Raw genomic sequence first — 57,384 nt, forward strand, 5'->3', positions numbered from 1 at the left:
CATTTATCCTTCTAAAGGGAAAAACGTCTTTATTCTTGAAAATTCGAGTGTCTATTCAGAAGTGCTTGATCATTGTGGGGGTGAGGTATATCCCGCTCTAGTTTGTACCCATGGTCAATTTAAGCTCTCAGCCTTCGTGTTGATGGATAAATTGGTCGAGCAAGGGAACACGTTGTATTATTCAGGTGACTTTGATCCTGAAGGCTTACAAATGGCACAGCGTCTTAAAGAAAGATACCCTAAACATGTAAAGCTATGGTTATATGATGAGCAATATTATGAGCTGGCCATGTCAGAGGTCACATTATCAGACGAACGTTTAAGGAAGCTAGAATCCGTATCACTTCCGGAACTGCAAATGGTAAAAGAAGCAATGAAAGCGAGTAGAAAAGCAGGATACCAAGAGGAGTTAGTGGAGGTGATTGGAAATAGATGTACGGTAGAAGGGGATTAGGTGGAGAACAACTGTAACTTTGTATAAGGTCTAGTACAGTAATTCCAACAAAACTCAACTCCGAAATTGTTATGTTCCTGATAGCTCAATTTGGAGCAAATAATGATGGATATGAAAGCATTTGATAAAAATAATAATAAAGGGTGCACCAATTGTTCGGGCACCCTTTACCTATGTAATACTTATTTTTCTTCCTTGTTTAAAGCGTTTAATGTCGGTGCTTCTTCTTGCATAACAGTTGGCGGATTAGCCTCTCGGTGTGGTTCAACATATAATTCACGAACTTCGTGAAGCATCCAGCCCATTAACGCCACGACGATGAGGAAAGAAGTTGCTGCTAAATTCACCCAACGCTTCGCATCCGTTCTCATGACTAAATATAAGAAAAATGTGAGCAGCATCGTGACTGCAATTGAAGCGATGAGCAACCCTGTTAAGAAGGAATCTCCTCCCATATACAGAAGCATTTTATCTGTTTCAAGGCTGACAAGCACGAGGCTTCCGAATATAAATTGTAAAATTGTTGTCCAGAAGGTCATGCTGATACCGAACCTTTTACCTGCATTGTAAATAGGTGCTTCTTTGTTTTCTTTTTCAGTCGTAGCAGCTGTTTCCGACTGCGCACTTGAATCGTTTTCGTTCAGTGATGCATGTAATTTACTGAGTTGTCGGCGGTTCCATAAGTACATGAAAATGCCCATTACTGCAAAACTAGTTAATATAAAGTGGGCGTAACGCTGCCAAATTTGCGGGTAGTAGAACAGGCTATGGAAAAAGCCATTCGCCCCAGACCACATTTCAGGGTAGAGCATAGATACGATATTTACGATAAAGATGAGTGGAATGAATAAAAGAATAAGTGTACCTGACAAACCGAACATTAAGTGTATGCCTTTATTCCGCTTCAATCGCACCCACGTAAATTTATACGCGTATAACAGTAAGAAAGCAATTGTTAACAGCAAGATAATACTTAGCCATGCCTTCCCGATTAAAATGGTAGACGGGTAAAAAAACTGTGTGTAAATAACGCTGATAAGCAGCAATGGTGCTACGCCGAGCACAACAGCAATACTTTTAAAAATTGACGTTTGGGTGGCCAGCTGAAAGGCAAGTCTGTCATATACTTTTTGCTTTGTAATGATCCCTTTTATTTCATGATATACAGCAAAGACAGCACCCGATAATGTCATGTTCACAAAGATGATATGAAGCAAAAAGCTGAAAACGATTAAAAACTTGAAAAAAGGCACGTTTCCGGGAATCGGAAGCTCAAAATCATTTGGAATGAACGTTGCTTGGAGGTAGATGAATGATTTCATTCTACTGTTCTCCTTTCGCCATTTAGCTTTCAGATTTAGCTACAGATTTTGTGATAAAATGAGCAAGTGCGTCACGCTCTTCTTCTGTTCCAACAAACGGCGGCATGAAAGGCCTTGCTTCATGCATCGTTGCGATATAATTAGAAAGCGCTTCTTCCGGCCAGCCGGCTACTCGTTCACTGTATGCTCTTTTCTTTCGCCATGATAAAATGAAGCCGATAATGACAAGGACAATTCCAATGTAAAAAGGTTCTGGACTTAAGGAATAAGTTGATGCAACATAGCCTGATACTGCTGCCATTACCGCAACGCCTGTATACCCAGCAAATTCATTGAACCCAACAGCCAGTCCTCTTTGTGTTGATTTAGCAAGGTCGACCTTCATATTAACGGTCATCGACCAAGTTAAAGCTTGGTTAATACCGAGAAGAATGTTCGCGACAACAATGACCCACCAAACATGAGCGAAAATGACCAAAATAGGAACAAACAACCCGACAGCCCAGCCAATAAGAAGCACTTGCTTTCTACCCATTCGATCAGCAAGACTACCTGTAAAGAAATTCATGATTGCTTTTGAAAAACCAAAGCTGACAATAAAGGACAGAGCAGCACTTATAGATGCTAATCCAAAACGTTCTTCTCCTATAATCGGTAATATCGTTCTTTCCAAACCGACCATCGAGCCTACAAATAAATTAATGACTACTAATAAGACAAATTGTGCAATATTTTCTTTCACACCTACTTGAGTTTGAGTCGATTGGTTATTCATCTTCATCACCTCTTAAAAAGAACCAAAAGAACCTGATTCAGTAATCAGGCTCTTTCTAAATGGTTATATTTCTTAATTCTCCTTACGTCTAATGAGTGATATTTTCTTTATACTGGTTCCATTCATGAATACCGGCTTCCAAGCGAGCGGCTTCGAAGCCTTCTGATTTCAAACGCTTTACAGCTTCGGTGGCATATACACAGTATGGACCACGGCAATAAGCGATAATCTTTTGATTCTTCGGAAGGCTGCTTATATACTCATTCAATTCATCCATCGGGATAGAAATAGCTCCATCTAGGTATCCATTTAGGTATTCTGCTTTCGGTCGAACATCGATGAGGACATGGCTCTCATCTTTCCTGCGTTCTATCCATTCCTCTAGTCCAATCGTTTCTAACTCATTTCCTCTTACAATAAACTCTTCGCGTAGAAGGTTGATATCTGCTATTTGTTCTTCTGCAACAGATTTTATGGAGAATAAAAGTTCCGTAACTTTTGGGTTCGCTAATTGATAAATGGCATAATTTTTTTCTTTTTTATACGTTACTAAACGTGCTTCGAGCAATGTTTGTAAGTGTTTAGAAGTGTTTGCTGTTGACATCTTCGTTTCCTTCGATAATGTTTCAACGGTTTTGGGTGACTGAGAAAGCAAATCCAGCAGTTCTAATCGCTTAGGGCTGGATAAAACCTTACCAATACGAGTGAATTCGTAATAAATTCGATCTTTAAAAGTTCTTGCATCCATGTAAACGCACATCCCTAAATTAAACTAGTCAACTTATTAGTTGAATAGTATCATTCACTATCAAGTTTTGTAAAGGATCAAAAGAACATCATGGCCACATAATCTTGCTAAATCCGAAAACTGCATATGTAACAAATGGAGGTAAAGGAATTGACAAAGCGCATGTTTATACTTAAAATTCAATCATTCAATTAATTAGTTGATTAGATTTCAGGTGATATAAGATTGTCTGGATTGAGACAATACAAATGGGGGATAAGAAGGTGTTTAGAAGTGGAAAGTAGGGTGCAGGAATCAGTGCAAAGTTACATAGATACTCCTGCTAATCTAAATAAGTTGTATAAGCAAGTACTAGTTGTGGTAAGTATCTCGCAAATATTTGGAGGGGCTGGCTTAGCAGCTGGTATCACTGTAGGTGCGCTCTTAGCTCAACAAATGCTTGGTACAGATGCCTTTGCAGGAGTTCCGGCAGCTTTATTTACGTTAGGTTCAGCAGGCGCAGCTTTAATTGTAGGACGGATATCTCAACGTCACGGCCGACGAACAGGCCTAGCATTGGGTTTTATTGTAGGCGGACTTGGTTCAATTGGAGTGATCATTGCCGCCTTGTTGAATAGTGTCATTCTTTTATTTGCTTCTTTGCTGATTTATGGTGCAGGGACTGCGACAAATTTGCAGGCTCGTTATGCAGGAACTGACTTAGCCAATCAGAAACAAAGAGCGACTGCTATTAGCGTTACAATGGTTATGACAACATTTGGCGCTGTTGCAGGTCCGAATTTAGTGGGTGTGATGGGGGAAGTAGCGATTTTGATTGGTGTTCCAGCACTTGCAGGGCCCTTCATTTTATCTGCGTCTGCATATATCCTAGCTGGTCTTGTACTCTTTATAATGTTGCGTCCAGACCCTCTGTTAATTGCGAACGAAATAGCAGTATATAAAAGAGAAAATAAGTATGATATTGAATTAGATGCGATTGATAAAACAATAAACAAAAGAGGACTTGCGGTTGGAGCGACGGTCATGGTTCTAACCCAAATTGTGATGGTTGCCATCATGACTATGACCCCTGTTCATATGGAACATCATGGCCATGGCTTATCTGAAGTCGGAATTGTGATAGGTTTTCATATCGGCGCGATGTATCTTCCTTCACTTATTACTGGCGTCCTCGTTGATAAAGTAGGACGAACAGCGATGAGTATAGCAGCAGGTGTTACCTTGTTATTTGCTGGTTTATTAGCTGCATTTGCACCAGGGGATTCTGTTGTTCTAATCGTAATCGCTCTTTCCTTGCTTGGTTTAGGCTGGAACTTTGGCTTAATTAGTGGGACGGCTCAAGTTGTTGATTCGACAGAGCCTGCCACACGTGCAAAAACGCAAGGGACACTTGATGTTCTTATTGCTTTAGCAGGTGCTTCTGGCGGAGCTCTTTCTGGAATGGTAGTAGCTAACACAAGCTTCGCTGTCTTATCTTTAGCGGGAGGGCTTTTATCACTAGCTCTTATTCCTGTAGTAATTTGGTCTAGGAGAGGTTAATAAATAGAGAGAAAAGGGTCTGAATTTGGAATATCCCAAACTCAAACCCTTTTTTATGTTGTAAAATATCTTCTACCAGCGATATGCACCTTCACACGTATTAGCCTCTGGTTCATAATAACAATGTTCTTTAAATTGTCCTGTGAACGGCTGACCGTACCATTGAGAAGGGCATGCTCCATACGGATTAAAATACCAAAGAGCATATTTTGAAGGGTGTTGTCTCCAATAGTTTAAGTTTTGTCTGGCTAATCTTTTTTCAACACTTCTTGCTCTGTTATAAAAAACGTTACCTTTTTGCACTGCTTCAAAAGAATAATTTCCTCCCTGCACTTGAAAAATCACTTGCCGTATTGTCCTTAAATCTTTAAAGTCTAAACAATTCGCTTTTAGTCGATTTACAATCACATTACCGACCATTAGCATTCCTAGTCGCCCTTCACCTTCAGCTTCTGCTCTCATCATCCTCGCCATTAAAGCAACATCACTGTCTGTATATTTTACTCTTGGCATCTTTCATCACCTCTAAGAGAAGTGTATGAATTGAGCTTGCAAAAATGTAGGTTTTGGATAATTTTCGAGGATTTGATTGTCGAGTAAGTGGTTTTTTGTAATAATTGGAATGAAGTGAACTGGTCGACTTACAAAAATTATGGGAGCGGGAACTATGAGACAATCATTTATTTTCGATATGGATGGGACACTATTTCAAACAGATAAAATATTAGAGTTATCTCTTGAGAACACGTTTGAATATTTAAGGTCCTTAAATTTATGGGAGGCAGAAACGCCAATTCAAAAATATCGTGAAATTATGGGTGTACCCTTACCAACTGTATGGGCAACTTTATTACCGAGTCATTCAAGTAAGGTTCGGGAGCAAGCAAATGATTTCTTTCAAGGGAAATTAATTGAAAACATAAAAAATGGGAGAGGCGCCTTGTATCCAAATGTTGTTGAACTGTTTCGTTATTTAAAAGAGAATGATTGTTTCATATACATAGCGAGTAATGGATTAATGGAATATTTGAAGACCATTGTAAGCTACTATAAGTTAGATCAATGGGTTACAGAAACATTTAGTATTCAGCAAATCAAGTCGCTTGATAAAACAGAATTAGTTCAGATGATTATAAAAAAATATAATATAGAAAAAGCAGTAGTAATTGGAGACCGCTTATCTGATATAAAGGCAGCAGAGCATAATGGGTTATTAGCAGTAGGTTGTAACTTTGACTTTGCCCGAGAAGATGAACTTGCTCAAGCAGATATTGTAATTGATGATTTAATGGAGTTAAAATCAATAAAAATTAATGCAAGTTAGTTCAAACTGAAATAAAATTATCAACTTTGGTTAGGAGAGAACGTATATGGAAACATATCAAGCTACAATTGAGGATCTAGAAGGGGTAACAAATTTGTTTAATATGTATCGGGTGTTTTATGAACAGCCTTCAGATTTAGAAGGTGCAAAGAGTTACATAAAAGAACGCTTGGAAAGAAAGGATTCAGTCATATTTGTAGTTAAACATCAACAAGAGTACTTAGGCTTTACCCAGCTCTATCCTACTTTCTCATCAATATCTATGAAAAGAGCATGGACCTTAAACGATTTGTATGTAGATGTGAAGTCTAGAAAACAAGGAATTGGAGAGATTCTGCTGCAAAAAGCAAAAGATTATGCCGTTGAAACCCGAGCGTGTAGTATAAACCTTAGTACAGCTCCTGACAACTACAATGCTCAGAGGCTATACGAGAAAAATGGATACAAACGTGATGAACAGTTTTATCATTATGAATTGAATGTTAATTAAACCTAAATAAATTGGTAGTTAATTTAACACCTACTTGGGGCGTATCAATCAATGAGCGGATACGCCTTTTTATATAGCTTAAAGTCAGGTGGTGATAGTATGTTTAAGAAAAGCATCAGGCTCCCTTTAATTTATTTTATAGGATCAATCATTTGCCAAATAGTCCTAAAAGGTAAAGTTAAGTGGCTAGATAGTATCGGAGTCTGTTTTATGATGTTCTTGTTTATTCTGTTATACGAATGGTCGAAAATCCCATATAGGTGGAAGGGTAAATAATTAGTAAGTAAATTTTATACTGAAGCTAATTGCAACAGAATGTTTGAGGGAGGTAATGGTTTTAAAATTTATACGCGGAGGAGAAATAGTTGCAAAAAAAATATAAAATCATAAACTATACTCTTGTTTTGTTTTTAATAATCTCGCTTTGTTTTAATTTTTATCTATATAAAGAAAAACAACACTTTATGGCTCAGGTCGGAGCAGAAAATCAATTAACAGTAAGAAAGACTATGAATAAGCTTAATGAGACTAGTGTTGACTTTTGGGTTTCCAGATTACAAAAAGAAAAGGGCGATGTTTATTTAGAAAGACACTTAGGGGAACTCAGACAATTAAGTAAAGAGTTTCACAGGATGAGTGGAGAAATGTCGGCGATTGGGATGTTAATAGATGACATAATAAACAGTTATTCTGGGTTAATGAATAAAAAACATGGTGAAGAGGTTGAGGGATATAAAAAAGAGATAGAAGAAAAAAGCAAGCTTATAAACAGGATATTAACTCAAATCGATTCTCACCTCGGTGAAAATGAAAAATTATGGTACAAAGAACTGTCAGGTTTTCAAACAGAAACTCAAAAGGATGTTTGGGAAGAATTTAAAGAATAAAAAATCAAAATAAATAATAACTGCACAATTGTAAACGACAAGAATTGCTACAAGCTGAATTAGGATTAAACCCTTAATAATCCTTGAGCTCAATTAGCTAAGAAGCTAATTGAGCGAGTTCACTCGGTTATAAGGGTTTCTATGTTTGCTGAATGAACCGCATCTGACTCGGGAATATAAAGGTACCTGTAGTTTGTAAACTCAGCTTTAATGTTTAAAGCATTTGAGTCATCAATCATTTTACTCTTATCAGCCAACGAATCTATGAGCTTGTTAGGGTTATTAATCATAAAAACAATAGCTCCTTTTTCCAAATCCTTAATTGTTTTCGGTATTTTTGCAAGATATCCTGGTTGAACTCTAAATAAATAATTACCACTGGCTTTTGAAACAAAGACGTCCCCCTTCATAATGAATTTTCCTTTAAATGTAATATCAATTTTGCTTTCTGAATCGCTATCGTTAATATTTTCAACTGTTAAATCACTTATTTTTTCACCTTTTGTGATTTGTTTTGGGTTAAAAATACCAAAGTTGTTATTGCTAACGTTATTTTCTAACAACTCTTTAATCACCTTTTGATAGTAAGAGATTTCATTATCTAAATGCTGGACTCTAGCATGTAAAGCTTCTCTGTTAGAACGGTTTTTTTCATTCGTATTTACTCTTAAGTCATTTAATTCTCGTTTTAATTCTTTGTTTTCTCGAGTTAACTCAGCAATGGATTTTACCGTTTTATCCTGATTGCAGCCTGTAAAAGTTAAGGTTAATAATAGGGATAGATATAACAGTAACATCCTATTAATCACATAAATCACCTCCGATATATTTCCAATATAATAAGCGTACATTAATTATAATATTATGTAAATATTGGAATTTCTATTGTTCAAGGAACTTCATTAAATGTTAATATAAAATGTAAGGATACATAAAAATGGTTTTTATGTAATTTTTTTATTTTGTAGGAGGGCTTAGATGAAAAAAATTCTATTATCAATGCTATTTGTTTTTAGTCTGTTTTGTAGTAATTCAACAGTGTCAGCTAAGACAATTAATGATACTGCCTACGTTGAAATCAATGTAAACGGTAAATTTATTCAAACAGATGCTAAGCCTTATTTTAAAGAACAACGTTTGTTGATTCCTATTCGAAGTCTTTCATCTATGAATCTTTCTTACCTTTGGGATAATTCTTCTAAAACTGCCATTATACAAAATAAGATGGGAGATCTATTAGTAATCAAGAACAACAGTCAACAAGCGTATAAAAATAATCATAAAATTGAAATGGATGTTGCCACTAAATTACAAAATGGTCGAGTGTTTGTTCCTATTCGGTTTGTTACTGAAAAATTGGGTTATCATGTGCGATATGAAAGTATTCGTAATATGGTGTTTATTACGTCAGAAGACTATAAATTTAATAAAGATGCTTTAAATCAAGATGATAGCGTGTTAGCGCGTAGAGCTGCAATTTCTTTACCTTTAAATTTGGATTTTAAGCCGCTTGAAAGTGATAGTTTATACCATGAATATATCTTTCGAGTCGGCGAGACGAAAAAATATGTATACTATAATGGAAATATAGGTACTATAGTTGAAATTGAAGATGGAAGAGCTGTTGTGCAAGGCCAATTTGATTTTGGTGAAAGAATGAATGAAGAATTTGATCAAATCGCTGGCAAAATGACAAAGAAGAGTGTCCAGGACCCTTTTTTGGAAACTTATTTTCGGATTAAAAATGGAATCGAAGGTTATAAAGAAAATCGCGGTGAGGGAATGATGACAGCATACTATGAATACGAGCGTGGTACCATGTATGACACAATACCTCTTGAGGGGGTACATACTAACATTATCCAAGGTTATAAGGACCTTGAATTAGAAGGTCCTAAAAAATATAGAAACTATACTAATAATTGAGGTATAAGGCAAAAAAGTTCGTCTGCAAAAAAATCAAAGGATGTATTAAGACTCCCAGTTTAAAAGAGAGTAAAAAACATCATGGCATGTTTCATTAATGATGAATCGAACTCTTCAATTAAAGTGGTGTTATTTGATTAGATACGGAGGATTATCCATTCTCCTGTCGTATTAACTGCTCTAATAACATTGAAATTTCTTCATGCTTTGATTGGATATAATAGACGTTCCAAATAACTACACTAATCAACCCGAGGACATACAACAATGTATATGCTTTATATGTAATAAATTTAGTTAATATCGAATTGAAAAAACGTTTCCATAATAGCAACCCACCCATAATAAATATCGGAATGATCAAACGGTACTGGGTGTTCCAATATTCCTTTAGATGGTGGTTTTTCATCGAAAATGTTAAAGCTTGATTCATCTGCTTATCATTCATTTTAATCGGTTTCATTTCTGGAGATGTCTTATCTAGATTTACGTATAGTATCCGTTCGTTTTTATCATAACTAGTCTTATACGCACCTGGATAAAAAGCTTGTTCAGAGATAGTAAATATAGAAAACAATGAAAAAACCAATAATAAAAGGAGTCCAAACAAAACTTTCTTATTCATTTCTTCTTCGCTCCTTTTTATGGAATAATATACCTTTATGGTGAATTATCTCCTTGATTTTGTCAATGAAGATACACTTGAGTAGGGGTTAGAGAATCGAAAGGAGTTTTTCATATATGCCAAAAACTTTATCAGGAAGATTGTCTGCAATCATATTAGCAGCTTTTGTTATTCAGTTTATTCTTTTTATCATTTCCCTCTTTCGCAATGATGGTTTGGGAGCTATACTGAATTTTATTAAAATAGCCCCATATACAGCTTTATTAGGACTTATCTTTGGAGTGATTGGTACTAAAAAAGAAATTGGAAAAAATAAGGTCATCCCCATTTTTGCTTTACTCATAAGTATTGCCTTTGCAGGTATGACGTTGTTCTTTTTGTTTGGTTGGTCCTTTGGAGGTTAAGTATAATCATTAGATACTTTGTTGAAAGAAATAGATTGCTTTTTATCTACTTGTGAATGGTGTCATTTGTAATAAAGCTATAATGTGTATTCAACGCTTTAAGGGTTCAGGAGAAGTGTGAAAAGGTCAACAACTTAAAGGATAATCTAACGAAGGAGAACGTATTTATCCAAGGTTCAATTTCAACTAAAGGGGTTAAATTAGCGCTTTTTATCATTCTAATTACCGGATTCATCGCAAAATGATATTAATTTGAGAAAAAAATTGATTATTTTTTTCTTGACTCAATGAACTGTTTGATATTGAAGAAAAAGTATCTATTACTTTATTCAGTTTCCATTTTTAGAAGTATATTTACAAAACAATATTTTTTATTCTTACTATAGTAAAATATGCATAATAATAAATTTTTATACACGTAAAGCTTATGTTATGATAGGTTAAAACAGCTTTACTGTATCTCTTTATTCGAAAAATATTTTAATAATATAGAAAAAGATATTTTTCAAATTATATGATTTTTTCGTGGTAAAGAAGACTAATATTAGTAAATGCAGAACTTTATCCTTGTTAGAATCTGGGTTGAGACTTTGGGTTTTGCCTATTATTAGCTATTATAAATAGACTTTTCGCACTTTTCACTGGATTTTAAAAACGTTTATAATTATCATATAATAGTAGATAAATTAATCTATTAATACTATGATAGGGTTATAATTAAGACGGAAAAGGTGTATAACTGGGTTGCACCTTACTTGGTGTAACGTCATCTTTTCTGCAAATTTCAGGGGAAAAGGTTGGGAAAAATGAGCAACAGAGAAACTAAAACAGACGTCATTTTAATCGGCGCAGGAATCATGAGTGCGACTTTAGGGACGTTCTTGAAAGAGTTAGCACCCGATTGGAAGATTACAGTGTTTGAGAAGCTCACAAAGCCAGGGGAAGAAAGTTCTAACGAATGGAACAATGCTGGAACAGGACATGCTGCACTATGCGAGCTTAACTACACAAAGGAAAAGTCTGATGGAACTGTTGATATTAGTAAAGCGATTAAAATTAATGAACAGTTTCAGCTTTCAATGCAGTTTTGGTCTTATCTTGTAAAGAGCAAGCTAATCCAAAACCCACAGGACTTTATCATGTCATTGCCTCATATGAGTTTCGTACAAGGGGAAAACAATGTAACATTTTTAAAGAAACGTTTTGAAGCGATGACAAACAATCCGCTATTCAAAGGAATGGATTATTCCGATGATCCGGAAAAGCTGAAGGAATGGCTGCCGCTTATTATGCAAGACCGCGCATCGGATGAACCGATTGCTGCAACAAAAATTGACTCTGGAACAGACGTAAATTTCGGTGCTTTAACGCGCAAGTTATTTAGTCACTTAGAGAGTAATAATGTCAATATAAATTACAACCATACTGTGCATGATATTAAGCGTACTAGTGATGGTTTGTGGGAAGTGAAAGTGCAGGATCACGATGGAAATACGATTGAACACCATACTGCAAAGTTCGTCTTTATTGGAGGCGGTGGCGGAAGCCTGCATTTATTGCAGAAATCCGGTATCCCAGAAGGGAAACATATTGGTGGTTTCCCAGTAAGCGGACTATTTATGGTATGTAAAAATCCAGAGGTTATCGAACAGCACCATGCAAAAGTATATGGAAAAGCAAAGGTTGGGGCTCCACCAATGTCGGTTCCACACCTTGATACAAGATTTATCGACAATAAAAAATCGCTGTTATTTGGACCATTTGCAGGCTTCTCACCAAAGTTCTTAAAAACTGGTTCAATGCTGGATTTAGTAACTTCCGTAAAGCCGAATAATGTTTTAACGATGTTAGCAGCAGGTACAAAAGAAATGTCATTGACAAAATACTTGATTCAACAAGTTATGCTATCGAAAGAGCAACGTATGGAAGAGTTGCGTGATTTTATCCCGAACGCTAAAAGCGAGGATTGGGATTTAGTAGTAGCAGGCCAACGTGTACAAGTTATCAAAGATACTGAAGATGGCGGTAAAGGTACACTTCAATTTGGTACAGAAGTAATTACTGCCGATGATGGCTCAATTGCAGCATTATTAGGTGCTTCTCCAGGTGCTTCTACTGCTGTGCACGTTATGCTTGAAGTAATCAACAAATGCTTCCCAGAACAAATGAAAGAGTGGGAAACAAAAATAAAAGAAATGATTCCTTCTTATGGCATGTCGCTAATGGACAACCCAGAGCTTCTGCAGGAAGTGCATCAATTTACAGATGAAACGCTTAAGTTACGTGAAAAAGAGCTGGCTTTTAGTTAATTATTTGGGAAGAAACAACTTGTTAAAAATAAGGGGTTAAAGAAAAAGGACTAAACTCGGTGAGTTTGGTCCTTTTTCTAATTAAGCAATATGATCGCGCCCGATAAAGTTAAGTTAAAAAATTATTTTATTTGCTTTTATTTTTCAGAAATGTTTGAATTTAATCATGAAGGTAGATTGATATTTTCCTTACATAAAAAGGAGCGAAGTAAATGTATATTGAAGAATTAGAAGTTGGACAAGTATTTAAATTAGAACCAGTCACGGTTTCAGAGGAAGAGGTTTTTAGTTTTGCAGAAAAATATGATCCTCAGCCTATACATATTGATCGTGAATTTGCCAATAATAGTGTCTTTAAGGGAGTAATAGCCTCAGGCTTTCAGACAGTTGCGCTCGTTTGGGAAAAGTGGATAAGGGCTGGCATACATGGTGAAGAAATTATTGGTGGAACAGGGATCGATCATTTACGTTGGCATAAACCTGTCTATCCAAATGACACTCTATATACAGAAGTTAAGGTTTCACAAACAAAAGTATCTTCAAGAGGCAGCAAAGGAACTGTAACTTTTGAGTTTATCATCTACAAACAAAATAATGACATTACAACAACATTTGAGGTTAATGTTATCTTAAAAGCAAAGAATGGTAGTGAAAAATAGTAACAAATTATTGTAGTTAAAACGTTGAATATTAAGTGCCTTTTGCATTCAAATGTGTGAAAGGACTAATTATTGGGTACAGTATTACCAATCAATTGATGAAGGAGTGTTTTATTTTAATGGCACAAACAATTTATGAGAAAATTGGTGGAGAAGAAGCGGTTGCAAAAGTAGTGGACTATTTCTATAATGAGTTGGTTTTGAAGGACCCGTCAGTAAATCACTTTTTTGAAAATACAGACATGGAAAAGCAGCGTCAGCACCAAACAAAGTTTATTAGCTTTGCGTTAGGTGGACCAAATCAATACTCAGGCAAGTCGATGGAAAAGGCCCATGAAGGAATGGATATACAGCCAGCTCAATTTGATGCGATTGCCAAACATCTTCATGATGCACTAGCACACTATGATGTACCTGAAAATGATATTGATGAGGCATTAACGAAAGTCGCTTCATTACGAGAAGATATTATCTATAAATAACTCCTTAAAATGGCTGACTCGAACTGGGTCAGTCATTTTGGTGCGCCTTGATTTTTACTTCTCTCATATCAAGAAGCATTACATAGTTTTCAAGTTACTTATGTTATAATCTTAAACACTATAGGTTTTCAAAATTTGATTAGCTTAATTTCTCTATCAAATTCCAGAAAAGGTGATTAAGGTGCATATTAATAAGTTTGTAACGCCTGAAATTATTTTTGGCAGTAATGCAATTGAACAAACAGGGGATGCATGCAGGCGACTTGGGGCAAAAAAAGTCTTAATCGTTAGTGACCGCGGTGTTATTGAAGCAGGTTGGTTGGAAAGGATTATAGAAAATTGTAAGAATTCTGGCTTAGAGTGGTCGTCATTTTATGAAGTGACGACGAACCCAAAGGATTATGAGGTAGAAAAGGGGAGTCGGATATATATTGAGCAGGAATGTGATGCGATTATAGGGGTAGGCGGAGGAAGTGCTCTTGATGTAGCAAAAGGGATTGCTATTCTTGCGACAAATCAGGTGGAAATTCATCAATACGAAGGCGTCGATAAAATTGAAAAGCCTCTTCCACCTATGGTGATGGTAGCGACAACAGCGGGTTCAGGCTCGGAAGTTTCGCAATTTTCAGTTATTGTAGACAGCAAAAGGAAAAAGAAAATGACGATTGTCTCAAAGACGCTCATCCCTGATATCGCGATTGTTGATCCATATACATTAGTAACGAAAGACCCTTCTCTTACAGCTTCAACAGGAATGGATGTGCTTACTCATGCAATTGAGTCATATGTCAGTATAGCCTCCACATCTTTAACAGATATTCAGGCAGAAAGTGCTCTCACACTTGTAGCTAAAAATTTGAGGCCTTCGGTGGCATCTAAAACAAATAGAAGTGCAAAGGAAGCAATGGCAATGGCAAGCCTACAGGCTGGACTCGCCTTCTCAAATGCCATATTAGGTGCTGCACATGCAATCTCACATGCGATTGGGGGAAGGTTTCCGATGGCTCATGGTGAAATTAACGCGATCTTGCTGCCTCACGTGATGGAATTTAATTTTATCGCAGCCCCTGATAAGTTTAAAAAGATAGCACAACTTATGGGCGTGGATACGCGTTGCATGACAGAAAAGGAAGCAGTAATGCAGGCAATCAATCTCGTTAATGAAATTTCTCGTGATATCGGAGCACCACAATCCTTAAAGGAAATAGGCCTAACAGAAGAACACGTTTCATCAATGAGTGAAATCGCTATTGCCGATGCCTGTATGATTACAAACCCAAGAGATACGACGATTAAGAATGTAAAACAGTTAATCTTAAAGGCGATGTGAAATTTCAAGTTTGGAGTGAGGATGCATTTTGATTCACGATAAAAAGGAAGAAATGATTTCCCGTTTAACTGGAGTTAAGTCGTCGAAGAAAAATTATTACACAGAATTAAAAACAAGCATTGAACAATTAAAAAAGAAAAATTTACAGCTCGAAATTATGAATGAAGTTATGAAAAGCATTAAGGTGGATATGTCGATCGATGCTATTTTAGAAAATGTAGCATTGAAGCTGAAGGCTATTATCAATTTTGACCGATTAAGTCTTTCTCTATTAAACAATGACCATCTTTCTTTAACGTATGTGTACCCTGATACTTCTAAGATTTTAGAGAAGGGTACTAACATCCCGTGTGAAAATTCGATCTATTGGAGTGTTGTTAAAGAAAAAAAACGAAAAGCTCAGTCATTAACTGATTCTTCCTATGCTTCTTTTGAAAAAGAACTCCTTCTCCAATTAAACATCAAAAATGTGCTTGTGTTACCTGTTTATATTAAAAGTAAAGTAATAGGCGTGATAAGCTTTGGGAGAAAAAAAGATGAAGTTTGGGAATCTTCAGACCAGTTGTTTTTAGAGCAGCTTGCAGATCATTTAGCCGTCAGTATTGATAATTCCCGTTTATATAATCAAGTGCTTCAGGGGAAAAAAGAATGGGAAGATACATTTAAAGCAGTAGATGATTTAATTATGATTTTTGATACCGATATGAATGTACTTCAGTATAACCATGCTTTGAACAACTTTTTTGAGTGGCACCAATCTAATTCAGTAATCGATTTTCATTCATCGTTAGGAGTAGAATGTTTAAATTTAGTAAAGAAAACCATTGGTTCAAGGAAGCAAACATACGAAGAGGTCCAGTTTGATAAGAATCGCACATGTGAAATGTATGCTTACCCTGTCCATAATGATGAGATGGAAATGTATGCAGTAATTGTAAATATGAAAGATGTAACGGAAAAACGAAAGATGGAAGTTCAACTGCTGCATTCAGGAAAGTTAGCTGCAATTGGTGAAATGGCGGCAGGGGTTGCCCATGAATTAAATAGTCCGCTTACTGCAATTCTAGGAAACTCCCAGCTGTTGATGCGTTCAACTCCGAAAGAAGAGCATTCTTATATAATGTTGCAGGACATTAAGAACTGTGGAGATCGGTGTAAAAATATAATTAAAAGCTTGCTTACTTTTTCTCGGCAAGATGATTATTCCTTTGATCATTGTTCATTGAATCACGCGGTGGACCAGGTATTAAACTTAGTAAAGTTTCAAATTGAACGAAATCAGATCAAGGTTATGGCTTCTTTAGATGAAAGTTTACCAACTTTCTATGGAAATCAACCTCAAATTGAGCAAGTCATTATAAATCTTCTTATTAATGCGAGAGATGCATTTGAAAGTTTTGAAACAACAGATAAAATGATCGAAATCAGTACTTATCAGGATGAAAAGGCAATCTTTCTTTCAATACGAGATAACGGAATGGGCATTGAGAAGGAACGGTTGAATGAAATTTTCCATCCTTTTCATACAACGAAAGGTTCTAATAAAGGGACGGGGCTCGGCTTGTCAGTTAGTCTAGGAATTGCTAGAGCTCACGGAGGGACGATTGAGGTAAGTAGTGAAGTAGGAAAAGGGAGTCTTTTTGTATTGCGAATTCCACTCAAATAGCAGGGGGGATAAAATGATTCGTCTTCTAATTATTGACGATGAAAGAGAAGTCGGGAATTTTTTGTCCCATTTATTTAGAACAAAAGGCTATGAGTCAACAGTTCTCTACAGTGGGAACGAGTTTGAACACCTAGATTTAACAAAAGACCTCTTCCATCTAGCATTAGTGGATTTAATGCTGCCGGATATAAGTGGACTTGAGATCTTAACAAAGTTAAAAAGGGCACAACCGCAGTGTAAAGTCATTATCATGACAGGACACAGTACGATTCAAACAGCAGTTGAAGCAATCAAGAGGGGAGCCAATGATTATATTGCGAAACCATTTGATGAACTTGATGTCCTAGAGCAGCAAATTGATGACTTTTTAATATCAGATATTTCTGAAACAGAACAAAAGGTTTATCAAATTGCTCAGGATGCTGGGCTGGTCGTTGGAGAAAATCAAGAAATGAAGGATTTATTGAAAACAGCATATAAGGTTTCCAGAAAGAATGTAAATGTACTGATTGAAGGAGAGACAGGTACCGGAAAAGAAGTTTTGTCTCGATTTATTCATGAGGCTAGCCCAAAAAATCAAGAGGCTTTTATCGGAGTAAATTGTGGTGCGATTTCGGAATCACTACTAGAAAGCGAGCTTTTTGGTCATGAAAAAGGCTCATTTACAGGTGCAACACGTGAAAGAAAAGGATTATTTGAAGTGACGAATAATGGAACCTTGTTTTTAGATGAAATCGTTGAAGCGTCACATGCGATTCAAGTAAAGCTTCTTAGAGTTTTAGAGACAGGGGAGTTTATGAGAATTGGCAGTGAGAAGCATATTCGAACCAATGTAAGAGTACTTGCTGCGACAAATGAAAATCTTATGGAAGCAGTTAAAAAGAAGAAGTTCCGAGAAGACTTATTTTATAGATTAAACGTTGTTACCTTGACGATTCCACCCCTGCGTAATCGAAAAGAAGACATACCAGTGTTAGTTGAAATGTTTTTGCAAAAGCATACTGAAAATGAATTAACGTTTTCAGTAGATGCCATGAAAAGGTTACAAAGCTATGACTGGCCAGGAAATGTGCGAGAGCTGATGAATGTATTGACTAGAGCAGTAATGCTAACTGACCCGGAACAGAAAATAATCGTTGCTGAAGACTTACCATTACCAAAAGATTCCTTACCTTCAAGTTTTAAAGTGACAAACAATGAACGGGCTGGTGAGGTTGAGCCTTTATGTGAAATTGAAGAAATGTTGAATACATGTATAGAAGAGATTATAAGTGTCGTGAATAAGGAAGACGAAATTCAACTAGAAAGCGTTCTGAATAGGGTAAAAGGTTTCGAAAAAGAATTAGGAAAAGCATTAATACAAGAGACGTTGCGTGACACACTTGGTAACCGAAAAGAAGCGGCTAAACGATTGAACATTTCTATTCGTAAGCTTCGTTATTTGTTAAATGAAAAAACATACTCTCCAAAAGAATCATCATGATTTTTAAGGAGGGTATGTCGACTTCGTTACGAATCATATGATTGAAGGGCATTTACCCCATGGGCAAGTGCAGAACCTGCTTTTAGAGCAGTGGATACAAAAACAGCCTCGCCTATTTCTTCTTTTGTTGCCCCGAACTTTTTGGCCCTCTTTGTATGCAAATCAATACAATAGGGACAACCGGTTGTGTGGGCTGAAGCGACGGCAATTAATTCTTTTTCTTTTGTAGAAAGACTACCTGGTTTAATGGATAATTGATCGAATTGAACAAAAGAAGAAAAGGGTGGTTTATTAAGGTCAGCAAATTCTTTCAATCTATCGAAATAAGATTGTTTGTATAAGATTTCTCTTTCTGTGTCATCATACGAGTTTAGGGCATTCACTCCGTGCGCAAGTGCGGAACCTGCTTTTAAAGAAGTAGCGACCATGATAGCCTCCGACATTTCTTCCTTTGTGCCGCCTTTCTTTTTGAACTGGTTAACATGGAGCTCAATACAATAGGGACATCCAGTAATGTGAGCAATAGCAATGGCGATACATTCTTTAAACTTAGCTGACAAAACTCCTTCTGTTAAGCTAAGCTCATTAAAGGATACAAATGCTTGAAATATCTCAGGAGCTAACTCCATAAATTCATCAAGTGGCTCTAAATTACTTTTCTTATATAATACTTCATTGGTCATAATCTCCACCTCCAAAAATGAAAAAGGGAGAACAAATATATACGGTTCTCCCTTTCCTTCGTTTTACTTTTGAAAGTAAGGCTTAGTCATCTAACGTTAAAACGACGCGACCGTTTATTTTTCCTTGTTCCATTCTGTCAAAAATACTATTAATATTATCAAGGGAATCGGTAGAGATATTTGTTTTCACTTTCCCCTCTGCTGCGAATGCAATAGCCTCTTGTAAGTCTTTTCTCGTTCCGACGATGGAGCCTTTTACTGTAACTCCGTTTAGAACCGTATCAAAAATTGGAATTGGTAGTTCATCGTTAGGGAGTCCGACAACAACGAGGGTACCTCCGCGTTTCACTGAACCATAAGCTTGTTCAAACGCTTTCTTATTCACAGCAACACTTACCGCAGCTTGGACACCCCCAACCTTTTCTTTTATGTCATTAATCGGATCTGTCTTCATAGCATTCACGGTAAGGTCTGCGCCTAATGTTGTAGCAAGTTCTAGCTTATCGTCTTGAATGTCTACGGCGACCACATTGAATCCCATGGCTTTCGCATATTGTAGTGCAACATGTCCAAGTCCGCCTATGCCATAAATAGCGACCCAGTCACCAGCTTTTGCATCACTTACTTTTAAGGCTTTATAAGTTGTAACCCCAGCACAAAAGATGGGAGAAATTTCAGCGAGGTCCACTCCATCAGGTATTTTTACGACATATTTAGCAGGTGCTTTACAGTATTCTGCATAACCGCCGTCAACAGAATACCCTGCATTTAATTGGTCTGGGCAAAGTGTTTCACGTCCTGTTAAACAATATTCACATTCACCGCAAGCGGAGTATAACCATGGGATCCCAACCTTATCTCCAACTTTAATTGAACTAGTTACTCCTTCTGCAACTTCTTCAACAATTCCAACACCTTCATGACCAGGTATTAATGGAAGCTTTGGCTTGACTGGCCAATCTCCATGGGCTGCATGTAGGTCTGTATGACACACCCCGCACGCTTTGATTTTGACAAGTATTTCTCCGTATTCAAGCTCAGGAACAGGGACCTCTTTAATTTCAAGCTCTTGCTTAAATTCATTGACCACTGCTGCTTTCATTGTTTTTGGGCGTACTTGATTTGTTGTGTTGTTTTCAAATTTTGTTGTTTCCATTGTAATTCTCCTCTCCTTATTTTTTCACCCTTATACATGCAAATAATGTGCCAATAGTGGAAATATTGCGAATAAAGCGCTTGCATAATAGAAAGAAATTAATTTGGCCAAATTTTCGGCAGCATAGAACGAAAAAACGTTAAGTTTGCCGAGTTCTTGTTGTTTGTACTGAGCAGATTAGAGATGAAATGAGTTGGACTGTAGGGCGAAGTGGGGAAGATGTATGAAGGGCTGGCCAGAATATGCTGACCAGCCCTTCAAGAGGATTCTATTATTTTCTAAATCTTTGTCGAAGAATAGCAAAGCTGCTTAAAAGGAGAAGTGCTGTAATCAGCAGCCACATGGAAGAATTCTTTTGGAAAAGGTCCTTTGTCTCATCTTCTTCCATACTAGAGGAGTGATTACTTGCTTCTTCGTTTACTTCTTGTAAATCAAAGGATTGAATAACGTCTCCTTCGCCGTCTTTGATTTGTAAGGTTCCATCATTCTTTATATTTAAATCAATGACATCATTTAAAAGGTGTGTGAAAAATAATTGTTTGGTTGCTTGAAACTTCTCAGTACCAATTTCAAATATTTTACCTGCCTCTATACTGTCTCGTTGAAAGTGATTAAATCCATAATCTAATAGCTTCGTTGTGTCATCATAGGCATCTTTATTTGTTCTGCTGTTTAGAGTAATCACGATAAGGCTTAGGTCATCCCTTTTCGCAGACGTTGCAAGCGTATATCCTGATTCGTTTACAAACCCTGTTTTGCCTCCTGTTATCCCTTCATAAGGAATTTCTCCTCTTAATAATTTATGGTGAGTAAGAAGGGTCGTATCCCACGTTTTGCCGTTCCATTTTAATTTCTTTGTACCGAATATTTCTTTGAACGTCTCATTTTTTAAAGCATACTGTGTAATTTTTGCAAGGTCTTTTGCTGTTGTTTGATGTTCTGGGTCATAAAGACCGTGCGGGTTTTGAAAATGTGTATGCTTCACCTTGATTTTTTCTTTTAGATAGTTATTTATATCAGTAGAAAAGGTCTTAAGATTACCACTTAAATGCTCAGCAATTGCAACGCCAGCATCATTGCCTGAATTAATGAGGAGCCCTTGTATAAGTTTTCTAAGGGTGACTTGTTCGCCTTTTTCAAGATAGACTTTTGTCCCGTCTGTATTCCTTGCCTTCTCACTTACGGTTACAATAACGTTTAAATTGCCATTTTCGATCGCATAGATCGCTGTTGCCATCTTCGTTAAGCTTGCCGGATACATCGATGCATCTGCATTTTTTTCAAAAAGAATGGCACCTGTTTTAGCATCGATCATAACGGCAGCTTTACTTTTAATCGTTGGAGGAGCGGCTTTTCCGTATGCAGTAGAAGAAACAAAGAGATTTATTATGATTAGCGTTACCAATAAAAATGAATTTTTCAACATATTAACACCTGCTGTTAAATTACTTATTTTTGTTAAACACTTTTAATACAATGTTAACAAAAAAATTTGCAGGGCTATATAAGTAATATCTTCTATGGATAAAAGAGACAGTTTTATTGAAGTTTAGTTGGGTTTGTTATTTGCCCATTCTCTGCATATACTAGAAAGAATCGACTATCAATTAATGAGAAAGGAATGAGTTGATATGAGTGAAATGAAAATTCAAGTGAAACAAAATAATGAAGTGTTTCAAATTATCCCTGTTAAAGGTCAGTCACTACTTGCCTCAGCATTTGAACAAAATGTCCCTCTTGATTATAAGTGTCAAAAAGGGAATTGTACCCGATGTCGAGTAGAGGTGTTAAGCGGTAAGGAATTATGTAACGAGCCGACACCAAAGGAATACGAAAAATTAGAGGCAGAGCTTCAATATGGTTATCGCTTGGCTTGTCAAACCGTACCTGTGAAGTAAGCAGGGTATACATATTAATGTGAAAAAGCACCGTTCCCTACTACAAGTAGAGAGCGGTGCTTCCTTTTCTTTGAAACTTTGAAATAACTAGTTTTAATGAATAGCCCGGTATACGCCGATTACTTTACCGAGAATCATGACATTCCGAAGAATAATTGGTTCCATAGAAGAGTTCTCCGGCTGTAGACGGATATAATCTTTTTCTTTAAAGAAACGCTTAACCGTTGCTTCATCTTCTTCTGTCATCGCTACGACAATTTCTCCATTGTTTGCATGCTGCTGCTTACGAACAATGACTAAGTCGCCGTCATAAATACCAGCTTCAATCATACTTTCTCCGACAACAGTTAGGATAAAGACATCATCATCTGTGGGAACAAAACGTTCAGGAAGAGGTACATATTCTTCAATATTCTCGATTGCAGATATTGGATTACCAGCCGTTACTTTACCGATAATTGGGACATTTACTGTCTCGCTTCGTGGAATTCGTTCTGCAAACTCATCTTCAAGAATTTCGATGGCTCTTGGCTTTGTCGGGTCACGCCGAATAAGACCTTTCTTTTCTAGTCGAGCTAAATGTCCATGAACGGTAGAACTTGAAGCTAAGCCGACAGCTTGACCAATTTCGCGTACAGATGGTGGGTATCCTTTATTTTGTACCTCTTGTTTAATGTAATCGAGGATTTCTTGTTGCCGCTTTGAGATTTTTGGCATTCTTGTATCGCACCTCATTTCAACGTTGATTTGTGTCATATTATAGCAAACTTTTTTTAATGATACAAACATAAGTTCGAAAAAACCCTTGACGGAAACAATTGTTCGCACTAACATAAGGGTACGAACAAACATTCGGAGGGGATAATATGTCGAAACGGGACTTATCTTATTTAATTATGTTGTTTGTAGTCGCAGCAGTTGTTTTTGGGATGGTATTTAAAGAATTACAGCCAGTAAGTGCTGAAGAATATTTGCAAGTAACGATCAAAGAAGGCGATACATTGTGGGAACTATCTGAACAATATAAAATGCATCATAATTATTCCAACCAAGATTTCATTTCATGGGTAGAGCGTAAAAATAACGTCGAAAGTATTTATTTAAAACCAGGGCAAAAAATCATTCTTCCTGTTAAACTAGATCAGGCTGAAGTAGTCATGAAAGATTAAGAAAGGAAGACATTGATGAGGAAAGCCGTTATTTATTGTCGTGTTAGCACAAAGAAGGAAGCCCAGCATTCCTCGTTAGAACGTCAACGTGAAGAGCTGCAGAAGCTTGCAGTAGATTATGAATTTGAAGTTATTCAAACAATTTCAGAAAAAGCAAGTGGTTATGATGTCGACCGGGACGGCATACTAGAAGTATTACAGCTCTTTCGTGATAAAGAGGCTGAAGTACTCCTCATCCAAGATGAAACACGTCTTGGTAGAGGAAACGCAAAGATTGCGTTATTGCATGCATTAAATAAAGATAAAGCAGACATCTTTACGGTTAGTCAGCAAGGACAGCTTCAGCTATCAGAATCTGACTCAATGGTACTCGAAATTGTCGGAATCGTAGAGGAGTATCAACGGAAATTACATAATCTTAAAATTAAACGTGGAATGAAGCGGGCAGTTGAAAAAGGATATCAACCCCAAAACAATTTGAAAAATCAACACATAAATTCAGGACGAGACCGAAAAGAGGTCCCAATCGAGGAAATTGTGCGTCTTCGTCAACGAAAATTGACATTTGCAGATATTGCAGCGACATTACGCGGATTTGGGTACGATGTGAGTAAAGCAACGGTGCACAGGCGCTATAGAGAATACGTGAGAGAAACCGAACACTTGTCAAACGAGGACGATTTGCATTAAGATCGAGCTATGTATGGGGATGTTAAATGCCTCTAATGGTTACTGCTTATAAAGGAGTGAAAAGCATAATGCTTTCAAAAGAAAAAATAAATCGTATTAATGAGCTTTCAAGAAAGTCTAAAGCAGAAGGTTTAACAAATGAAGAAAAAGAAGAGCAACACAATTTACGCCAAGAATATTTACAAGCTTTTCGCGGTTCAATGAAAGATACCTTAAAGTCGGTTAAAATTGTTGATCCAAACGGAAAAGACGTTACTCCACAAAAATTAAAAGATGAAAAAGACAAGTCTTCATATCATTAAGAGGGAAAGGCTTGACGAATAACCGAAATTTCTTGCCAAAACGTTGTGAAATTTGTCGGAACGTTATATGATGATAGACGATGTAATCTTACTAAGGAAGGAAGAAATACATGTCTCACTCTATTGAAAACCTATCAATTAGTACTATTCGTACACTTGCAATTGATGCAATCGAAAAAGCAAATTCTGGCCACCCAGGAATGCCGATGGGTGCCGCGCCAATGGCATATAAACTTTGGACGAAGTTTATGAAGCATAACCCAAAGAATCCAAATTGGTTTAACCGTGATCGTTTCGTATTATCAGCTGGTCATGGTTCAATGCTTCTATACAGTCTGCTACATTTATCAGGCTATGATGTAAAAATGGATGATTTGAAGAATTTCCGTCAATGGGGAAGCCGCACACCTGGTCACCCTGAGTTCGGATATACACCTGGTGTTGAAGCAACAACTGGTCCACTTGGACAAGGTGTAGCTATGTCTGTCGGTATGGCAATGGCAGAGCGTCATCTCGCAGGTAAATATAACAAAGACAACCACAATATCATCGACCACTATACATACAGCATCTGCGGTGACGGCGATTTGATGGAAGGTGTTTCTGCGGAAGCGGCATCACTCGCTGCACACCTTCAGCTAGGTCGTTTAATTGTATTATATGATTCAAATGATATTTCACTAGATGGTGATTTAAATCGCTCTTTCTCTGAAAGTGTGGAAGACCGTTACAAAGCATACGGCTGGCAAGTTATCCGTGTAGAAGATGGCAATGATTTAGAAGCGATCGATAAAGCGATTGAAGAAGCAAAAGCAGATACGAACCGTCCGACACTTATTGAAGTGAAAACGGTTATTGGCTTTGGTTCTCCAACAAAAGCCGGTAAGTCTGCTTCACACGGTGCACCATTAGGTACTGATGAGCTTAAGAAAACGAAAGAAGCATATAAATGGACATTTGAAGAAGACTTCTACGTACCGGAAGAAGTATATACACACTTTAATGAAGCAATTGGTGGAGAAGAAACGGAAGAAGCATGGAATCAACAATTTAAAGATTACAAAGAAGTATATCCTGAATTAGCGAAAGAACTAGAAGATGCAATTGAAGGAAAGCTTCCTGAAAACTGGGATCGCGAGTTGCCAACATATCGTGCTGGTGAAGATAAGCCTGCATCTCGTGCGGCATCAGGAGAAGCAATTAATGCACTTGCAAAAACAGTTCCTAGCTTTTTCGGCGGTTCTGCTGACCTTGCAAGCTCTAATAAAACAATGATGAAGGACCAAGGTGATTTTACACCTGCTGATTACAGCGGCCGTAACATCTGGTTTGGTGTGCGTGAATTCGCAATGGGAGCTGCACTTAACGGTATGGCATTACATGGTGGCTTGCATGTATACGGGGCAACATTCTTCGTATTCAGCGATTACTTGCGCCCAGCACTTCGTTTGTCAGCGTTGCAGCATTTGCCGGTAACATATGTATTTACGCATGACAGTATTGCAGTTGGTGAAGATGGTCCGACTCATGAGCCAGTAGAACAGCTTGCATCTCTTCGTGCAATGCCTAATCTTTCTGTTATCCGCCCAGCAGATGGAAATGAAACAGTGGCAGCATGGAAGGCAGCGCTTCAATCGACAGATAAGCCGACAGCGCTTGTTTTGACACGTCAAGGTCTACCGACACTTGCTTCAACTGCTGAACATGCAGAAGAAGGTGTACAGCGCGGGGCATATGTAGTATCAGAAGCAGACGGAACACCTGATGCTATGCTTCTTGCGACAGGTTCTGAAGTGAGCTTAGCTGTTGAAGCACAAGCAAGCTTGAAAGAAGAAGGAATTAATGTTGCAGTTGTCAGCATGCCTTCTTGGGATCGTTTTGAAGCGCAATCGAAAGAATATAAGGAATCTGTTCTTCCGAAAAGCGTGAAAAAACGTCTTGCAATTGAAATGGGTGCTTCTCTAGGCTGGGATCGTTATGTTGGTGATGAAGGTTCAGTTCTTGGTATCGACCGCTTTGGGGCATCTGCACCAGGTGAGAAGATTATTGAAGAATACGGTTTTACAGTTGAAAACGTAAAAGCGAACCTAAAAGCATTGCTACAAAATTAAGCAAGAATTTCACCCCTTATGAGTAAATCAATCATAAGGGGTTTTTCTTCGACAAAACTAGTGTCTCATTGCTCCAGTAAAAGACAATCATTTTTTGATTGTTTGGTTATACTTACTGATATGAAGAATTTAGGGGGAGAGCAGATGAGGCACTATTCCATGTATTTATTAAGAGATGATGTCGCAGAGGAGTATTTCGGGAAGGAATCATTGCTTTATCGTCTTTTTTTGGAGTATGAACAGACAACGATGGAACAAAGCAATATTATTGAACGGCAAGTCCAATACATCACCCTTCCAATTCCAACAGCGGCGATTCAGTTTCAGCTTCAGAAAGAGTTAAAGCGTTACAGTGGCTATACAAGCGATGGACAAGTCCATTCTTTACATATAAAGTCACGTACCGGCATATCTGAGGCCCAGCTATCTGTGTTCCCCTCCTTTATGACTTTAAGTGCGCGTGGAGGGTATGAAGCAGAAACGATTTATTTTGAAATCTTGCGTAAGATGTATACATCTTTTTTGGCGATGGATTTTGAGACAAATCGATATGGTTGGTTAAATCCGATAAAACAGCGAAATTTTGTCTAAAACAATAAAAATAACTAAAAATATTGTATCTTATTAAACCTTTTAGTACACTTGAGTGTAGACAACATGAAGGAGGAAAGTTTTTGGTATGTGGACTACTATTTTGGTCGGCGTTATAGCACTATTAGCAGGTGTTGCAATCGGCTTTTTTGCAGCACGAAAGTATATGGAGAATTATTTGCAGAAGAATCCACCAATTAATGAACAAATGCTTCGTGTGATGATGATGCAGATGGGTCAAAAGCCATCTCAGAAGAAAATTAATCAAATGATGAACTCCATGAATAAATTGCAAACGAATAATAAAAAGAAAAAGTAAGTTGGACAGGCACTCAAGTTTTGAGTGTCTTTGTTATTATTCAAGTATTAAAATTTCACGTACTGAATTGTGATGATATGAAATATTTGCAAATCTGAGAAATATGCCACTATAATAGTAGCATTCGAAATATTATGTCTTTTTGAAGGGGAAACGTAAATGCGTGTGTTTAAAGAATTATGGTGGTTTTTTAAGCAAGAAAGACGAGCATACGGAATTGGCATCGCTCTGCTAGCCGTCGTAGCTTTTCTAGAATTAATTCCACCAAAAGTTATCGGCACAATAGTTGATCATCTAGAACAAGGGACGTTAACGAAAGAGATCTTACTAACATGGATTGGTATACTGTTTGCTGTTGGGGTATCCGTCTATGTTGTGCGTTATATATGGCGAATTTTTATTTTCGGTTCATCAGTAAAGCTTGCCCGGCAGCTGCGTAATGATTTGTATAAGCATTTTACCTCTATGTCGCCTTCCTTTTATGAGAAAAGACGTACAGGGGATTTAATGGCACATGCGACCAACGATTTACAGGCGATTCAAGCAACCGCAGGAGCTGGAGTGTTAACGTTTGTTGATTCACTTATGACAGGCGGCTTTGTATTAATTGCAATGGGAAGCACAATCAGTTGGAAGTTGACTCTGATTAGCTTATTGCCGATGCCATTAATGGCATTCATGACGAGTTGGTATGGCAGGCTTCTTCATAAGCACTTTCACGGTGCTCAAGCAGCTTTTTCATCATTAAATAATAAGGTTCAGGAAAGTATGAGTGGTATTAAAGTATTAAAGACATTGGCACAGCAAGAGCAGGATGCTGAGAAGTTTATTGCGCAATCAGATGATGTTGTTGAGAAAAATATACGTGTTGCAAAAATTGATTCACTGTTTAATCCGACGATCTCATTTATTGTTGGTCTTTCATTTTTCCTCGCCATTGCTTTTGGTGCCCGGTTTGTGACTGCAGGTGACATGACGGTTGGAGACTTAGTGTCGTTTACGACCTATCTTGGATTATTAATCTGGCCGATGCTTGCGTTTGGTTGGTTATTTAATATTGTTGAACGCGGTCGCGCTTCCTATGACAGGGTGCGCAAGCTATTAGCTGAAAAGCCGCTCATTACAGATGATAAGGCAGAAGTGAATACGCCGCCAAAGGGAGACATTCAATTCCAAGTTGATGAATTTCATTATTCAGAAGCAAACGAGCTTCCTCCAGTCTTGGCTCATGTTTCATTTAGCTTAAAACGCGGTGAAACGCTAGGGATCGTCGGGAAGACAGGCAGCGGTAAGTCGACACTCTTGAAATTGCTTATTCGTGAACATGAGGTAAATAAGGGAAAAATCCTTCTTGATGAACACCCGATTACGAGTTATAAATTAACAGCCTTAAGACAGGCATTTGGATATGTACCCCAAGACCATTTTCTTTTTTCTACAACTGTTGCTGATAATATAGCATTTGGAAGACCTATGGCTAGTTATGAAGAAATTATCGAGGCAGCGAAAACAGCACAAGTGCACGAGGACATTACACAGTTTGCAGAAGGTTATGAAACAGTAGTTGGTGAGCGGGGGGTTACGCTTTCAGGTGGTCAGAAGCAACGGCTTTCTATTGCACGTGCTTTATTAGTAGACCCGGAGATTTTGATTTTAGATGACTCACTTTCTGCAGTTGATGGGAAGACAGAGGCAGCTATTTTAGCGCAATTAAAAGAAAAACGAAGCATGAAAACAACCATTATTACAGCACACCGCTTAAGTGCTGTTCGTCATGCAGATGTCATTCTTGTCTTAGATGAAGGGCGAGTCATTCAGCGTGGCGTTCATGATGACTTGATGAATGAAGATGGCTGGTATCGTGAAACATTCTTGCGTCAACAAATGGAAACCCTTGTTGAGCGTGGAGGCCAAAATGATGAGTAAATTTCAATCAAAAGAGCAATGGAACAGCTTAAAGCGGCTACTTTCATACAGCAAGCCTTATAAAAAGCAAATTATCGGAGCGTTCTTCTTGTTGCTAGTCACAACCGCAGGACAGCTGGCAGGACCTTATTTCGTAAAAGTATTCATTGATGAATATTTAACACCAAATACGTTTCCTTTTCAACCGTTAGTATGGTTAGCGACTGCCTATTTAGTGACACATGTGATTAGCGTTTTTGCTGATTATTTCCAGCTGTATATTTTTCAAACGACTGCCCTTAAGGTAATTCATGCCTTGCGTGAAGATGTGTTTAAACACGTTCATAAGCTTGGACTACGTTATTTTGACCAGACACCGACAGGCGCACTTGTCTCTCGTATTACAAATGATACGGAGGCGATTAAAGAGTTATTTGTCAGTGTATTATCTACGTTTATGAAAAATATTGTTTTTCTTAGTGGGATTTTTGTAGCGATGTTTTTATTAAATGCTCGTTTAGCATTATTTACAATATTGTTGCTGCCGTTATTATACGGATTGATGGCGACATACAGGCGGTTAAGCTCTGTTTACTTCTATACGCTTCGGGAGCGATTAAGTCAATTAAATGCGAAGATGAGTGAGTCGCTTCAAGGGATGTCAATGGTTCAAATTTTCCACCAAGAAAAGCGTCTGCGCGATGAGTTTGCGGCGATTAATGATGCTCATTATGAAGCAGGAATGAAAGGTATTAAGCTGGACGGGCTGCTGTTAAGGCCTGCAGTTGACCTTTTATATTTGCTCGCCATTATGTTAGTGCTTTCGTTTTTTGGATTTCAATCGTTTGAATCAGCTGTGGAAATTGGTGTCCTATACGCATTTATTAATTATTTAGAGCGTTTCTTTGAGCCTGTTAACCAAATGATGATGCGGTTGTCAATCTTACAGCAGGCACTCGTAGCAGGCACGCGTGTTTTTCAATTGTTAGATGAGGACGATTATGCACCTTCTTTTCAAGCTGGTAAGCAGACGATTACAGATGGAGAAATTGAGTTTCGGAATGTAAGCTTCTCCTATGACGGCAAGACAGATGTGTTGAAAAACATCTCATTTACCGCCAAACCTTCTCAAACCGTGGCGATTGTCGGGCATACAGGCAGTGGGAAAAGTTCGATTATCAATTTGCTTATGAATTTTTACCCTGGCTCTAGAGGAGAGATTTTAATTGATGGCGTCCCGCTTCAAAGCTTAAATGAGAAATCCTACCGTGACCAAGTCGGTCTCGTCTTACAGGATGCCTTTTTATTTGCGGGGACGATTGAAGATAATATTAAAATGTACAGTCATGATTTTGAGCGGAAAGATGTTAAGGAAGCAGCGGAGTTTGTACAAATTCATGACATGATTGAGAAGCTTCCGAATGGATATGAGTATGAGGTTAATGAAGGTGGAAGCACTTTCTCCAGCGGTCAGCGCCAGTTGATTTCATTTGCAAGAACGATGGTGAGAAAGCCAAAAATCTTAGTATTGGATGAAGCAACAGCGAATATTGATACAGAGACAGAGGAAAAAATACAAGCAGCATTAAAAAGGATGCGAAAAGGGCGGACGACGATTGCGATCGCGCACCGGTTATCAACCATTCAGGATGCTGATGAAATTATTGTTCTGCATCGGGGTGAGATCATTGAAAGAGGCACACATGAACAGCTATTGCAAAAGAAAAATCAGTACTATCATATGTATTTAATGCAGCAAGGACAAAGCGAGGAGCTTGTACAGGAGTTTAAGGAAAGTAACATCCGCTGACACAAAATCGTCAAAAAAAATGTTTCGATCTCTTTTTAGATACTTTGTTAGAATTAGATGGGGTTTATTATTTTAGTACAGCTGGAGCTGATGTAATGACTGAGGTTAATCTCTTCCTAGCCTTAGGGGCTGGGTTTCTTTCCTTTATATCGCCGTGCTGTCTTCCTTTGTATCCAGCATTTTTATCCTATATTACAGGGGTAAGCGTTTCAGAATTACAAAAAGAAAACGCCATGCTGCAAAGGCGGACAATGCTGCACACGATGTTTTTCTTGCTTGGCTTTTCGATTATCTTTTTAGCATTAGGGATGTCAACAAGCTATTTTGGGCAGCTTTTTACACGCTATGATGACTTAATCCGCCAAGTAGGCGCTATCTTGATTATTTTCTTCGGCTTTATTGTTATCGGTGTTTTTAAGCCGGAATTTTTAATGAAAGACCGTAAAATTACGTTCAAAAATCGACCTTCAGGTTACCTCGGTTCACTTGTAATTGGGTTAGCGTTTGCTGCAGGTTGGACACCATGTACGGGGCCGATTCTAGCTGCGGTGCTTGCGATGAGCTTATCAAATCCAGGTTCAGGACTTCTATACATGCTCGCTTACACACTTGGCTTTGCGATTCCATTTTTCATCATGTCTTTCTTTATTGGAAAGATGCAATGGATTAAGCGTCATAATCATAAAATCATTCAAATTGGCGGATATTTAATGATTGTAATGGGTGTTTTCTTATTTTTTGATTGGATGACGAAGATTTCTTCTTATTTTATAAACCTTTTCGGTGGATTTACCGGGTTTTAGTGGGAACAGAGCTCATTCTATATTATAATGATAATGACACAAATGATGTTTGGAAGGGGAGAGGTTATGAGGACGAATGATTTAATTTTAAGAACAACGACAACGATGATCGCTTTTGTCATCCTTGCGTTTTCATTTTATTTGTTTTTAGCAGGGCATAACGCTCCTGGCGGCGGATTTATCGGCGGCTTAATGACATCAGGAGCGCTTGTTCTTATGTACCTTACATATGGCTTTGGAACGATGAAACGAGTAATTAAGGTAAGCTTTCGTACCTTTATTCCTGTAGGGTTAACGGTGGCTGTTGCGACTGCTATGGGCTCTTTTTTGTTTGGTGTGCCGTTTTTAAGTCATACATTTGCACATCTTCATCATGTACCGTTGCTTGGTGATGTTGAAGTGGCGACAGCGATGCTGTTTGACTTAGGTGTTTATTTAACGGTAGTTGGTGTCACGATGACCATCATCCTTTCAATTGCAGAAGATGTCTAATCGATTTGAAAAGTCGACAAGTTGTCGGCTTTTCTTTTTGCTCTACAAAAAGAGACATTGCTATCCAAAGTTGGGCGACTATGTTACTATTATACTTAAGGTAATAAGTATTTTTTATTATGATAATAAATTAGAAAAGTTTATATAGTAAGATGGGAATGCAAGCGGGGACTTGACATAAGGGGGATAATAAATGGCGAAAATTCTTGTAGTTGATGATGCGAAATTTATTCGGCTGACTTTATCTAATATTCTGGATAAAGGCGGGCATGTTGTGATTGGGCAGGCAGAAAATGGAGAAGAAGCGGTTGAGCTTTATAAACAGCTTCAACCGGATGTCGTTACATTGGATATTACCATGCCTATAATGGATGGGATTAGTGCCGTAAAAGAAATCAAAGGGTATGACAGCGACGCGGTCGTTGTGATGTGTTCAGCGATGGGGCAGCAGAAGCTTGTAGTTGAAGCGATTGAATCAGGCGCGAAAGATTTCATTGTAAAGCCATTTGATGAAACAAGAGTGCTCGACGCCATTGAGCGTGTGTTGCTATAAATGAGATAAAGCCATTTAAGGACGAAAGTGGTCTTAAATGGTTTTCTTTTTTGTGTTTTTTACAAGAAAAAGATGAAAAAACCGTTAAAAAACGTTATACTTTGAGTACACAATCATCATATTTGTAAGAAAAGAGTTGATGATGATGTATATTGTTTTAAGTTCAATCCTAGCCATTGTGATGGCGACACTTGCGATTTTTATCCGTATGAAAGCAGCAAAGAAACCAGCCACGGTTAAGAAGATTATTTTACCACCTGTTTTTATGAGTACAGGAGCGTTAATGTTTTTCGTTCCAATGTTTCAAGTAACGCTTTCTCAAGTGTTAGAGGCATTGAGTGTGGGTGCGCTCTTTTCCATTGTACTAATCAAAACATCGAAGTTTGAAATAAAAGAGGGTCAAATTTATTTAAAACGCTCAAAAGCATTTATGTTTATTTTATTTGGTTTGCTCATTTTTCGGATAATCTTAAAAACAATACTTGGACATTATATTCCATTTGGAGAAACAAGCGGAATGTTCTTTCTGCTCGCATTCGGGATGATTGTGCCATGGCGGGCAGCGATGTATATTAGTTATCGTAAAATGGAAAAGCAGCTTCATGCGGAACAAACAAACGAAAAAAACCTCGTCAAAACCCATTAATCGGGATGACGAGGTTTTTTGCTCTATTAAAATAATGCTTTGTATGGAGTAAGATCAACGTGCTTCTCTTCAAGCCTTTTGATTAAAAATTTATGATCCCGTTTTGGTGTGGCAATAATATAACCACGAATCACTAAATCTTGAGTAATCGTTGTTGCCTTTTCTTTAAGCGCTAATTCTCCAATTTTGCCGGCAATCTTTTGCCGCGCGACATCTCGGAATAATTCCGGAACAGGCTGCACCAATTCTTCTAAGAAAGCCTTTTGCTCTTCTGGCCATAGCGCTCTTGTTTTATCAACATAATACTCTTCCCAATCTAGGATGGATTTGCCGTCTTCTTTTGGCAGACGTTTCAAAAACTTGCGAAACATAAAATAACCGCCAATCGCAAGGGACCCTGCAAGAAATACGACCCAAAATAAAATAAACCACATAAACCAACCTGACAGCATCTCTATCACCTCTTAACTCTTCCCAAAAACATTTCTGTCCTTTTATTTTAACAGGTTATGTCGGAAACATAAACGGAAAGTACAACACTTTCAAGTGCATCAAAAGATTACCAAGCAATTTGTCTTCAAGTCAAGGTAAAGCTATCGGTAAGGAGGCGAGGAAATGACGAACAAAAAGAAGCGTGAAAATCATAATGGCAGTCAAAAAGGCAAATCGTACAGTGAAGCAGTTACTGGAAACAACGTCATTGCAAAAGAAGAATTAGAAAAAGCGATTCATCCAACACGGACAAAAATGAGTGACGGATAAAAAGGACAAGGCAAATGCCTGTCCTTTTTACCGTTTTGTTACGTTTGCAATCCATTCCATCCATTTCAGAACAGTTTGTGCTCTTCTAAAGTAGGTTGATTCGGAGCCAATCGCTACTTGTTCTTCTTTCATAATTTCGACAACACGTTCTTTTGGAAGCTTTTGCAACGGAGCCCATTCAGAAAAAACACGGTTAAAAACAGGCTGTTCAAATATCGTTTGGATTAATGTAATATATTTTTGCTTATATGGCTTGCTCATAATTGCTTGCCCGTGCGTAGTGAGGGAGAATGAAATACCATCATTCGTTCGTCGCTTATCAATTAAGCGTAAATAACGACCGATGCTTGTGTAATAATCAGTCTGTCTTGGAGTAAAATCATAATTCTCTGTTATTTCTTCCTTTGTAAGCGGCTGTTTGTATAATAAGCCAAGCAAATCAACAACACGCTCGAACTTATCAGCTTGTGGAAACGGAGCGTTGTCAGGCTCAGCCTGCGGTGTTATCGATTTAGCTAGCTCAGTGAGTTCAGCGAAAGTAATTGTCTCTGCATCGATCATATAGTGATGTTCTTGAACTAAGCGGAGCGAATCAAATTGTTTTTCATCATCAAATGAATAGACAAAGAAGCTGAATATATCATTTGAATGAGTAAAAAAAATCGGATGAATCGGTTTGTCTATACGGCTTCGCCACACTCGATAAGGATAAAATAATTGCCGAATGTTAAAGTCTGTTGTTTTTTCTTTTTTCGCCTCTGTGAGGATGAAGGCTTGTTTGCTTTCATAGCCGCCGTCAACTTCAATTTGTGCTCCTTGGACTGAAATAGGCAGAGTGCCAGATTCATTTGTTTTCATGTTAAACTGAAAGCTCTTTGAACCCATTCGACCGGATACCGTTGGAAACAGGTGTTCATTTGTCTTTAAGCCAAGTAAATCATGAAACATTCCACTTACGTGTGCTGCGTGAAGTGCTGCACTTTCTGAATATAAGTCATCATGTTGAAGTGTTTCGATATAAGCAGGCATTGAAACACGTGTTGGTGCTACGTTCTGATAGCGAACGCTTTCAAACAAGTGAAATGGCCCAATAAGATATTCAGAGCGGGATAAAGGAAGAATCCCAAGCTTATATAACTTAAAGATATTTGGCAGGTTTGTATAATGATCGAACTTACACATTAAGCGCGGTTCGCGCTCCTTGCGGATATCAGCAGCTTTGATACGAAAGAAACCGTCGCACTTAATCGCATTGATAATGTCGTATCGCTCAAATAAAATCTCCCACGCCGTATCATTTTTCGTTTTGGCCATCAAAGATCACCACGGCTTCTGGTATTTTTCCGCGTGCGCTTCCTTTTGAATTAATGCTTCGTGATGCCTGCACAGTTTCAATGTGGAAGTCTTTATACAGCTCTTGGATAAATGGTGTATACGAATTTGAAAGCATCACCGTACAGCCGCGTTCTGCAAGTTTGACGAAGCAGTCACGGAGTCGCACTTGTTCTTCTTTACCAAAGCCGCCTTGCGCATAGCTTGTGAATGAAGAGGTTTCATTTAATGGGTCATACGGTGGATCGAAATATACGAAATCTCCGCGTTTAGCACTTGTTACCGCTTCTTCGAAATCTGTATTTGTTATTTTAAACTGAATTGAATTTAAATACGTACTAACCGCGCGTAACACGTCTTCATTCACAATATTTGGATTTTTGTATTTTCCAAATGGGACATTGAACTGACCCTTAGAATTAACGCGGTATAAGCCGTTAAAGCATGTTTTATTTAAATATAAAATCCTGGCAGCACGCTCCACGTCCGAAAGCTTTGTGATCTTTTCGGAGCGGTCCCATGCCCGAATTTCATAGTAGTATTCTTTCTCATGGTGCTCAGCATGAAAGCGTAACTGTTCAACTAGCTCGGTAACGTTGTCTTTAATCGTTTCATAAACGTTTACAAGCTGTTCATTCACATCATTTATAAACGCCTTCTCTGGCATTAAATCAAACAGTACAGCCCCTGCACCGACGAACGGCTCATAATAATCTTCATATTGTGTTGGGAAATACTCACGAAGCACCGGGAGAAGCTGTCGCTTCCCGCCTGCCCATTTCAAAAACGGCTGCACATTCTTTTGCTGACATTCATTCATCTTATGTTCACCCCTAAATTAACAAAACGTACGTTCGAATTTATGTTCAGTATACAATAGATACTTTATATGTAACAGGAGAAATAAAAAAACACTGCATTGAGAGCAGTGGCTGAGGCAATATTTTATGTATGTTGGCGGGACTGTGTGGGAATCGAACCCACCGGAGACGGCACGCGCCTCCCAGGACGGTTTTGAAGACCGCGGAGTGCACCAGCAACCCAACCAGCCCCATCATATTTTGTCACCTAAAACATTATAGTCATTTTTTGAAATAGATGCAACCAATCGTTGTTTCACTTCGTTAAATATTGAAGCAAAATAATTACTTTAAAATTGGTTAAATTGTTAATAGGTGTTATAATCATCGTTGTAAAATGGTTATATTTGTTAACTAGAGGAGGAACAACATTGAGAAGGGGTAAAAGCATCTTTTCAGCTCTATTCGCCGCACTACTCGCTGTTCATTTTTCTGCTATACCTGTTTCAGCCAATACAGAGGTGGTTGAACAGAGAAAGACAGTAAAAGAGATGAACGATATGATCGTGAAAGTGGACGGGGAAACAGTAGACTTTCAGGATGTCGAGCCGATTATTGAAAACCAACGTACATTAGTACCGTTGCGAGCAATTTTTGAAGCGATGGGCGCGACTGTTGATTGGAATAAAGAAGAACAAACGATTTATGCGACAAGAAAAAACGAAACAGTACAGCTTGCGATTGATTCACCAATTGCTTTTACAAGTGGACAAGAGGTTTTGTTAGACGTTCCGGCTAAGCTGTATAAAGAACGTACAATGGTGCCGCTTCGGTTTGTTGGTGAAGCATTTGGCGGCATTGTTGATTTTGATGGAAAGAATCGTACGATTACAATCAGTTTATCGAAAGAACAAGTAATCGAGCTGACAGAAGCCTCGTTTTATTTAAATGGGGAGCAGCTTTCTTTTCAAACACCACCAATTTTTAAAGGTGGGCGAAATTATATTACGCTTGAGTCGGTATTAAATGCGCTTGACAGTGAGATCTATTGGACAAAAGAAGAGGAAAAAATCCATATTCAATTTGACGGAGCAAGCATGGATTTGTTTGTCGGACAAAATATAGCTTTTATGGATGAAGAGTTTATTCACCTGACTGCTTTTCCGATTGAACAATACGGAGTCGTAATGGTGCCGATTCGATTAATTACGGAAGCATTCGGAGGTACAGCCCATTACATTAAAGAAACCGAAGAAACACACCTTTACGTAAATCGTGCCAAGTTTAAAACGGCTTTTTTAGAAAAAGAGCAGGCCGAAATAATTACACCTTCCCCTGTGCCTAATGCACGTCTTGTTGGAGACCGTCGCCTGATGGTAAGCGATAATCCTGAAATCTTAAAGGAAAGCACCATTCCACATGATGATGTGACACTTTGGCATGATGAAGTTAAGACAACAGAAAGTGAAATGGATCATCGTATATTCGGATGGCATATTAATAAATTAGGTGAAAGGGTCAACGTCGGAATTACAATAGAAAATTTATCCACGACAAATGACCTTGAATTAAAAGGATTGAAAGGTGTCAACCGGACAAGTGCAAATGGTTGGTCGAACTATGATGTTGGGCTTCCTGTAGCTGAAAGTGTCTTAAGCAACAAGTTAACGAGCATTAACATGAAGGATACGGTTGTGAAAGCTGGCGAAACAGCTGTGATTCAAGCTTTTGGGATTGAAAAAGATTATTTGCTTGGATTTGTTGATGATTTTACCGTCGTGAAAGCAAATGGAAGCGGGGAAATGAAATATGTTGTCCGCACGGTTCTAAGCCGCTCGGTAGATGATTTACATACGATTAAGAAGGAGCCAGTTGAGCTTGATCGGGCAAACCCTCACCCGCGTGGAACTTGGCGTGCTTCAGAAATTGAAACAGAGCTGCCAGTGTATGAAGCAGGAACAAAAGAGGTTGCTTACAGCATTTCAAATGGGAAAACAGACAACTTACTGTCAGAAATTGAGTCCCTTGGTGGTGATCCGAGTAAGGTCATAAAAAACAGCGGTCATTACGGAATTATTTATAAGATAAAAATTCCTGTTCAAAATGTAACAGGAGAAGAACGGACAGTAAGAGTGCGAATTGGCGGCCGAGGCGGCTTGTATAATGGAGCAGTGAAAACAGATGACGGTGTTTTCATAACGCCGGTGCTTGAGCCGATGCGTGAAGTCGCTAATGTGAAGGATTATGTAATTAATGGCCGGAATGAAGTGATTGAATTAGAAGTGATGCACGCAGGTGGTGCAGCACTTGCAATGGCTGTGGATATTATAACTATAAAGTAATGAGAAGGAGAGTAGGTTCTAACATGCCTACTCTCCTTTCTTCATTTCAAAATAGAGATCGTTATGGTTTTTGCAGCTGGGGTTAAACTTTGCTTGGCAATTTGGGCATTGATACCGGCATTGTAAATACTCCGTTACGGTAAGTTCGTACTTACAGCTGCCGCAAAGAATCGATTTTTCATCAAAAGAGGTCTTTGGAATAACATGTGCAGGGTGGCCAGCTGTCTCTTGGTGACAATAGAAGCACGGATAATACGTCTTGCAGCATGGAAATTTAATCGCGATGATATCAGTCTTTTTGTGGTAATGTAGACATCTTGTCTCATTATCTACGAGCAATCCACGAATGATCGGCTTCACCAATATTCCCTCCTTTATTCTTACATTCTAGCAAAAAAGAACAGTTTTCTGATAAATCTTTTTCCTAACAGCTCTAATGGTGTATGATGGAATTATATTCAACTTATTTAAGGAAAAGGCGGTGGAAATGTGAGAATTCCAGCCTTTACGATTGGAATGGCAGGACACATCGACCATGGGAAAACGGCATTAACGAAGGCTTTAACGAATATTGATACCGACAGTTTAAAGGAGGAAAAAGAGCGGAGTATTTCAATTGAACCGGGGTTTGCTGAGTTGAAATTAGGCTCTGACGTTTCTGTCTCGATTGTTGATGTCCCTGGGCATGAACGGTTTATTCGCCAAATGATTGCCGGAGTTGCCGGGATTGATGCTGTATTACTTGTCATTGCTGCAGATGAAGGGATTATGCCGCAAACGAAGGAGCATATCGATATATTAAACTTTCTCGGTGTTGAAAACGCGATTGTGGTGATTACAAAAATCGATCGTGTTGATGATGAAATGCTTGAGCTTGTGACACTGGATGTGAATGAACAGTTAGCAGGAACAGTATTTGCCGATAAGGAAATTGTCTATGTGGACAGCTTATCGCATAAAGGCATTCCAGAGTTAAAAGAAAAAATTCGCACCGCCCTAGGAGAGTTGACACATCGAAGTGAAGCGGGGGATTTTCGCTTGCCGATTGATCAAGTATTTACAATCCAAGGCCAAGGCACAATTGTCAGAGGAACAATCTATGAAGGCTTGGTGAGAGAAGGAAATAAGCTGTTAATCTTACCGCAGCGCCTTCAAGTGAAGGCACGACAAGTTCAAGTGCATAAGCAGGAGGTGAAAACAGCACAGGCAGGACAGCGTGCCGCAATTAACATAAGCGGCGCATCAAAAGAAGATATTCAGCGCGGACATGTCCTCGTTTCAGCAGAGCGCTTTGCCGTAACAGATACAATTGATGTCGTGCTGCGTTTTGTCGATGAATTAATGTATCCTATCAAACAGCGTGCGCCGGTTAACCTTCATATCGGCACGGCTGAAGTGATGGGGAAACTCGTTTTCTTTGATCGGAATGTTGTAGAAAAAGAATGCGAAGAAATCTATTGTCAACTTCGTCTTGATGAAAAAGTAGTCGTTCGGCGTGGTGACAGGTTTATTTTAAGAAGGCCGACACCTGTTGAGACGATTGCAGGCGGGGCAATTGTTGACCCAAATGGAGAGCGATATCGCTTCGGTGAAGAAACTGTGCAATATTTGCAGAAGAAACGAGAAGGGACACCTGATGAGCGGGTAAAAGAAGTATTAATGACACATCATTGGCTGACGAAGAGTGAACTATCGACCCTCACCTCAATTGATGAAGCAGACTTGTCAACGCTTCTGTGTCGTGGAAAAACAAATGGAGCTGTTGTTGAGTTAAAGACAGGAAAATTTGCAAGAACAGAAACAATTGAACAGCTCCAGGAAGACGTTGTTCATTTGCTTCGAAGTTTTCATGAAAAACAGCCGCTTGCGCTTGGATTTAATAAGCCTGAGATGACCCAAGCCTTGGATACCTATCCACAACAGCTAGTTCATATCGTACTTGATAACCTTAAGGATGAAGACGTGCTTAAGCAGCATGGGCAGTTCCTTTCGTTACGATCATTTACACCGAAGTATCCGATGCAATGGGCGAAGCGAATGGAGCAAGCTGTTTCAAGTATGAGTGCAGATGGATTAATGGTGAAAGATTGGCAGACGTACACGAAAGAGGCTTCACTCCCGGCTGAAGAAGCTGAACAATTACGAAAATATTTACTTCATACAAAGCAAGCCTACGCTTTAACAGAGAAAATGCTTCTCCATGCTGAAGCATTTCAAAAGATGGTGAAGACGTTGCAGCAAAATACAGGGGAAACGTTTAACTTAAAAGAAGCCAAAGACGCACTCGGCGTGTCACGTAAATACTTGATTCCATTACTGGAGCTGTTAGATGCTTGGAACTATACCGTTCGTGCTGGGGAAGAGCGGAAATGGTTAAGTGATGGCTCGAAGAAGACGCAGCTAACATAAGGAGGTGTGCAGGTGGCTCGGGTTGAACAACGAATTCGTTTAGTGAAAGGTGATATTACGCAGCTTGAAGTTGATGCAATTGTCAATGCAGCGAACAGCCGTTTAGCCGGCGGCGGAGGAGTAGATGGTGCCATTCACCGCGCTGGAGGGCCTGCGATAATGGAAGCGTGCCGTGAAATTGGAGGCTGTCCAACAGGCGAAGCTGTATTGACAACAGGTGGAGACCTTTCTGCTGAGATGGTTATTCATACTGTAGGGCCAATTTGGAAAGACGGGTTGCAGAATGAAGCTAGTTTACTGGAAAAATGTTATGTAAACTCACTTCACTTAGCACGAAAGCACACTTTACGCACGATTGCCTTTCCAAATATCAGTACAGGTGTGTACGGCTACCCAAAGGAAGAGGCAGCAGAAATTGCGATTACGACGACGAAGAACTTTCTTGCTGAGTACTTTGACATTCAAGAGGTTTTCTTTGTTTGTTTTGATGATGAAAACTATCAATTATATAAAGAGCGTTTATAAATGCAATGAGGTTGACTAAGCGTGTGATAGACGCTTAGTCAACCTCTTGTTTTTAAGACTGTACGTGAATGGCGGTGTCTTGCTTTTCTGAAACTGCACCAATGATATTTGCTGCGAGATTGCTTTTTGCTGATAATGCTTGAATGTAGCGCTTGGCATCTTCTTTTGGCATTGCGACAAGCAAGCCGCCTGATGTAATCGCATCACAAAGGATAAGCTGCTTTGTTTCACTAACATTTTCATCATATGTAACAGCACGGTTCAGCCAGCGGTGGTTGGATTTTGAACCACCTGGAATCACGCCTTGCTCAGCAAGTTCAAGGGTTCCATCAAGCAGCGGAATATCCCGCATCGTTATCGTAAAATGAACCCCGCTTCCGCTTGCCATTTCATAGGCATGGCCGAGCAGACCGAACCCCGTTACATCTGTTACAGCATGAACGGTATAGTCTTTAAGCAGTTCACTTGCTGTTTTATTTAAAGCAGCCATCGTTTCAGTTACCGCTTGTTCTTGAGATGGGGTCACGACCCCGCGCTTAATGCCTGTTGTGATAATCCCGACACCAATTGGTTTTGTAAGGACAAGCACATCACCCGGCTTTGCACCAACATTTTGATAAATTCGCTTAGGGTGGGCAATTCCTGTAACGGAAAGACCGAATTTCGGTTCTTGGTCATCGATCGAGTGGCCTCCTACCGTTACAGCGCCTGCTTCTTTTACTTTTTCAGCTGCACCTTGAAGAACTTGCGCCAGCATTTCCCCACCGAGCTTTTTGACAGGGTAGCCAACAATATTGAGGGCTGTTTTTGGCGTACCGCCCATCGCGTAAATATCACTTAATGCATTGGCAGCCGCAATTGCACCGAACATATATGGATCATCTACAATCGGTGTGAAATAATCGACAGACTGAATTAAAGCAATGTCATCGGTTAAGCGATAAACGCCAGCATCATCTGATGTATCTGTACCGACGAGCAGATTACTGTCATGTTCTTGTTTTGGTAAGTGCCGCAAAACTTGCGACAAGTCCTCAGGACCTAATTTGCAGCCTCAGCCGGCTTTTGTTGAGAGACTTGTTAACCGAATCTTTTCGTGTTCGCTCATTTAAGCCACCCCCTTTTTGTTTATTATAATACAAAGGAAAGAGCCATTTCGAGCAACAAGGGATTTTTGCGAAAATAGTGGAAATTGCTTATAATAAAACATAATGAGTCAAGGAGGAAGATGCTTATGAAGTATCAAGTCTCAATTGAGTTTTGTATGCGGTGAAACTACGCACCAAAAGCCGCGAGTTTCGCGGAAACATTGTTTAACCATTTTCGAGCAGATATCACAGAGTTAGTGTTAATTCCAGGCACTGGCGGTGCATTTGAAGTAGTCGTAAATGGTGAAGAAATCTATTCAAAGCTTGAAACGGGTACCTTTCCTGACTTTGAGGAAATGATTCGGGTTATAGAAGAAATGAAGAAATAGAAAAAGCAGCCTGGCGGTATTGCCGGGCTTTCGTTATGTTTATCCAAAAAAAATAAGGCAGGGGGCAGTATACGAATGAAGCAATTTGTGCGGCAAATTCCTGCAGTACATGAACTACAACACGACCTACGTTTTATCGAATTACGAGAAAAGAGCGCATGGAATGAGCAGCAATTAACGAAGTGGATGAAAGAAATTATCAATGAGCTACGCACGTCATTATTAGAAGAAACTTGGGAAGGAAATGTAGATGATTTTACAAATGACATCTTAGCCCAATTGCATGAAGTGGCCGCAGAAAAGGGCTCTTATCAATTAAAGCATGTCATTAACGGGACAGGAACTGTGCTGCATACAAACCTTGGAAGGGCAAGGTTAAGTGAGCGGGCCATTGAGCATGTGAAGGAGACAGCCGAACATTATACAAACCTTGAGTATGACTTAAGGAGCGGCAAACGCGGCTCAAGGCACGCAGTTATTGAACAGTTGCTGTGTGAAGCGACAGGTGCTGAGAGTGCGATGGTAGTGAATAATAACGCTGCAGCCGTTTATTTAATTTTAAAGGCATTTGCAAAGGAAAAAGAAGTGATTGTTTCTCGCGGTCAGCTTGTCGAAATTGGCGGCTCGTTTCGCGTTTCTTCTATTATGGAAGAGAGCGGAGCAAAGCTTGTAGAGGTAGGAACGACAAACAAAACACATCTGTATGATTATGAAAGAGCTATTACGGATGAGACAGCGATGGTGATGAAAGTACATACGAGTAATTTTAAAACAATCGGTTTTACAGCAGAAGTGGATACGAAACGGCTTGTGGAGTTAGCGAAACAGCGAAATATTATGCTGTATGAAGACCTTGGAAGCGGTGCGCTGTATGATTATGCTGTTCATGGAATAGGGGAAGAACCGCTTGTGCGGGATGTGTTAGAAGCAGGGGTAGACCTCGTTTCGTTCAGTGGAGATAAGCTGCTTGGCGGACCGCAGGCAGGGATTATTGCAGGAAAGAAATCACTGATTGACCGTTTAAAGAAACATCAGCTTGCACGGGTGCTGCGAGTTGATAAAATGACGTTGGCAGCTCTGGAGTCAACTATTCTTCCGTATGTGCTTGGCGGAGAAGCAATAAAAGAAATCCCGGCTGTTCGTGATCTGTTAGCTTCGAAAGAAGAAATTTATGAAAAAGCAGGCCAATTTATCGAAGCGATTCAAGCGTGTAAGAAGCTTAAGTTTTCGGAAATGAAAGAAGAGTTATCGCAAATAGGAGGCGGCACAATGCCCGGAGTTGATCTGTCGACATGGGCGGTTTGTATTCAACATGAAGACATGAACGCCCAAGAACTAAGTGATGAACTTCGAAAGCAAACTCCGAGTATTGTGTGCCGCATTAAACACGAGCAAGTGATGATTGATTTTCGAACAATTGCTCAAACAGAAATGTCGGTCTTGATTGAACGCATGTGTGCGGTTTTGAATTAAAGATCGTGCCCTGAATGTTTCTTCTGGCGTGTATGATTACGGTTCTTTACTTTTTTCGAACCGCTTAATGGTTCAGGTTGACCTGGGTTTTCACCCTTTGGTGCGTTCTTACGGATATCTTTGCCTGTATTTCGTTCCATCATGATCCCTCCTTCAGTGATAGGTTGCCCTGTTTATCGTGAAGATACGTATGAAAAATGTTGGTTTTGTGCATAATACAATGAGCAATATGCTTTTGAAAAAGGAGTGCACACACATGCCATATAATAAAGATAAACAGCAAGCATTTCAGGCAGCACAGCAAGGGACCACACAAGCAAAAGATGCTTATGCAAACATTGTGAAAGAAAGCGCTGACTACGGGACGCAATTGAAGCACTTACAGCAAGAAGTAAATGAAGCGTTTGAGCAAATAAACAATGCATTAGAGACTGCTTCTGAACATCAACAGCCTCAGCTGCAGCAATTTCAACAAGACTTGCAAGAAATTGTTCGTCAAGTGAATGAATAAAACCCGCTTCTGAAGGCGGGTTTTACTTTTGGATTCTACTGATTTTTTTTACGTTTTTTATTGTTTTGTTTTTGTGCTTCTGTTAATGGTTCTTCACCGAATTCTTCATTATAGCCTGCCCCTTGTCCTTGTGCCTTTGCAGCATTCATTCCAGGGCGTAAGTGGTTTGCTTTTCGTTTTGCCATCAGTCGTCACCTCCTCTAAAATAGAATGGAAATTCAACAAAATTTTATACATTTCTTAAATTTTTGAATAAAAGAGCTTTCATAAGAGCACCTTATATAAATTGATAACTTAGTTGTTATTTACTTATGTCTCTATATGTTTTACAATGGTACAGGAAGTTCAAATTGTAAGTGGGAGAAGTCACGTCCTGCTAATTTTCCAATTATTTGTACATTTTTGTATATTTTAGTCCGAGGGGGTAATACATATGTCAAACAATGATGTTTACAAAGCTCGTCAATCATTTGATGTGAATGGCAAAACGTACAATTTCTACAATCTTCAAGCGTTAGACCACGTAGCGGACACTTCCCGTCTACCATACTCTATTCGTGTACTTCTTGAATCAGTGCTTCGTCAACAAGACGGACGCGTGATTACGAAAGAACACGTTGAAAATCTAGCAAACTGGGGTACGGACAAGCAGAAGCAAGTTGATGTACCATTTAAACCTTCCCGTGTAATCCTACAGGACTTTACAGGGGTACCAGCTGTTGTAGACCTTGCGTCTCTTCGTAAGGCAATGGCTGATATGGGTGGAGATCCTGACAAAATCAACCCTGAAATCCCGGTTGACCTTGTAATCGACCACTCTGTTCAAGTTGATAAATACGGTACAGAAGATTCATTAGAATTCAACATGGATCTTGAGTTCCAACGTAACCAAGAGCGCTATCAGTTCTTAAACTGGGCTCAAAAAGCATTTGATAACTACCGTGCAGTACCACCTGCAACAGGTATCGTTCACCAAGTTAACTTAGAGTACCTTGCAAACGTTGTTCACAGCGTGGAAACAGAAGATGGTTATGAAGCATTCCCTGATTCACTTGTAGGTACTGACTCTCATACAACAATGATCAACGGTCTTGGCGTACTTGGCTGGGGTGTTGGTGGTATTGAAGCTGAAGCAGGTATGCTTGGACAGCCTTCTTACTTCCCAGTACCTGAAGTAATCGGTGTAAAATTCACTGGTACAATGCCAAAAGGTGCAACAGCAACAGATGTAGCACTTAAAGTAACGCAAGTATTGCGTGAAAAGAAAGTAGTAGGTAAGTTCGTTGAGTATTTCGGACCTGGTCTTGCAGAAATGCCGCTTGCTGACCGTGCTACAATCTCAAACATGGCGCCTGAATATGGTGCAACATGTGGTTTCTTCCCAGTTGATGAGGAAGCACTTAACTACATGCGCTTAACTGGTCGTCCAGAAGAGCAAATCAGCCTTGTTGAAGCATATACAAGAGCAAATGGTTTATTCTATGTACCTGGTGAAACACCAGACCCAACATATACAGATATTGTAGAAGTAAACCTTTCTGAAATCGAACCAAATCTTTCCGGACCAAAGCGTCCTCAAGACTTAATCCCACTTTCTAACATGCAGAAGAAATTCCGTGAAGCGGTTGTAGCTCCTGCAGGTACTCAAGGTCTTGGGTTAAGTGAAGATGAGTTCAACAAAGAAGTAGATGTGAAGCTAAACGATGGCGGCGAAACAACGATGAAGACTGGTTCGATTGCAATCGCAGCGATCACAAGCTGTACAAACACGTCTAACCCGTATGTACTTATCGGTGCAGGTCTTGTTGCGAAAAAAGCAATTGAAAAAGGCTTAGAGGTACCAGCATTCGTTAAGACATCTCTGGCACCTGGGTCAAAAGTTGTTACAGGATACCTGCGTGATTCTGGTCTATTAAACTATCTTGACCAATTAGGGTTTAACATCGTAGGTTATGGCTGTACGACATGTATCGGTAACTCAGGTCCATTGAAAGAAGAATTCGAAAAAGCAATCGCTGAAAATGATCTGACAGTTACATCTGTTCTTTCTGGTAACCGTAACTTTGAAGGTCGTATCCATCCACTAGTGAAAGCAAACTATCTTGCTTCACCACCACTTGTCGTTGCATATGCACTTGCAGGTACAGTGGATATCGACTTGAGAAATGATTCACTTGGTAAAGATACGAACGGAAATGATGTATTCTTTGATGATATTTGGCCTACACAAGAAGAAATCCAACAGGTTGTTGACCAAACAGTTACACCTGAATTGTTCCGTAAAGAATACGAAGATGTATTCTCAAGCAACGAGCGTTGGAACGAAATCAACACAACAGAAGAGCCGCTTTACAAGTGGGATGATGAATCAACATACATTCAAAACCCACCATTCTTCGTCGGTCTTTCAAAAGATCCAGAAGAAATTAAGCCGCTTAAAGCAATGCGTGTAATCGGTAAGTTTGGTGATACTGTAACAACTGACCATATTTCTCCAGCTGGTGCAATCGGTAAAGATACACCTGCAGGTCAATATTTACAAGAAAAAGGCGTAAGCCCTCGCGACTTTAACTCATATGGTTCTCGTCGTGGTAATGACCGTATTATGACACGTGGTACATTTGCAAACATCCGTATCCGTAACCAAGTTGCTCCAGGCACAGAAGGCGGCTGGACAAAATACTGGCCAACGGATGAAGTTATGTATATCTATGATGCGGCAATGAAATACAAAGAGAGCGGCACAGGTTTAGTCGTTCTTGCTGGTAAAGATTACGGAATGGGCTCTTCTCGTGACTGGGCTGCAAAAGGTACAAACCTTCTTGGCATTAAGACAGTTATCGCAGAAAGCTATGAGCGTATCCACCGCAGCAACCTTGTACTTATGGGCGTTCTTCCACTTCAATTCAAAGACGGTGACAGCCATGAATCTCTTGGCTTAACTGGCCGTGAAACATTTGAAGTAGACATTGATGAGAACATTAAGCCTCGTCAATTAGTAAACGTTCGTGCGACAGACGAAGACGGTAACACGAAAGAATTTGAAGTACTTGCACGTTTCGATTCAGATGTCGAGATCGACTACTATCGTAACGGTGGTATCCTTCAAATGGTCCTACGTGAAAAAATGTAAGCTTGTACGTGAGGAGACAGTGTTCAATGAACACTGTCTCTTTTTAAATCGAATATAAATTTCACATACCGAATTGGAACAATTTTATTGTTTTTAAATACCTCTTATGGTTTAATGAAAATTGAACTTAGCAAAACATGGCTTTTAAAGGAGTTTTTCTATTGATTTGGAATGCGGTTGAAATCGGTCCTTTTGTCGTTCAATATCGCTACATTGTCTTAATTATTAGCGCCATTTCTGCTTATATCGCTTTAAAAGCAGTGATTAAGGAGAAAGAAGCGGAAAAGTACATGACAGACGTCTTCTTTAACACAGCAGCGTTCACTTTGCTCATATGGAAATTCAGCTATATCTTGTTTCACCCTGTAGAAGCAATTAATGCACCTGTACGAATTCTTTATTTCAGCGGAGGGACTTTGGGGTGGATTATTGGAGTGGTAACTGGGCTTTTGTATTTAATTTATAAAGGAAGAAAGGCTGATTTTCCATTACCACAATGGATTCTTGCACTTTCAGCTATCATCATGAGCTTCCTTGCTGTATATAATGGAATCATCTGGGGACTAAATGGATTCGTAGATGTTATTTTTCTTATAAAAAGTTTGTCGTCTTTAGCCTTTTTAATTGCACTTTTTATGCACATAAATATGGTAAATTACATAAGTATATGGTACTTTGTCGTACAAGCTGCAATCGTATTTGCCGAGGAACGCTCCACCGTTTTCTTAAGCTTTTCGGTTGGACAACTTTTATTTATTGCCGCTGCTGTTGGTTTATTGCTGTTTGAATGGAAATATCGTTCCTAAAAGGGGGAATTAGGATGAAAAAAATTATTGCGTCGATTTTTATTATGGGATTAATCGCGTACGGTGTTATTTCTGCTTACTCGGATTCAAAGGAAGAAGAAAACAATCAGCTTACAGCTACACCGGATAATGCAGAAACAGAAATACAAGGTGAACTGAAAAAAGGAGCTGTAGCACCTAATTTCACCTTAACGACATTAGAAGGTGAACAAATGACACTGCAAGATTTAAAAGGTAAAAAGGTCATGGTTAATTTTTGGGCTTCTTGGTGTCCGCCATGCCGCGCAGAAATGCCGGAAATGCAAGAATTTCATGAAAACTATGCTGACAAAGATGTTGTAATCTTAGCAGTAAATGCAACGCAAACAGAAAAAAATGAAGCAGATGTTAAGCAGTTTGTTGAAGAATTCGGACTTACATTCCCTGTTTTAATGGATGGAAATGGGAAAGTCAATACAGACCTTTACAATGTCGTTTCATTGCCAACTACGTATTTTATTGACTCAAATGGCAAGCTACAAAATCAAATGATAGGTGCCATGTCATATGACCAAATGGTGACGAATATCGAAAATTTGGATTAATTGGTTTTAAAACTCTCCCAAAAGGGGAGAGTTTTTTGTGTAAGAAATATCTGAATATTGAATGAACTAAGAACATTTTGTCCATACTGAATAAAAGAATAAAATGGAAAGGATGTTAATCGTGCGAAAAACTAAAAAACGAACCCTTCAACAACTGATTGCGGATAATAAGCGTGAATTATTAAAAGATGCTAAGGCTCTTGAGCAAATTGAGGAACGGTTAGAAAAGCGCGCGCAACAGCAATGGGGCTAAGTTACTTGTATAAGTGAGCACTGCTTGCAAAAACTACCCATGTAACAAATCTAAGAAGAAGGTGAAAACATGGGTAATCCGAAAAAAGACAGCAAGCATTTTGCGCCAAACCACTATGGCACCCAGCCGCGTGAGTCAAATGTGAATAAAGGAAAACAGCGTCAAACAAAGTCTAATGAAACTCCGGATGTTATTCAAACAAAAGGTGAATAATCCTTAGCAGATGAGACAATCTACAACTATTGAATAAACAAAAGGAGTGGCATTCAATGCACAATCGTCCAAACCCAGATAATCGTCAAGATAACGTAGAAAAGCTTCAAGATATGGTTCAGAATACAATCGAAAACATAGAAGAAGCAGAGGAAACGAAAGAATTTGCTTCTGGTGAAGAACGTCAGCAAATTGATCAGAAAAACAAGCGCCGTGAAGAAAGTATACAAGCAATGCGTGCTGAAATCCAAGATGAAGCAAAGGCGCGTGAAAATGGTCAATTAGACGAACAGTAAAACCGGCATTCCGCCGGTTTTTTAAATTTAGCACTTTAAATTTTCACATACCGTATTTGTAGTATAAATTCTGTGATTAAGTACAACAAAAGATAAAATTTTAGCATAGTTCTCGCTTATGTTAAAATATCGGGGAAGGTTGGTGAAACTGTGCAACAAAAAAAGCAATTAACACTTAAACAGATCGATAAACAAGTTATAAATTGGGATAACTCAATAGATAAATTCAATGAAACAGATGGTCTTAAATTATTAAAAATATTAGAACAGCATCAACATCATGAGGATTACAGGGTAATTAAAGCCCGTATTCTAGGTTTACTTGCAACAAGCAGAAGCCAGAGAATCGGATATATTGATCATTTAGCTGAGAAGTGGGCTGCATTAAGCAAAGAGCTTAACCCACAAGAGGAGCGGGCAGCAGAAATTATTGCACACGTGCATGTTGAAGCATTGATAACGATTTATGAGGATTTAACATTTCAATTAATAAGAGAAACGGATAACAGACCTGCAAAACGTACTGTTGCAAGCTGGTACATTGAAACAAGTCAACAATTTCTAGATGAAGCTCAAAACTACCATACCCGGCTAAGTAAAGGTCTTCATGCTGCAAGGCTTGTAAATAATGAGCGACTGGAAAAGAAATACCGAGAATTAAAACAAGTGCTTGAAGAAACAGAAAAAGCATTAGCAGAGCTGATTCAACAAGCGACGAATTATATTGAATCACTTTCAGGTACTTTTTATTCGTCGAACTATGCAGAAGGGATGAAGCTAGCCATTTCACAAATTGAGAGTTATAAGGAAGAATGGCAAGCTTACTTTCAAAAAGAAGAAGGTAAGAAGACTCACTCCTGCTTAGATGAGCTTGAAGAAATGATTGGACTTCATAAAATAAAAGACAACGTGCGGAAGCTTTATCACTTCCTGCAGTACCAGCAGGAACGCAAGGCTGAAGGCTATCGGTTTAAAGATGAGCTCAGTCTTCATATGATTTTCACCGGAAACCCTGGGACTGGAAAAACGACGATTGCTCGTTTGCTCGCAAAGATTTATCATGAGCTTGGCATTTTAAATAGACCAGAAATAACAGAAGTGGACCGTTCACATCTTGTTGGCGCTTATGTTGGGCAAACAGAAGAAAATGTCATGAAGATGGTCAAGCAGGCACAAGGCGGGGTTTTATTTATTGATGAAGCGTATAGCCTGCATCGTGAAGGTCAGTCAGGCAATGATTATGGCCAAACAGCAATTGATACACTTGTTTCGGCAATGACAAGCGGAGAATATGCAGGAACATTTGCGGTTATTCTGGCAGGATACCCAGAAGAAATGCGACAGTTTTTATGGTCTAATCCTGGACTGCGCAGTCGTTTTCCAGAAAGTAATCACCTTCACCTTGATGATTATTCGACGGATGAACTGTTGCAGATTGCAGAAATGACAGCACTTGATAATGACTACGTCTTAACGGAAGAAGCGATGCAAGAAATCGAGAAGCGAATTGATAAAGAACGGGTCGATGAATCATTTGGTAATGCTCGAACTGTTAAAAATATTGTCATGGATGCGATTTTTCAAAAAGGCTCGAAGGCAACAAGTAATCAGGCACTCGATGTTGTCGATTACACAGTGATTGAAAAAGAAGACGTAGAAACCAATGAAGTATCAGAAGAAAAATCACCGGAAGAACAATTAGACAAAATCGTTGGCCTGCATACAATTAAGCAGGAAGTACGAACGCTTGCTTCGTTCGTCAAGGTGCAGCAAATGCGTAGAGAAAAAGGCTTGAAGACTGTCCCGATTCAGCTTCATTCTGTCTTTTCCGGAAACCCAGGCACAGGCAAAACAACCGTTGCTAAAATCTTTTCACAAATCTTAAAGGAAAGCGGCTTATTAAAGCGCGGCCATTTAGTAACGGTCGGACGAGCAGACCTTGTAGCTGGTTATGTTGGTCAAACAGCATTGAAGACGAAAAAGAAAATTCGAGAAGCGCTCGGAGGCGTTTTGTTTATTGATGAAGCCTATTCTCTCTTTTCTCAGCGTGGAAATGATTTCGGGAAAGAGGCGATTGATACACTGGTAGAGGAGATGACAAAGCACAACGATAATCTAGTCGTGATTCTCGCAGGGTATACGACTGAAATGAAACAATTATTAAATTCAAACCCCGGCTTAGCATCACGCTTTAAGAAATACTTTCATTTCCCTGACTATACAGCGGATGAATTGACACAATTAACCGAGTATTACGCCGAGAGTTACAGCTACGAATTAAGTGAAGATGCGAAACGATATGTATTTGAACACTATACTAATAAAAAGATTGAAGGAAATGGAAGGTATGTAACGAATGTAGTGGATGAAGCGATTCAAAAACAAGCTTACCGAATTTTTAAGCAAGACGAATTCGAGGCAGATATGTCCACGTTAACGGACAACGATTTTCAAGTTGTAATTGAGGAGTGAAAATAGTAATGTACGTATCTGAAACAACGATTCCTGTACGCTATGCAGAAACAGACCAAATGGGTGTTGTCTATCATGCAAACTATATTATCTGGATGGAGGTAGGACGCACAGCCCTAATTCGCGAGCTTGGATTTGATTATGCGATGATGGAAAAGGACGGGATTATCTCACCGGTCCTTGATGTCCGTGCGACTTATAAATCTCCCGTGCGTTATGGTGAAATAGCAACAGTCCGAACATGGATTGAAAAATATGATGGGCTTCGGGTAATCTATGGCTATGAAATTCTCACCGAAAGCGGAGCATTAGCTGTTACAGGACATTCCGAACACGTTTGTGCAAAGAAAGAAAACTTCAGACCAATTCGGATGAAATCTTATTATCCCGAGTGGCATGAAACGTACGAAAGAGTAAAAAAACAAACAGAATAAGGTGACATGGTATGGCATTTGGTATCACAAAAGAAGAGTTAAGAAAATGGAAGGAAGCTGTGCAAAACGAAGAAATTTCCTTCCTTACTCACTTTTGGCTTGATGAACGATTTCCTGGCTGTAATACTGTTACAAAGGTAGGCTGCAGTAATTTAGAGAAGTTAACAGAATGGGGCAAACAATACGGTCTTCAGCGTGAATGGATCGATATGCGAAATGATTTCCCTCATTTTGATTTATTTGGAGAGCGGCAATTACGGATTTTAAAAGAAGAACAGCAATTTGACCAAATTCGCCGCTTCAAGCTAGATGAATCACAACATTAATGTGAACAAAGCACATTCGATTTATGCCGTCTACCTTAACCTTACAGAAGACAAAACCGTCACAGTTGGAAAGCTTGGGACATTTTCTTTTCCGGCTGGCACATATATTTATATCGGTAGTGCTAAACGAAACATAGAAGCAAGGCTCAACAGGCATCTTAAAATTGAAAAACCGCTCCGTTGGCATTTTGATTATTTAAGACCTTACGGAGAGATTACAAAAGTCGAGACATTTGACCGCACGCTAGGGGAATGCGAACGTTTTGAAGCATTCAAGCAGGATTATGATGGAGTGGTGGTTGCCAAAGGCTTTGGCTCTTCTGATTGCAGCTGTGCAACACATTTAGTATATATAGGAAAAACCCGCTAAAAAGCGGGTTTTCTTTATTCTTCTAAATATTCGAATTCGACTTCGCTATACGCTTCGTTGTATTTCACATATAAATTATAGTTGTCAAAATACCAAGCATCTTTGTCCTCAACGAAAAACGTAATGCCATCCTGTTCCGCTGTTACAAACGGCTCTACAGGTTTTTCTAGTGAGACACCGAGGGAAAAACCGCTTTGAATGGAACTGCTTCCGCCGTAACGGGCATAGAATCGAACGTGATCGCCTTTTTCAAGATCCATTTCTTCTTTATACCATTGTAGTGCTTCTTCTGTAATTTCCAGCTTCATCACGAAACTCCCTTCACAACATGCCAATTTTTCATCCAACACCATTATAAGACATCCTAGACTGAATGACCAATTGTGCGCTTAATAGGATTGCACATAGACTAGGCAAAATGCATATCATACTACATTCAATTAAAAGGAGTGTATGCATGTGACGAAGCTGAACCCAAATAAACTCAATGTTACATTTTTTGGAGGTACTTCAGCGACATCTCCGCTTATTCCACGCTATTATACATTAACTCATTCCGATCTAACTGCAGAATTGTTTCTAATGATTGGTCCGTATTACCGTTTTGATAAGATTGATCGTAAGCTTCGTGATGAGGTGCTTGGACAGTGGATATACACTGGCAACAAATTTGTTTTTCCTGTTATGGTGTATGTCGGAGGAGAAGAGTATGGAATACAAACAGCCTCGATTCGTTATCAAATCTTTAAACGTGAGTTGCCGCTTGCCCTTGAAGCAATCCGATATGGCGACAGAGAGCTCTTTAATCTTTATCCGCAATTAGACGATGCACCAATCATCGTTTATTTCCAGTCGTCCTATCCTCAATTCCACACGGCTCAAAACTTCGGCACTTTCAGAGATTACCGCTACCCATAAGGACTCGATGAAAGTCGCAAAAAAAGATTATCATTTTGATAAACTTCGAGTATAATAAATCCAGATCTTTTTGCAAATTTCCTTTAAAAAAGGGGTTAGTTAACATGTAAGCAGGGAAAGTGATGATAAGAAATGACATGCTCTTAACGAATGATATAATAGAAAGTGAGTGATTGATATGACATTTAAGCGCATCATAACCGTCATTATGTCATTTCTCCCGGGACTAGCTCATATGTTTTTAGGGTTGTCCAACCGGGGAATTCAGTTAATGATTTTATTCTTTTCTCTTGGCTTTTTAACGGACTTATTAGATACATTTACATTTTTAGTCCCGATCTTTTGGGTATTCAGCTTGTTTGACGCATTAAGGTATTTATTTAAGAAGGAACGTGGACAAGCGATTGATGATGAACCCCTCTTTCCTTGGGACAGCTTAAGAGGAAAAAGCCAGGTAGTTGGTTTTGCTTTTATCGGATTCGGTCTTATCTTTTTATTTGAAAACGCTGCAGAATACTTTTTTGATTGGGAGAAATACGAAATTATCAAAAATGTCCTAGTTGGTTTATTATTTATTGCTCTTGGAGTGGGGACCCTTCAAAGCCGTCAAAAGAGCATGACTTTGTTTTTTAAACGAAGTGAGAAGAAGATCGAAGAACCTAAGCGGTACCGCTATCGCTATCATAATCAGGATATGTAAAATCAAAACCACCAGTGTGAACTGGTGGTTTGCTCTGCGGCTGAAAGCCTCTTTTACCGGCCTCGGCCTTAAAGGCCCACTGAAAGGGTTTCCCTTATGCACCACATTCACTCACCAATTCTAAAGAATTTCCTTATTTTTTCTTATTTCTTTGTCCTGTGAACGGATCAAACTCTTCGAACAATGTTAACTGGTCAGCTCGATAGTCTCCACCAGCTGATTTCGAATGTAGTCTTGTATTCGCTTCTTGTTTCGACCCACCGTATCAACATAAAAGCCTCTACACCAAAATTTCCGGTTTCCATATCGGTATTTTAAATTGGCATGTCGATCAAAAATCATGAGACTGCTCTTCCCTTTCAAGTAACCCATGAATTGAGACACACTCAATTTAGGTGGGATACTAACTAACATATGAATGTGGTCCGGACAGGCATTGGCTTCATGGATCACCACACCTTTTCGTTCACATAGATCCCGGATAATTTGTCCAATACTCTTTTTATATTTTCCATAAATAATCTGTCTTCTGTACTTTGGCGCAAACACAATGTGATACTTACAATTCCATGTTGTGTGTGCTAAACTATTCATGTCCTTCAAGGGGCATTCCTCCTTCTATGGCGAGATAAAGTGGTCGGGAAACCAACTTTATCTTACCATGAAGGGGGATTTTTTTATTACCACGCTATAAGCTATCTAGAACCCCCGGCATAGCCAGGGGTTTTCTAAACCATTAAATAAAGAGAACCTGCAAGCTATCATTTAGCTGCAGGTTCTTTATTTTTTTCAGGTACCTCATCAATACCACCAGGATGGAAGGGGTGACATTTGAAAATCCGCTTTATGGTTAGCCAGCCGCCTTTTAGTGCGCCAAACCGTTGAATGGCTTCTAACCCGTACTGTGAGCACGTTGGATAGAAGCGGCATGTCGGCGGTTTAAATGGTGAAATAACTTTTCGATAGAAATAAATGATGGCAAGAAAAAGCCGTTTCATGAAAGGACACTTCCTTATATACATTGTGCTTTTATTTTATACGCAAAGGGGTATAGAACGCAAATAAAGCAGCCGACAATAGCTGCTTTACTCGTGAAAAACATTGAAATTGTCCCAGAGAGTTTCCAATTCTTCTAGCCGCTTCTTCACCTTTGTCTGTTCGGAGCGTGTAACCCCTGTAATAAGGGCATTAATCACACTTAATGGCGCAGTGAATGAATCAATAAATGAGTTAATTTCAGCTGCTGCATAGATTTGATAATCACCAAGCGGAGCAAGTGGTGACATTGGATGATCTGTAATAACTAATGTTTTGGCGCCTTTATCACGAACATATTTCATAACATCTACCGTCCGCTTCGTATAACGTGAAAAACCCATGCCAATTACGAGATCATTTTCAGTAATATCTAATAAGTGCTCAGATACGCCGTCTGACTGCTGAACAAGCTCAGTATTTTGCAAAACTAGATCAAGGTAAAATTCTAAAAATACACCTAAGCTTTGCGCACTGCGGTAAGCAATAATATAAATGCGTTCAGCCTTAATTAACTCTTGAATGATTGTATTGAAAGTGTGAGAATCTATGCCCCTCATCGTTTCCTTTATGTTCCGCATATCATCATAAAGAACTTCTTTCCACACATCCATCGGTTTTGTCTCTACAGCCGTTGTCTTTTCAAACCGTTCTGCTGATGT

65 protein-coding genes, 1 tRNA gene and 1 pseudogene (2 of these 67 only partly in view) are annotated in these 57,384 nt (G+C 38.9%); 45 read left to right on the forward strand and 22 right to left on the reverse strand.

Annotated elements, in window-relative coordinates; translation table 11 throughout:
• On the forward strand, nt 1–454 hold the 3' portion of the coding sequence (locus LC040_06375; protein WLR52519.1) for a DUF2399 domain-containing protein. The gene continues 128 nt to the left of window position 1, outside the view; 454 of the gene's 582 nt are visible here — the last part of the coding sequence; the start codon falls outside the window, past its left edge; its stop codon occupies nt 452–454.
• Between the two features lie 182 nt (nt 455–636).
• Here the strand turns inward: LC040_06375 and LC040_06380 are convergent, their stop codons facing one another.
• The 3 genes from LC040_06380 to LC040_06390 all read right to left on the reverse strand — a co-directional run bounded on the left by LC040_06380 (nt 637) and on the right by LC040_06390 (nt 3,299).
• Complete coding sequence (locus tag LC040_06380; protein WLR52520.1) at nt 637–1,776, reverse strand: cytochrome c class I; 1,140 nt, start codon at nt 1,774–1,776, stop codon at nt 637–639.
• Between the two features lie 22 nt (nt 1,777–1,798).
• Complete coding sequence (locus LC040_06385) at nt 1,799–2,551, reverse strand: MFS transporter (protein ID WLR52521.1); 753 nt, start codon at nt 2,549–2,551, stop codon at nt 1,799–1,801.
• 88 nt (nt 2,552–2,639) lie between these two features.
• The gene (locus tag LC040_06390) at nt 2,640–3,299 is read right to left on the reverse strand and encodes a metalloregulator ArsR/SmtB family transcription factor (protein ID WLR52522.1); all 660 of its coding nucleotides are present in this window, start codon (nt 3,297–3,299) and stop codon (nt 2,640–2,642) included.
• A 273-nt stretch (nt 3,300–3,572) separates the two neighbouring features.
• On the opposite strand from LC040_06390, the gene LC040_06395 reads away from it, so the two are divergent.
• Nucleotides 3,573–4,838, forward strand: a complete 1,266-nt coding sequence (locus LC040_06395; protein WLR52523.1) for an MFS transporter — start codon at nt 3,573–3,575, stop codon at nt 4,836–4,838.
• Between the two features lie 72 nt (nt 4,839–4,910).
• Here LC040_06395 and LC040_06400 read toward each other — a convergent pair whose 3' ends face one another.
• Complete coding sequence (locus LC040_06400; protein ID WLR52524.1) at nt 4,911–5,351, reverse strand: cell wall hydrolase; 441 nt, start codon at nt 5,349–5,351, stop codon at nt 4,911–4,913.
• 154 nt (nt 5,352–5,505) lie between these two features.
• On the opposite strand from LC040_06400, the gene LC040_06405 reads away from it, so the two are divergent.
• The 3 genes from LC040_06405 (at nt 5,506) to LC040_06415 (ending at nt 7,539) form a co-directional block, all read left to right on the forward strand.
• Nucleotides 5,506–6,162, forward strand: a complete 657-nt coding sequence (locus tag LC040_06405) for an HAD hydrolase-like protein (GenBank protein ID WLR52525.1) — start codon at nt 5,506–5,508, stop codon at nt 6,160–6,162.
• Between the two features lie 46 nt (nt 6,163–6,208).
• Nucleotides 6,209–6,652 (forward strand): GNAT family N-acetyltransferase, encoded by a 444-nt coding sequence (locus tag LC040_06410; GenBank protein ID WLR52526.1) that lies wholly within the window; start codon nt 6,209–6,211, stop codon nt 6,650–6,652.
• Between the two features lie 365 nt (nt 6,653–7,017).
• Complete coding sequence (locus LC040_06415; GenBank protein ID WLR52527.1) at nt 7,018–7,539, forward strand: hypothetical protein; 522 nt, start codon at nt 7,018–7,020, stop codon at nt 7,537–7,539.
• A 119-nt stretch (nt 7,540–7,658) separates the two neighbouring features.
• Here the strand turns inward: LC040_06415 and LC040_06420 are convergent, their stop codons facing one another.
• Nucleotides 7,659–8,348, reverse strand: a complete 690-nt coding sequence (locus LC040_06420; GenBank protein ID WLR52528.1) for a hypothetical protein — start codon at nt 8,346–8,348, stop codon at nt 7,659–7,661.
• 169 nt (nt 8,349–8,517) lie between these two features.
• Here LC040_06420 and LC040_06425 point away from each other — a divergent pair, with 169 nt between their 5' ends.
• Nucleotides 8,518–9,465: a stalk domain-containing protein gene (locus LC040_06425; protein WLR52529.1), complete on the forward strand. Its 948-nt coding sequence runs from the start codon at nt 8,518–8,520 to the stop codon at nt 9,463–9,465.
• Between the two features lie 151 nt (nt 9,466–9,616).
• Here the strand turns inward: LC040_06425 and LC040_06430 are convergent, their stop codons facing one another.
• Nucleotides 9,617–10,090: a hypothetical protein gene (locus LC040_06430; protein ID WLR52530.1), complete on the reverse strand. Its 474-nt coding sequence runs from the start codon at nt 10,088–10,090 to the stop codon at nt 9,617–9,619.
• A gap of 116 nt (nt 10,091–10,206) precedes the next feature.
• Between LC040_06430 and LC040_06435 the strand changes: the two genes are divergently transcribed.
• The 7 genes from LC040_06435 to LC040_06465 all read left to right on the forward strand — a co-directional run bounded on the left by LC040_06435 (nt 10,207) and on the right by LC040_06465 (nt 18,423).
• Nucleotides 10,207–10,494: a hypothetical protein gene (locus LC040_06435; GenBank protein WLR52531.1), complete on the forward strand. Its 288-nt coding sequence runs from the start codon at nt 10,207–10,209 to the stop codon at nt 10,492–10,494.
• Nucleotides 10,495–11,300: 806 nt separating this feature from the next.
• Nucleotides 11,301–12,803, forward strand: coding sequence for a malate:quinone oxidoreductase (locus tag LC040_06440; GenBank protein ID WLR52532.1), 1,503 nt, complete (start codon nt 11,301–11,303; stop codon nt 12,801–12,803).
• A 212-nt stretch (nt 12,804–13,015) separates the two neighbouring features.
• Nucleotides 13,016–13,462 (forward strand): MaoC/PaaZ C-terminal domain-containing protein, encoded by a 447-nt coding sequence (locus tag LC040_06445; GenBank protein WLR52533.1) that lies wholly within the window; start codon nt 13,016–13,018, stop codon nt 13,460–13,462.
• A 119-nt stretch (nt 13,463–13,581) separates the two neighbouring features.
• Nucleotides 13,582–13,944 (forward strand): group 1 truncated hemoglobin, encoded by a 363-nt coding sequence (locus LC040_06450; protein ID WLR52534.1) that lies wholly within the window; start codon nt 13,582–13,584, stop codon nt 13,942–13,944.
• 181 nt (nt 13,945–14,125) lie between these two features.
• Nucleotides 14,126–15,274 carry an iron-containing alcohol dehydrogenase gene (locus tag LC040_06455; protein WLR52535.1) on the forward strand — a complete coding sequence of 383 codons (1,149 nt, stop codon included), beginning with the start codon at nt 14,126–14,128 and terminating at the stop codon, nt 15,272–15,274.
• Nucleotides 15,275–15,326: 52 nt separating this feature from the next.
• Nucleotides 15,327–16,940, forward strand: coding sequence for an ATP-binding protein (locus LC040_06460; protein WLR53213.1), 1,614 nt, complete (start codon nt 15,327–15,329; stop codon nt 16,938–16,940).
• Between the two features lie 13 nt (nt 16,941–16,953).
• Nucleotides 16,954–18,423, forward strand: a complete 1,470-nt coding sequence (locus LC040_06465) for a sigma-54 dependent transcriptional regulator (GenBank protein WLR52536.1) — start codon at nt 16,954–16,956, stop codon at nt 18,421–18,423.
• A gap of 26 nt (nt 18,424–18,449) precedes the next feature.
• Here LC040_06465 and LC040_06470 read toward each other — a convergent pair whose 3' ends face one another.
• From LC040_06470 to LC040_06480, 3 genes are all read right to left on the reverse strand, one after another.
• The gene (locus LC040_06470; GenBank protein WLR52537.1) at nt 18,450–19,106 is read right to left on the reverse strand and encodes a carboxymuconolactone decarboxylase family protein; all 657 of its coding nucleotides are present in this window, start codon (nt 19,104–19,106) and stop codon (nt 18,450–18,452) included.
• Nucleotides 19,107–19,188: 82 nt separating this feature from the next.
• On the reverse strand, nt 19,189–20,208 hold the full coding sequence (adhP, locus tag LC040_06475) for an alcohol dehydrogenase AdhP (protein WLR53214.1): 1,020 nt from the start codon (nt 20,206–20,208) through the stop codon (nt 19,189–19,191).
• 325 nt (nt 20,209–20,533) lie between these two features.
• On the reverse strand, nt 20,534–21,688 hold the full coding sequence (locus tag LC040_06480; protein WLR52538.1) for a D-alanyl-D-alanine carboxypeptidase family protein: 1,155 nt from the start codon (nt 21,686–21,688) through the stop codon (nt 20,534–20,536).
• A gap of 205 nt (nt 21,689–21,893) precedes the next feature.
• Here LC040_06480 and LC040_06485 point away from each other — a divergent pair, with 205 nt between their 5' ends.
• A complete protein-coding gene (locus LC040_06485; protein ID WLR52539.1) occupies nt 21,894–22,160 on the forward strand; it encodes a 2Fe-2S iron-sulfur cluster-binding protein in 267 nt (88 codons plus the stop codon).
• A 93-nt stretch (nt 22,161–22,253) separates the two neighbouring features.
• Here LC040_06485 and lexA read toward each other — a convergent pair whose 3' ends face one another.
• Entirely contained in the window at nt 22,254–22,877 is a 624-nt protein-coding gene (gene lexA / locus LC040_06490; GenBank protein ID WLR52540.1) for a transcriptional repressor LexA, read from the reverse strand.
• Nucleotides 22,878–23,026: 149 nt separating this feature from the next.
• Here lexA and LC040_06495 point away from each other — a divergent pair, with 149 nt between their 5' ends.
• The 12 genes from LC040_06495 (at nt 23,027) to LC040_06550 (ending at nt 33,551) form a co-directional block, all read left to right on the forward strand.
• Complete coding sequence (locus tag LC040_06495; protein WLR52541.1) at nt 23,027–23,329, forward strand: LysM peptidoglycan-binding domain-containing protein; 303 nt, start codon at nt 23,027–23,029, stop codon at nt 23,327–23,329.
• Nucleotides 23,330–23,344: 15 nt separating this feature from the next.
• Complete coding sequence (locus LC040_06500) at nt 23,345–24,019, forward strand: recombinase family protein (protein WLR52542.1); 675 nt, start codon at nt 23,345–23,347, stop codon at nt 24,017–24,019.
• Between the two features lie 68 nt (nt 24,020–24,087).
• Nucleotides 24,088–24,321: a DUF896 domain-containing protein gene (locus tag LC040_06505; GenBank protein WLR52543.1), complete on the forward strand. Its 234-nt coding sequence runs from the start codon at nt 24,088–24,090 to the stop codon at nt 24,319–24,321.
• Between the two features lie 110 nt (nt 24,322–24,431).
• On the forward strand, nt 24,432–26,432 hold the full coding sequence (gene tkt / locus LC040_06510; GenBank protein WLR52544.1) for a transketolase: 2,001 nt from the start codon (nt 24,432–24,434) through the stop codon (nt 26,430–26,432).
• Between the two features lie 144 nt (nt 26,433–26,576).
• Entirely contained in the window at nt 26,577–27,023 is a 447-nt protein-coding gene (gene sirA / locus LC040_06515; protein WLR52545.1) for a sporulation inhibitor of replication protein SirA, read from the forward strand.
• An 88-nt stretch (nt 27,024–27,111) separates the two neighbouring features.
• On the forward strand, nt 27,112–27,342 hold the full coding sequence (locus LC040_06520; GenBank protein ID WLR52546.1) for a YneF family protein: 231 nt from the start codon (nt 27,112–27,114) through the stop codon (nt 27,340–27,342).
• Nucleotides 27,343–27,501: 159 nt separating this feature from the next.
• Complete coding sequence (locus LC040_06525) at nt 27,502–29,268, forward strand: ABC transporter transmembrane domain-containing protein (protein WLR52547.1); 1,767 nt, start codon at nt 27,502–27,504, stop codon at nt 29,266–29,268.
• A complete protein-coding gene (locus tag LC040_06530) occupies nt 29,261–31,057 on the forward strand; it encodes an ABC transporter transmembrane domain-containing protein (protein WLR53215.1) in 1,797 nt (598 codons plus the stop codon). The genes LC040_06525 and LC040_06530 overlap by 8 nt, the downstream gene beginning before the upstream one ends.
• Before the next feature lie 95 nt (nt 31,058–31,152).
• Nucleotides 31,153–31,860, forward strand: coding sequence for a cytochrome c biogenesis protein CcdA (locus LC040_06535; GenBank protein ID WLR52548.1), 708 nt, complete (start codon nt 31,153–31,155; stop codon nt 31,858–31,860).
• Nucleotides 31,861–31,926: 66 nt separating this feature from the next.
• Nucleotides 31,927–32,352, forward strand: coding sequence for a Na(+)/H(+) antiporter subunit B (locus LC040_06540; protein ID WLR52549.1), 426 nt, complete (start codon nt 31,927–31,929; stop codon nt 32,350–32,352).
• 193 nt (nt 32,353–32,545) lie between these two features.
• Complete coding sequence (locus LC040_06545) at nt 32,546–32,905, forward strand: response regulator (GenBank protein ID WLR52550.1); 360 nt, start codon at nt 32,546–32,548, stop codon at nt 32,903–32,905.
• A gap of 145 nt (nt 32,906–33,050) precedes the next feature.
• Nucleotides 33,051–33,551, forward strand: a complete 501-nt coding sequence (locus LC040_06550; GenBank protein ID WLR53216.1) for a cytochrome c biogenesis protein CcdC — start codon at nt 33,051–33,053, stop codon at nt 33,549–33,551.
• A gap of 26 nt (nt 33,552–33,577) precedes the next feature.
• Here the strand turns inward: LC040_06550 and LC040_06555 are convergent, their stop codons facing one another.
• Nucleotides 33,578–34,003: a DUF2621 domain-containing protein gene (locus LC040_06555; GenBank protein WLR52551.1), complete on the reverse strand. Its 426-nt coding sequence runs from the start codon at nt 34,001–34,003 to the stop codon at nt 33,578–33,580.
• Between the two features lie 163 nt (nt 34,004–34,166).
• Here LC040_06555 and LC040_06560 point away from each other — a divergent pair, with 163 nt between their 5' ends.
• Nucleotides 34,167–34,313, forward strand: a complete 147-nt coding sequence (locus LC040_06560; protein WLR52552.1) for a hypothetical protein — start codon at nt 34,167–34,169, stop codon at nt 34,311–34,313.
• 27 nt (nt 34,314–34,340) lie between these two features.
• On the opposite strand, the gene LC040_06565 is transcribed toward LC040_06560, so the two are convergent.
• The 3 genes from LC040_06565 to LC040_06575 all read right to left on the reverse strand — a co-directional run bounded on the left by LC040_06565 (nt 34,341) and on the right by LC040_06575 (nt 36,698).
• Complete coding sequence (locus LC040_06565) at nt 34,341–35,627, reverse strand: translation elongation factor (GenBank protein ID WLR52553.1); 1,287 nt, start codon at nt 35,625–35,627, stop codon at nt 34,341–34,343.
• On the reverse strand, nt 35,608–36,465 hold the full coding sequence (locus LC040_06570; protein ID WLR52554.1) for a DNA adenine methylase: 858 nt from the start codon (nt 36,463–36,465) through the stop codon (nt 35,608–35,610). Before LC040_06570 ends, LC040_06565 begins: the two co-directional genes overlap by 20 nt.
• 135 nt (nt 36,466–36,600) lie before the next feature.
• A tRNA-Sec gene (locus LC040_06575) sits at nt 36,601–36,698 on the reverse strand.
• Between the two features lie 178 nt (nt 36,699–36,876).
• Here LC040_06575 and LC040_06580 point away from each other — a divergent pair.
• Nucleotides 36,877–38,787 (forward strand): copper amine oxidase N-terminal domain-containing protein, encoded by a 1,911-nt coding sequence (locus tag LC040_06580; GenBank protein WLR52555.1) that lies wholly within the window; start codon nt 36,877–36,879, stop codon nt 38,785–38,787.
• Between the two features lie 27 nt (nt 38,788–38,814).
• Here the strand turns inward: LC040_06580 and LC040_06585 are convergent, their stop codons facing one another.
• Nucleotides 38,815–39,150 (reverse strand): CHY zinc finger protein, encoded by a 336-nt coding sequence (locus LC040_06585; protein WLR52556.1) that lies wholly within the window; start codon nt 39,148–39,150, stop codon nt 38,815–38,817.
• Between the two features lie 153 nt (nt 39,151–39,303).
• Between LC040_06585 and selB the strand changes: the two genes are divergently transcribed.
• Nucleotides 39,304–41,196, forward strand: coding sequence for a selenocysteine-specific translation elongation factor (gene selB / locus LC040_06590; protein ID WLR53217.1), 1,893 nt, complete (start codon nt 39,304–39,306; stop codon nt 41,194–41,196).
• 12 nt (nt 41,197–41,208) lie between these two features.
• On the forward strand, nt 41,209–41,721 hold the full coding sequence (locus LC040_06595) for an O-acetyl-ADP-ribose deacetylase (protein WLR52557.1): 513 nt from the start codon (nt 41,209–41,211) through the stop codon (nt 41,719–41,721).
• Nucleotides 41,722–41,773: 52 nt separating this feature from the next.
• On the opposite strand, the gene selD is transcribed toward LC040_06595, so the two are convergent.
• Nucleotides 41,774–42,829, reverse strand: a complete 1,056-nt coding sequence (gene selD, locus LC040_06600; protein WLR52558.1) for a selenide, water dikinase SelD — start codon at nt 42,827–42,829, stop codon at nt 41,774–41,776.
• 201 nt (nt 42,830–43,030) lie between these two features.
• Between selD and LC040_06605 the strand changes: the two genes are divergently transcribed.
• Complete coding sequence (locus tag LC040_06605) at nt 43,031–43,198, forward strand: Rdx family protein (GenBank protein WLR52559.1); 168 nt, start codon at nt 43,031–43,033, stop codon at nt 43,196–43,198.
• A 75-nt stretch (nt 43,199–43,273) separates the two neighbouring features.
• Nucleotides 43,274–44,671, forward strand: a complete 1,398-nt coding sequence (gene selA, locus LC040_06610; GenBank protein WLR52560.1) for an L-seryl-tRNA(Sec) selenium transferase — start codon at nt 43,274–43,276, stop codon at nt 44,669–44,671.
• Here selA and LC040_06615 read toward each other — a convergent pair.
• Nucleotides 44,668–44,814, reverse strand: a complete 147-nt coding sequence (locus tag LC040_06615) for a small acid-soluble spore protein P (protein ID WLR52561.1) — start codon at nt 44,812–44,814, stop codon at nt 44,668–44,670. The two genes, selA and LC040_06615, sit on opposite strands and share 4 nt — an antisense overlap.
• Nucleotides 44,815–44,927: 113 nt before the next feature.
• Here LC040_06615 and LC040_06620 point away from each other — a divergent pair, with 113 nt between their 5' ends.
• The gene (locus tag LC040_06620) at nt 44,928–45,182 is read left to right on the forward strand and encodes a hypothetical protein (GenBank protein WLR52562.1); all 255 of its coding nucleotides are present in this window, start codon (nt 44,928–44,930) and stop codon (nt 45,180–45,182) included.
• Nucleotides 45,183–45,217: 35 nt separating this feature from the next.
• On the opposite strand, the gene sspO is transcribed toward LC040_06620, so the two are convergent.
• Nucleotides 45,218–45,367 carry a small acid-soluble spore protein O gene (gene sspO, locus LC040_06625; protein WLR52563.1) on the reverse strand — a complete coding sequence of 50 codons (150 nt, stop codon included), beginning with the start codon at nt 45,365–45,367 and terminating at the stop codon, nt 45,218–45,220.
• A 248-nt stretch (nt 45,368–45,615) separates the two neighbouring features.
• On the opposite strand from sspO, the gene acnA reads away from it, so the two are divergent.
• The 10 genes from acnA to LC040_06675 all read left to right on the forward strand — a co-directional run bounded on the left by acnA (nt 45,616) and on the right by LC040_06675 (nt 54,069).
• Nucleotides 45,616–48,315 (forward strand): aconitate hydratase AcnA, encoded by a 2,700-nt coding sequence (gene acnA, locus LC040_06630; protein ID WLR52564.1) that lies wholly within the window; start codon nt 45,616–45,618, stop codon nt 48,313–48,315.
• Nucleotides 48,316–48,476: 161 nt separating this feature from the next.
• The gene (locus LC040_06635; protein WLR52565.1) at nt 48,477–49,121 is read left to right on the forward strand and encodes a hypothetical protein; all 645 of its coding nucleotides are present in this window, start codon (nt 48,477–48,479) and stop codon (nt 49,119–49,121) included.
• 14 nt (nt 49,122–49,135) lie between these two features.
• Nucleotides 49,136–49,705 carry a TlpA disulfide reductase family protein gene (locus LC040_06640; GenBank protein ID WLR52566.1) on the forward strand — a complete coding sequence of 190 codons (570 nt, stop codon included), beginning with the start codon at nt 49,136–49,138 and terminating at the stop codon, nt 49,703–49,705.
• A 121-nt stretch (nt 49,706–49,826) separates the two neighbouring features.
• Nucleotides 49,827–49,958: an FbpB family small basic protein gene (locus LC040_06645; GenBank protein WLR52567.1), complete on the forward strand. Its 132-nt coding sequence runs from the start codon at nt 49,827–49,829 to the stop codon at nt 49,956–49,958.
• Nucleotides 49,959–50,027: 69 nt separating this feature from the next.
• Nucleotides 50,028–50,171, forward strand: coding sequence for an acid-soluble spore protein N (locus tag LC040_06650; GenBank protein WLR52568.1), 144 nt, complete (start codon nt 50,028–50,030; stop codon nt 50,169–50,171).
• A 56-nt stretch (nt 50,172–50,227) separates the two neighbouring features.
• Nucleotides 50,228–50,467, forward strand: a complete 240-nt coding sequence (tlp, locus tag LC040_06655; GenBank protein ID WLR52569.1) for a small acid-soluble spore protein Tlp — start codon at nt 50,228–50,230, stop codon at nt 50,465–50,467.
• Nucleotides 50,468–50,617: 150 nt separating this feature from the next.
• Nucleotides 50,618–52,939 (forward strand): AAA family ATPase, encoded by a 2,322-nt coding sequence (locus LC040_06660; protein WLR52570.1) that lies wholly within the window; start codon nt 50,618–50,620, stop codon nt 52,937–52,939.
• Between the two features lie 8 nt (nt 52,940–52,947).
• Entirely contained in the window at nt 52,948–53,373 is a 426-nt protein-coding gene (locus LC040_06665; protein ID WLR52571.1) for a thioesterase family protein, read from the forward strand.
• Nucleotides 53,374–53,384: 11 nt separating this feature from the next.
• On the forward strand, nt 53,385–53,699 hold the full coding sequence (locus tag LC040_06670) for a hypothetical protein (GenBank protein ID WLR52572.1): 315 nt from the start codon (nt 53,385–53,387) through the stop codon (nt 53,697–53,699).
• The gene (locus LC040_06675; protein WLR52573.1) at nt 53,683–54,069 is read left to right on the forward strand and encodes a GIY-YIG nuclease family protein; all 387 of its coding nucleotides are present in this window, start codon (nt 53,683–53,685) and stop codon (nt 54,067–54,069) included. Before LC040_06670 ends, LC040_06675 begins: the two co-directional genes overlap by 17 nt.
• Nucleotides 54,070–54,083: 14 nt before the next feature.
• On the opposite strand, the gene LC040_06680 is transcribed toward LC040_06675, so the two are convergent.
• On the reverse strand, nt 54,084–54,377 hold the full coding sequence (locus tag LC040_06680; protein WLR52574.1) for a HesB/YadR/YfhF family protein: 294 nt from the start codon (nt 54,375–54,377) through the stop codon (nt 54,084–54,086).
• A gap of 151 nt (nt 54,378–54,528) precedes the next feature.
• On the opposite strand from LC040_06680, the gene LC040_06685 reads away from it, so the two are divergent.
• Nucleotides 54,529–54,987: a staygreen family protein gene (locus LC040_06685; GenBank protein WLR52575.1), complete on the forward strand. Its 459-nt coding sequence runs from the start codon at nt 54,529–54,531 to the stop codon at nt 54,985–54,987.
• A gap of 178 nt (nt 54,988–55,165) precedes the next feature.
• Complete coding sequence (locus LC040_06690; protein ID WLR52576.1) at nt 55,166–55,687, forward strand: hypothetical protein; 522 nt, start codon at nt 55,166–55,168, stop codon at nt 55,685–55,687.
• Between the two features lie 133 nt (nt 55,688–55,820).
• Here LC040_06690 and tnpA read toward each other — a convergent pair.
• The 3 genes and pseudogenes from tnpA to LC040_06705 all read right to left on the reverse strand — a co-directional run.
• Nucleotides 55,821–56,281: pseudogene (gene tnpA, locus LC040_06695) on the reverse strand (IS200/IS605 family transposase).
• Nucleotides 56,282–56,448: 167 nt separating this feature from the next.
• Nucleotides 56,449–56,685: a membrane protein insertion efficiency factor YidD gene (yidD, locus tag LC040_06700; protein ID WLR52577.1), complete on the reverse strand. Its 237-nt coding sequence runs from the start codon at nt 56,683–56,685 to the stop codon at nt 56,449–56,451.
• 87 nt (nt 56,686–56,772) lie between these two features.
• A protein-coding gene (locus LC040_06705) for a MurR/RpiR family transcriptional regulator (protein WLR53218.1) crosses the window boundary here: on the reverse strand, nt 56,773–57,384 show its 3' portion. 195 nt of this gene lie beyond the right edge of the window; the window shows 612 of its 807 coding nt (coding positions 196–807); its start codon lies beyond the right edge, outside the window — the gene reads right to left on this strand; its stop codon occupies nt 56,773–56,775.

It is taken from the genome of Bacillus tianshenii (assembly GCA_020524525.2).
Classification (GTDB): Bacteria; Bacillota; Bacilli; order Bacillales; family Bacillaceae_N; genus Bacillus_AV.

Bases quoted from the DNA above. Each gene is read 5' to 3' on its own strand.
- LC040_06380 (WLR52520.1), bottom strand. From the start codon at position 1,776: ATGAAATCATTCATCTACCTCCAAGCAACGTTCATTCCAAATGATTTT.
- LC040_06385 (WLR52521.1), bottom strand. From the start codon at position 2,551: ATGAATAACCAATCGACTCAAACTCAAGTAGGTGTGAAAGAAAATATT.
- LC040_06390 (WLR52522.1), bottom strand. From the start codon at position 3,299: ATGGATGCAAGAACTTTTAAAGATCGAATTTATTACGAATTCACTCGT.
- LC040_06400 (WLR52524.1), bottom strand. From the start codon at position 5,351: ATGCCAAGAGTAAAATATACAGACAGTGATGTTGCTTTAATGGCGAGG.
- LC040_06405 (WLR52525.1), top strand. From the start codon at position 5,506: ATGAGACAATCATTTATTTTCGATATGGATGGGACACTATTTCAAACA.
- LC040_06410 (WLR52526.1), top strand. From the start codon at position 6,209: ATGGAAACATATCAAGCTACAATTGAGGATCTAGAAGGGGTAACAAAT.
- LC040_06425 (WLR52529.1), top strand. From the start codon at position 8,518: ATGAAAAAAATTCTATTATCAATGCTATTTGTTTTTAGTCTGTTTTGT.
- LC040_06430 (WLR52530.1), bottom strand. From the start codon at position 10,090: ATGAATAAGAAAGTTTTGTTTGGACTCCTTTTATTATTGGTTTTTTCA.
- LC040_06435 (WLR52531.1), top strand. From the start codon at position 10,207: ATGCCAAAAACTTTATCAGGAAGATTGTCTGCAATCATATTAGCAGCT.
- LC040_06440 (WLR52532.1), top strand. From the start codon at position 11,301: ATGAGCAACAGAGAAACTAAAACAGACGTCATTTTAATCGGCGCAGGA.
- LC040_06445 (WLR52533.1), top strand. From the start codon at position 13,016: ATGTATATTGAAGAATTAGAAGTTGGACAAGTATTTAAATTAGAACCA.
- LC040_06450 (WLR52534.1), top strand. From the start codon at position 13,582: ATGGCACAAACAATTTATGAGAAAATTGGTGGAGAAGAAGCGGTTGCA.
- LC040_06460 (WLR53213.1), top strand. From the start codon at position 15,327: ATGATTTCCCGTTTAACTGGAGTTAAGTCGTCGAAGAAAAATTATTAC.
- LC040_06465 (WLR52536.1), top strand. From the start codon at position 16,954: ATGATTCGTCTTCTAATTATTGACGATGAAAGAGAAGTCGGGAATTTT.
- LC040_06470 (WLR52537.1), bottom strand. From the start codon at position 19,106: ATGACCAATGAAGTATTATATAAGAAAAGTAATTTAGAGCCACTTGAT.
- adhP (WLR53214.1), bottom strand. From the start codon at position 20,208: ATGAAAGCAGCAGTGGTCAATGAATTTAAGCAAGAGCTTGAAATTAAA.
- LC040_06480 (WLR52538.1), bottom strand. From the start codon at position 21,688: ATGTTGAAAAATTCATTTTTATTGGTAACGCTAATCATAATAAATCTC.
- LC040_06485 (WLR52539.1), top strand. From the start codon at position 21,894: ATGAGTGAAATGAAAATTCAAGTGAAACAAAATAATGAAGTGTTTCAA.
- lexA (WLR52540.1), bottom strand. From the start codon at position 22,877: ATGCCAAAAATCTCAAAGCGGCAACAAGAAATCCTCGATTACATTAAA.
- LC040_06495 (WLR52541.1), top strand. From the start codon at position 23,027: ATGTCGAAACGGGACTTATCTTATTTAATTATGTTGTTTGTAGTCGCA.
- LC040_06500 (WLR52542.1), top strand. From the start codon at position 23,345: ATGAGGAAAGCCGTTATTTATTGTCGTGTTAGCACAAAGAAGGAAGCC.
- LC040_06505 (WLR52543.1), top strand. From the start codon at position 24,088: ATGCTTTCAAAAGAAAAAATAAATCGTATTAATGAGCTTTCAAGAAAG.
- tkt (WLR52544.1), top strand. From the start codon at position 24,432: ATGTCTCACTCTATTGAAAACCTATCAATTAGTACTATTCGTACACTT.
- sirA (WLR52545.1), top strand. From the start codon at position 26,577: ATGAGGCACTATTCCATGTATTTATTAAGAGATGATGTCGCAGAGGAG.
- LC040_06520 (WLR52546.1), top strand. From the start codon at position 27,112: ATGTGGACTACTATTTTGGTCGGCGTTATAGCACTATTAGCAGGTGTT.
- LC040_06525 (WLR52547.1), top strand. From the start codon at position 27,502: ATGCGTGTGTTTAAAGAATTATGGTGGTTTTTTAAGCAAGAAAGACGA.
- LC040_06530 (WLR53215.1), top strand. From the start codon at position 29,261: ATGAGTAAATTTCAATCAAAAGAGCAATGGAACAGCTTAAAGCGGCTA.
- LC040_06535 (WLR52548.1), top strand. From the start codon at position 31,153: ATGACTGAGGTTAATCTCTTCCTAGCCTTAGGGGCTGGGTTTCTTTCC.
- LC040_06540 (WLR52549.1), top strand. From the start codon at position 31,927: ATGAGGACGAATGATTTAATTTTAAGAACAACGACAACGATGATCGCT.
- LC040_06545 (WLR52550.1), top strand. From the start codon at position 32,546: ATGGCGAAAATTCTTGTAGTTGATGATGCGAAATTTATTCGGCTGACT.
- LC040_06550 (WLR53216.1), top strand. From the start codon at position 33,051: ATGTATATTGTTTTAAGTTCAATCCTAGCCATTGTGATGGCGACACTT.
- LC040_06555 (WLR52551.1), bottom strand. From the start codon at position 34,003: ATGCTGTCAGGTTGGTTTATGTGGTTTATTTTATTTTGGGTCGTATTT.
- LC040_06560 (WLR52552.1), top strand. From the start codon at position 34,167: ATGACGAACAAAAAGAAGCGTGAAAATCATAATGGCAGTCAAAAAGGC.
- LC040_06565 (WLR52553.1), bottom strand. From the start codon at position 35,627: ATGGCCAAAACGAAAAATGATACGGCGTGGGAGATTTTATTTGAGCGA.
- LC040_06570 (WLR52554.1), bottom strand. From the start codon at position 36,465: ATGAATGAATGTCAGCAAAAGAATGTGCAGCCGTTTTTGAAATGGGCA.
- selB (WLR53217.1), top strand. From the start codon at position 39,304: ATGGCAGGACACATCGACCATGGGAAAACGGCATTAACGAAGGCTTTA.
- selA (WLR52560.1), top strand. From the start codon at position 43,274: ATGAAGCAATTTGTGCGGCAAATTCCTGCAGTACATGAACTACAACAC.
- LC040_06615 (WLR52561.1), bottom strand. From the start codon at position 44,814: ATGATGGAACGAAATACAGGCAAAGATATCCGTAAGAACGCACCAAAG.
- LC040_06620 (WLR52562.1), top strand. From the start codon at position 44,928: ATGCCATATAATAAAGATAAACAGCAAGCATTTCAGGCAGCACAGCAA.
- sspO (WLR52563.1), bottom strand. From the start codon at position 45,367: ATGGCAAAACGAAAAGCAAACCACTTACGCCCTGGAATGAATGCTGCA.
- acnA (WLR52564.1), top strand. From the start codon at position 45,616: ATGTCAAACAATGATGTTTACAAAGCTCGTCAATCATTTGATGTGAAT.
- LC040_06640 (WLR52566.1), top strand. From the start codon at position 49,136: ATGAAAAAAATTATTGCGTCGATTTTTATTATGGGATTAATCGCGTAC.
- LC040_06650 (WLR52568.1), top strand. From the start codon at position 50,028: ATGGGTAATCCGAAAAAAGACAGCAAGCATTTTGCGCCAAACCACTAT.
- tlp (WLR52569.1), top strand. From the start codon at position 50,228: ATGCACAATCGTCCAAACCCAGATAATCGTCAAGATAACGTAGAAAAG.
- LC040_06665 (WLR52571.1), top strand. From the start codon at position 52,948: ATGTACGTATCTGAAACAACGATTCCTGTACGCTATGCAGAAACAGAC.
- LC040_06670 (WLR52572.1), top strand. From the start codon at position 53,385: ATGGCATTTGGTATCACAAAAGAAGAGTTAAGAAAATGGAAGGAAGCT.
- LC040_06675 (WLR52573.1), top strand. From the start codon at position 53,683: ATGAATCACAACATTAATGTGAACAAAGCACATTCGATTTATGCCGTC.
- LC040_06680 (WLR52574.1), bottom strand. From the start codon at position 54,377: ATGAAGCTGGAAATTACAGAAGAAGCACTACAATGGTATAAAGAAGAA.
- LC040_06690 (WLR52576.1), top strand. From the start codon at position 55,166: ATGACATTTAAGCGCATCATAACCGTCATTATGTCATTTCTCCCGGGA.
- yidD (WLR52577.1), bottom strand. From the start codon at position 56,685: ATGAAACGGCTTTTTCTTGCCATCATTTATTTCTATCGAAAAGTTATT.